Annotated in this window: 55 protein-coding genes and 1 riboswitch (1 of these 56 running past the window's edge); of the genes, 29 read left to right on the plus strand and 26 right to left on the minus strand. The window is 73.3% G+C overall.

What is annotated here, in order from left to right; genetic code table 11:
• Window positions 1-251: 251 nt before the first annotated feature.
• The 6 genes from Plo01_RS34215 (at window position 252) to Plo01_RS34240 (ending at window position 6,789) form a co-directional block, all read left to right on the plus strand.
• Entirely contained in the window at window positions 252-764 is a 513-nt protein-coding gene (locus Plo01_RS34215) for a double zinc ribbon and FHA domain-containing protein (RefSeq protein WP_203894909.1), read from the plus strand.
• 26 nt (window positions 765-790) lie between these two features.
• The gene (gene ftsR, locus Plo01_RS34220) at window positions 791-1,441 is read left to right on the plus strand and encodes a transcriptional regulator FtsR (protein WP_239317626.1); all 651 of its coding nucleotides are present in this window, start codon (window positions 791-793) and stop codon (window positions 1,439-1,441) included.
• An 83-nt stretch (window positions 1,442-1,524) separates the two neighbouring features.
• Window positions 1,525-2,004 carry a bifunctional nuclease family protein gene (locus tag Plo01_RS34225; RefSeq protein WP_141703955.1) on the plus strand — a complete coding sequence of 160 codons (480 nt, stop codon included), beginning with the start codon at window positions 1,525-1,527 and terminating at the stop codon, window positions 2,002-2,004.
• A gap of 144 nt (window positions 2,005-2,148) precedes the next feature.
• Complete coding sequence (locus tag Plo01_RS34230) at window positions 2,149-2,769, plus strand: MerR family transcriptional regulator (protein WP_203894911.1); 621 nt, start codon at window positions 2,149-2,151, stop codon at window positions 2,767-2,769.
• 15 nt (window positions 2,770-2,784) lie between these two features.
• Window positions 2,785-2,876, plus strand: a riboswitch (glycine riboswitch).
• Window positions 2,877-3,033: 157 nt separating this feature from the next.
• Window positions 3,034-5,889, plus strand: a complete 2,856-nt coding sequence (gcvP, locus tag Plo01_RS34235) for an aminomethyl-transferring glycine dehydrogenase (protein ID WP_203894912.1) — start codon at window positions 3,034-3,036, stop codon at window positions 5,887-5,889.
• A 117-nt stretch (window positions 5,890-6,006) separates the two neighbouring features.
• Window positions 6,007-6,789, plus strand: coding sequence for a YfgM family protein (locus tag Plo01_RS34240; protein ID WP_203894913.1), 783 nt, complete (start codon window positions 6,007-6,009; stop codon window positions 6,787-6,789).
• A 130-nt stretch (window positions 6,790-6,919) separates the two neighbouring features.
• Here the strand turns inward: Plo01_RS34240 and Plo01_RS34245 are convergent, their stop codons facing one another.
• Complete coding sequence (locus Plo01_RS34245) at window positions 6,920-7,315, minus strand: hypothetical protein (protein ID WP_203894914.1); 396 nt, start codon at window positions 7,313-7,315, stop codon at window positions 6,920-6,922.
• 89 nt (window positions 7,316-7,404) lie between these two features.
• Between Plo01_RS34245 and Plo01_RS34250 the strand changes: the two genes are divergently transcribed.
• Entirely contained in the window at window positions 7,405-8,010 is a 606-nt protein-coding gene (locus Plo01_RS34250; protein WP_203894915.1) for an alpha/beta hydrolase family protein, read from the plus strand.
• A gap of 41 nt (window positions 8,011-8,051) precedes the next feature.
• Here Plo01_RS34250 and Plo01_RS34255 read toward each other — a convergent pair whose 3' ends face one another.
• Entirely contained in the window at window positions 8,052-8,243 is a 192-nt protein-coding gene (locus Plo01_RS34255) for a DUF5999 family protein (RefSeq protein WP_203894979.1), read from the minus strand.
• A gap of 671 nt (window positions 8,244-8,914) precedes the next feature.
• Between Plo01_RS34255 and Plo01_RS34260 the strand changes: the two genes are divergently transcribed.
• Window positions 8,915-9,244, plus strand: coding sequence for a hypothetical protein (locus Plo01_RS34260; RefSeq protein WP_203894916.1), 330 nt, complete (start codon window positions 8,915-8,917; stop codon window positions 9,242-9,244).
• The gene (locus Plo01_RS34265; protein WP_203894917.1) at window positions 9,244-9,783 is read left to right on the plus strand and encodes a collagen-like domain-containing protein; all 540 of its coding nucleotides are present in this window, start codon (window positions 9,244-9,246) and stop codon (window positions 9,781-9,783) included. The genes Plo01_RS34260 and Plo01_RS34265 overlap by 1 nt, the downstream gene beginning before the upstream one ends.
• A 137-nt stretch (window positions 9,784-9,920) precedes the next feature.
• On the opposite strand, the gene Plo01_RS34270 is transcribed toward Plo01_RS34265, so the two are convergent.
• Window positions 9,921-10,505: a TetR/AcrR family transcriptional regulator C-terminal domain-containing protein gene (locus Plo01_RS34270; RefSeq protein ID WP_203894918.1), complete on the minus strand. Its 585-nt coding sequence runs from the start codon at window positions 10,503-10,505 to the stop codon at window positions 9,921-9,923.
• Window positions 10,506-10,677: 172 nt separating this feature from the next.
• Here Plo01_RS34270 and Plo01_RS34275 point away from each other — a divergent pair, with 172 nt between their 5' ends.
• The 3 genes from Plo01_RS34275 to Plo01_RS34285 all read left to right on the plus strand — a co-directional run bounded on the left by Plo01_RS34275 (window position 10,678) and on the right by Plo01_RS34285 (window position 12,665).
• Complete coding sequence (locus Plo01_RS34275; RefSeq protein ID WP_203894919.1) at window positions 10,678-11,076, plus strand: hypothetical protein; 399 nt, start codon at window positions 10,678-10,680, stop codon at window positions 11,074-11,076.
• Between the two features lie 216 nt (window positions 11,077-11,292).
• Window positions 11,293-11,661 (plus strand): hypothetical protein, encoded by a 369-nt coding sequence (locus Plo01_RS34280; RefSeq protein ID WP_203894920.1) that lies wholly within the window; start codon window positions 11,293-11,295, stop codon window positions 11,659-11,661.
• 164 nt (window positions 11,662-11,825) lie between these two features.
• On the plus strand, window positions 11,826-12,665 hold the full coding sequence (locus Plo01_RS34285; protein ID WP_203894921.1) for a nuclease-related domain-containing protein: 840 nt from the start codon (window positions 11,826-11,828) through the stop codon (window positions 12,663-12,665).
• A 209-nt stretch (window positions 12,666-12,874) separates the two neighbouring features.
• Here Plo01_RS34285 and Plo01_RS40675 read toward each other — a convergent pair whose 3' ends face one another.
• From Plo01_RS40675 to Plo01_RS34300, 3 genes are all read right to left on the minus strand, one after another.
• On the minus strand, window positions 12,875-14,284 hold the full coding sequence (locus Plo01_RS40675) for an RNA polymerase sigma factor (protein ID WP_239317628.1): 1,410 nt from the start codon (window positions 14,282-14,284) through the stop codon (window positions 12,875-12,877).
• Window positions 14,285-14,521: 237 nt separating this feature from the next.
• Complete coding sequence (locus Plo01_RS34295; protein ID WP_203894922.1) at window positions 14,522-14,857, minus strand: hypothetical protein; 336 nt, start codon at window positions 14,855-14,857, stop codon at window positions 14,522-14,524.
• 49 nt (window positions 14,858-14,906) lie between these two features.
• A complete protein-coding gene (locus Plo01_RS34300; RefSeq protein WP_203894981.1) occupies window positions 14,907-16,112 on the minus strand; it encodes an AMP-binding protein in 1,206 nt (401 codons plus the stop codon).
• Window positions 16,113-16,157: 45 nt separating this feature from the next.
• Here Plo01_RS34300 and Plo01_RS34305 point away from each other — a divergent pair, with 45 nt between their 5' ends.
• The 4 genes from Plo01_RS34305 to Plo01_RS34320 all read left to right on the plus strand — a co-directional run bounded on the left by Plo01_RS34305 (window position 16,158) and on the right by Plo01_RS34320 (window position 21,031).
• Window positions 16,158-17,120, plus strand: a complete 963-nt coding sequence (locus Plo01_RS34305; RefSeq protein WP_203894923.1) for an o-succinylbenzoate synthase — start codon at window positions 16,158-16,160, stop codon at window positions 17,118-17,120.
• On the plus strand, window positions 17,117-18,769 hold the full coding sequence (gene menD / locus Plo01_RS34310; RefSeq protein WP_203894924.1) for a 2-succinyl-5-enolpyruvyl-6-hydroxy-3-cyclohexene-1-carboxylic-acid synthase: 1,653 nt from the start codon (window positions 17,117-17,119) through the stop codon (window positions 18,767-18,769). Before Plo01_RS34305 ends, menD begins: the two co-directional genes overlap by 4 nt.
• Window positions 18,770-18,845: 76 nt before the next feature.
• Entirely contained in the window at window positions 18,846-20,360 is a 1,515-nt protein-coding gene (locus tag Plo01_RS34315; protein ID WP_203894925.1) for a HAMP domain-containing sensor histidine kinase, read from the plus strand.
• Window positions 20,357-21,031, plus strand: coding sequence for a response regulator (locus Plo01_RS34320; protein ID WP_307837423.1), 675 nt, complete (start codon window positions 20,357-20,359; stop codon window positions 21,029-21,031). The genes Plo01_RS34315 and Plo01_RS34320 overlap by 4 nt, the downstream gene beginning before the upstream one ends.
• Before the next feature lie 8 nt (window positions 21,032-21,039).
• Here the strand turns inward: Plo01_RS34320 and Plo01_RS34325 are convergent, their stop codons facing one another.
• From Plo01_RS34325 to Plo01_RS34355, 7 genes are all read right to left on the minus strand, one after another.
• The gene (locus tag Plo01_RS34325; protein ID WP_203894926.1) at window positions 21,040-22,311 is read right to left on the minus strand and encodes an ABC transporter permease; all 1,272 of its coding nucleotides are present in this window, start codon (window positions 22,309-22,311) and stop codon (window positions 21,040-21,042) included.
• Window positions 22,308-23,000 carry an ABC transporter ATP-binding protein gene (locus Plo01_RS34330; protein WP_203894927.1) on the minus strand — a complete coding sequence of 231 codons (693 nt, stop codon included), beginning with the start codon at window positions 22,998-23,000 and terminating at the stop codon, window positions 22,308-22,310. The genes Plo01_RS34325 and Plo01_RS34330 overlap by 4 nt, the downstream gene beginning before the upstream one ends.
• Window positions 22,987-24,021: a peptidoglycan-binding protein gene (locus Plo01_RS34335; RefSeq protein ID WP_203894928.1), complete on the minus strand. Its 1,035-nt coding sequence runs from the start codon at window positions 24,019-24,021 to the stop codon at window positions 22,987-22,989. The genes Plo01_RS34330 and Plo01_RS34335 overlap by 14 nt, the downstream gene beginning before the upstream one ends.
• On the minus strand, window positions 24,018-24,614 hold the full coding sequence (locus Plo01_RS34340) for a hypothetical protein (protein WP_203894929.1): 597 nt from the start codon (window positions 24,612-24,614) through the stop codon (window positions 24,018-24,020). Before Plo01_RS34340 ends, Plo01_RS34335 begins: the two co-directional genes overlap by 4 nt.
• Window positions 24,614-25,261, minus strand: coding sequence for a hypothetical protein (locus Plo01_RS34345; protein ID WP_203894930.1), 648 nt, complete (start codon window positions 25,259-25,261; stop codon window positions 24,614-24,616). The genes Plo01_RS34340 and Plo01_RS34345 overlap by 1 nt, the downstream gene beginning before the upstream one ends.
• 88 nt (window positions 25,262-25,349) lie before the next feature.
• Complete coding sequence (locus Plo01_RS34350) at window positions 25,350-26,087, minus strand: hypothetical protein (RefSeq protein WP_203894931.1); 738 nt, start codon at window positions 26,085-26,087, stop codon at window positions 25,350-25,352.
• Entirely contained in the window at window positions 26,084-26,770 is a 687-nt protein-coding gene (locus Plo01_RS34355) for an ABC transporter ATP-binding protein (RefSeq protein ID WP_203894932.1), read from the minus strand. Before Plo01_RS34355 ends, Plo01_RS34350 begins: the two co-directional genes overlap by 4 nt.
• A gap of 187 nt (window positions 26,771-26,957) precedes the next feature.
• Between Plo01_RS34355 and Plo01_RS34360 the strand changes: the two genes are divergently transcribed.
• The 3 genes from Plo01_RS34360 (at window position 26,958) to Plo01_RS34370 (ending at window position 29,384) form a co-directional block, all read left to right on the plus strand.
• Window positions 26,958-28,163, plus strand: coding sequence for a sensor histidine kinase (locus Plo01_RS34360; protein ID WP_203894933.1), 1,206 nt, complete (start codon window positions 26,958-26,960; stop codon window positions 28,161-28,163).
• 52 nt (window positions 28,164-28,215) lie between these two features.
• Window positions 28,216-28,920: a response regulator gene (locus Plo01_RS34365; RefSeq protein ID WP_417629229.1), complete on the plus strand. Its 705-nt coding sequence runs from the start codon at window positions 28,216-28,218 to the stop codon at window positions 28,918-28,920.
• Between the two features lie 230 nt (window positions 28,921-29,150).
• On the plus strand, window positions 29,151-29,384 hold the full coding sequence (locus Plo01_RS34370) for a hypothetical protein (RefSeq protein ID WP_203894934.1): 234 nt from the start codon (window positions 29,151-29,153) through the stop codon (window positions 29,382-29,384).
• A 204-nt stretch (window positions 29,385-29,588) separates the two neighbouring features.
• On the opposite strand, the gene Plo01_RS34375 is transcribed toward Plo01_RS34370, so the two are convergent.
• The 4 genes from Plo01_RS34375 to Plo01_RS34390 form a co-directional block, all read right to left on the minus strand.
• Window positions 29,589-29,978 carry an Hpt domain-containing protein gene (locus Plo01_RS34375; RefSeq protein ID WP_203894935.1) on the minus strand — a complete coding sequence of 130 codons (390 nt, stop codon included), beginning with the start codon at window positions 29,976-29,978 and terminating at the stop codon, window positions 29,589-29,591.
• Window positions 29,979-30,039: 61 nt separating this feature from the next.
• The gene (locus tag Plo01_RS34380) at window positions 30,040-31,254 is read right to left on the minus strand and encodes a response regulator (RefSeq protein WP_203894936.1); all 1,215 of its coding nucleotides are present in this window, start codon (window positions 31,252-31,254) and stop codon (window positions 30,040-30,042) included.
• Window positions 31,255-31,350: 96 nt separating this feature from the next.
• On the minus strand, window positions 31,351-32,091 hold the full coding sequence (locus Plo01_RS34385) for a GntR family transcriptional regulator (protein ID WP_203894937.1): 741 nt from the start codon (window positions 32,089-32,091) through the stop codon (window positions 31,351-31,353).
• Window positions 32,092-32,268: 177 nt separating this feature from the next.
• A complete protein-coding gene (locus Plo01_RS34390; protein WP_203894938.1) occupies window positions 32,269-33,576 on the minus strand; it encodes a phytase in 1,308 nt (435 codons plus the stop codon).
• Window positions 33,577-33,825: 249 nt separating this feature from the next.
• Here Plo01_RS34390 and Plo01_RS34395 point away from each other — a divergent pair, with 249 nt between their 5' ends.
• The 3 genes from Plo01_RS34395 to Plo01_RS34405 all read left to right on the plus strand — a co-directional run bounded on the left by Plo01_RS34395 (window position 33,826) and on the right by Plo01_RS34405 (window position 36,906).
• Window positions 33,826-34,821, plus strand: a complete 996-nt coding sequence (locus tag Plo01_RS34395) for a sugar ABC transporter substrate-binding protein (protein WP_203894939.1) — start codon at window positions 33,826-33,828, stop codon at window positions 34,819-34,821.
• A 64-nt stretch (window positions 34,822-34,885) separates the two neighbouring features.
• A complete protein-coding gene (locus Plo01_RS34400) occupies window positions 34,886-35,923 on the plus strand; it encodes an ABC transporter permease (protein ID WP_203894940.1) in 1,038 nt (345 codons plus the stop codon).
• 137 nt (window positions 35,924-36,060) lie between these two features.
• Entirely contained in the window at window positions 36,061-36,906 is an 846-nt protein-coding gene (locus Plo01_RS34405) for an ATP-binding cassette domain-containing protein (RefSeq protein ID WP_203894984.1), read from the plus strand.
• 27 nt (window positions 36,907-36,933) lie between these two features.
• Here the strand turns inward: Plo01_RS34405 and Plo01_RS34410 are convergent, their stop codons facing one another.
• Window positions 36,934-37,665 (minus strand): PIG-L deacetylase family protein, encoded by a 732-nt coding sequence (locus Plo01_RS34410; protein WP_203894941.1) that lies wholly within the window; start codon window positions 37,663-37,665, stop codon window positions 36,934-36,936.
• 187 nt (window positions 37,666-37,852) lie between these two features.
• On the opposite strand from Plo01_RS34410, the gene Plo01_RS34415 reads away from it, so the two are divergent.
• Entirely contained in the window at window positions 37,853-38,605 is a 753-nt protein-coding gene (locus Plo01_RS34415) for an anti-sigma factor (RefSeq protein ID WP_203894942.1), read from the plus strand.
• Window positions 38,606-38,662: 57 nt separating this feature from the next.
• Window positions 38,663-39,295, plus strand: coding sequence for a YigZ family protein (locus Plo01_RS34420; protein ID WP_203894943.1), 633 nt, complete (start codon window positions 38,663-38,665; stop codon window positions 39,293-39,295).
• A 9-nt stretch (window positions 39,296-39,304) separates the two neighbouring features.
• On the opposite strand, the gene Plo01_RS34425 is transcribed toward Plo01_RS34420, so the two are convergent.
• The gene (locus Plo01_RS34425) at window positions 39,305-40,405 is read right to left on the minus strand and encodes a winged helix DNA-binding domain-containing protein (RefSeq protein WP_203894944.1); all 1,101 of its coding nucleotides are present in this window, start codon (window positions 40,403-40,405) and stop codon (window positions 39,305-39,307) included.
• A gap of 465 nt (window positions 40,406-40,870) precedes the next feature.
• Between Plo01_RS34425 and Plo01_RS34430 the strand changes: the two genes are divergently transcribed.
• Both Plo01_RS34430 and Plo01_RS34435 read left to right on the plus strand, forming a co-directional pair.
• The gene (locus tag Plo01_RS34430; RefSeq protein ID WP_203894945.1) at window positions 40,871-41,515 is read left to right on the plus strand and encodes a DedA family protein; all 645 of its coding nucleotides are present in this window, start codon (window positions 40,871-40,873) and stop codon (window positions 41,513-41,515) included.
• Between the two features lie 187 nt (window positions 41,516-41,702).
• Window positions 41,703-42,857 (plus strand): serine hydrolase domain-containing protein, encoded by a 1,155-nt coding sequence (locus Plo01_RS34435; protein ID WP_203894946.1) that lies wholly within the window; start codon window positions 41,703-41,705, stop codon window positions 42,855-42,857.
• A gap of 62 nt (window positions 42,858-42,919) precedes the next feature.
• Here the strand turns inward: Plo01_RS34435 and Plo01_RS34440 are convergent, their stop codons facing one another.
• Window positions 42,920-44,149 (minus strand): isochorismate synthase, encoded by a 1,230-nt coding sequence (locus Plo01_RS34440; RefSeq protein WP_239317630.1) that lies wholly within the window; start codon window positions 44,147-44,149, stop codon window positions 42,920-42,922.
• A gap of 197 nt (window positions 44,150-44,346) precedes the next feature.
• Here Plo01_RS34440 and Plo01_RS34445 point away from each other — a divergent pair, with 197 nt between their 5' ends.
• A complete protein-coding gene (locus Plo01_RS34445) occupies window positions 44,347-45,189 on the plus strand; it encodes a GDSL-type esterase/lipase family protein (protein WP_239317633.1) in 843 nt (280 codons plus the stop codon).
• A gap of 7 nt (window positions 45,190-45,196) precedes the next feature.
• On the opposite strand, the gene Plo01_RS34450 is transcribed toward Plo01_RS34445, so the two are convergent.
• The 3 genes from Plo01_RS34450 to Plo01_RS34460 all read right to left on the minus strand — a co-directional run bounded on the left by Plo01_RS34450 (window position 45,197) and on the right by Plo01_RS34460 (window position 47,961).
• Entirely contained in the window at window positions 45,197-46,147 is a 951-nt protein-coding gene (locus tag Plo01_RS34450; protein ID WP_203894949.1) for an anti-sigma factor RsbA family regulatory protein, read from the minus strand.
• Window positions 46,144-47,028 carry an MEDS domain-containing protein gene (locus Plo01_RS34455; RefSeq protein WP_203894950.1) on the minus strand — a complete coding sequence of 295 codons (885 nt, stop codon included), beginning with the start codon at window positions 47,026-47,028 and terminating at the stop codon, window positions 46,144-46,146. The genes Plo01_RS34450 and Plo01_RS34455 overlap by 4 nt, the downstream gene beginning before the upstream one ends.
• Before the next feature lie 147 nt (window positions 47,029-47,175).
• The gene (locus tag Plo01_RS34460) at window positions 47,176-47,961 is read right to left on the minus strand and encodes an alpha/beta fold hydrolase (RefSeq protein ID WP_203894951.1); all 786 of its coding nucleotides are present in this window, start codon (window positions 47,959-47,961) and stop codon (window positions 47,176-47,178) included.
• 98 nt (window positions 47,962-48,059) lie between these two features.
• Between Plo01_RS34460 and Plo01_RS34465 the strand changes: the two genes are divergently transcribed.
• Entirely contained in the window at window positions 48,060-49,019 is a 960-nt protein-coding gene (locus Plo01_RS34465) for a helix-turn-helix transcriptional regulator (RefSeq protein ID WP_203894952.1), read from the plus strand.
• Here the strand turns inward: Plo01_RS34465 and Plo01_RS34470 are convergent.
• The 3 genes from Plo01_RS34470 to Plo01_RS34480 form a co-directional block, all read right to left on the minus strand.
• A complete protein-coding gene (locus Plo01_RS34470; RefSeq protein WP_203894953.1) occupies window positions 48,964-50,724 on the minus strand; it encodes a PH domain-containing protein in 1,761 nt (586 codons plus the stop codon). The two genes, Plo01_RS34465 and Plo01_RS34470, sit on opposite strands and share 56 nt — an antisense overlap.
• Window positions 50,721-51,200, minus strand: coding sequence for a PH domain-containing protein (locus Plo01_RS34475; protein ID WP_203894985.1), 480 nt, complete (start codon window positions 51,198-51,200; stop codon window positions 50,721-50,723). Before Plo01_RS34475 ends, Plo01_RS34470 begins: the two co-directional genes overlap by 4 nt.
• A gap of 152 nt (window positions 51,201-51,352) precedes the next feature.
• Window positions 51,353-54,502: a S41 family peptidase gene (locus Plo01_RS34480; protein ID WP_239317636.1), complete on the minus strand. Its 3,150-nt coding sequence runs from the start codon at window positions 54,500-54,502 to the stop codon at window positions 51,353-51,355.
• A 522-nt stretch (window positions 54,503-55,024) separates the two neighbouring features.
• Between Plo01_RS34480 and Plo01_RS34485 the strand changes: the two genes are divergently transcribed.
• A protein-coding gene (locus Plo01_RS34485) for a DUF3040 domain-containing protein (RefSeq protein WP_203894955.1) crosses the window boundary here: on the plus strand, window positions 55,025-55,307 show its 5' portion. It continues 2 nt past the right edge of the window; only the first 283 of its 285 coding nucleotides appear in the window; its start codon is at window positions 55,025-55,027; only part of the stop codon is in view: it crosses the right edge, with 1 base visible at window position 55,307.

Genomic DNA, 55,307 nt, shown 5'->3' on the forward strand with positions numbered 1-55,307 from the left:
AGGAGCCGGTTAGCAGCCCCCGAGCCGCGACGCGCAGCGTCGCCGTGAACACAGATATAGACCGTGGACCGTGCCCGGCTGTAGTTTTGACACGACCGAACCCCCGGTCGACCGCTCGCCTTGACCTTTGCGCCTCAGCAGCGTAAGTTGCGGCATTCGCAGTTTGAACACACACTTGAGAAGCGAAGAAGCGAGGCGCGCATCCCCGAGCACCGTTGCCGCGTCTTCGCGGTAGGAGGCCGAGCCGATCGATGCCGAGCGTCTACTGCACGCAGTGCGGTCATGCGAACCCCGAGGACGCCCGTTTCTGTTCTCGATGCGGCTCGCCGCTGACGAGAGCTGAGGTCCCTGGAGACAGCACGTCGACGATCTCCCTCTCCGGGATCGAGGCCTACGAGGCGGAGACCGGGGAGGCGCTTCTCGCCGAGCGGCAGGCCGTCGAGCAGTTGCCCCCGGGCACGGCGCTGCTGGTGGCCATGCGCGGCCCCAACGCCGGCAGCCGGTTCCTCCTGGACAGCGATCTCACCACGGTGGGCCGCCATCCGGAGAGCGACATCTTCCTCGACGACATCACCGTCTCGCGTCGCCACGTGGAGTTCTACCGCCGTGGCGGAGGGGTCTTCACCGTCCGCGACGTCGGCAGCCTCAACGGCACCTACGTCAACCGCGAGCGGATCGAGGAGGCTCCGCTCTACGGCGGGGACGAGGTGCAGATCGGCAAGTTCCGCCTGGTGTTCCTCACCCGCGGCACCGCTGGAGGATGATGAGCCCCCAGGCCGCTCGTGCGCACATGAGCATCGGGGAGGTCCTCACCCTCCTGCAGGGCGAGTTCCCCGATGTCAGCATCTCCAAGATCCGTTTCCTGGAGGGCGAGGGGCTGATCGAGCCGGAGCGCAGTCCTTCCGGCTACCGGAAGTTCACCTACGCCGACGTCGAGCGGCTGCGTTACATCCTCAGCGAGCAGCGTGACCGTTACCTGCCGCTGCGGGTGATCAAAGACCGGCTGGAGGCGGCCGACCGCGAGGAGCGGCCGGTCGCCCGGCCGCGTGCCGTCCCCGGGGATCCGTCCCCGGAGGTGCGGCTCAGCCGGGAGGAGCTCCTGGCGGCCGCCGAGATCGACGAGGAGACCCTGGCCGAGCTCGAGGACTACGGCCTGCTGTCCGCGGTGGCCCGCCACTACGACGCCGAGGCGCTGGCCGTGGCCCGCAGCGTCGGCGCTCTGGCGGCCTTCGGGCTGCGCGCCCGCCATCTGCGGGCGGTCAAGGCCGCGGCCGAGCGGGAGGCCGGACTGGTCGAGCACGCCGTGGCCCCCCTGCTGCGCCGTCGCGCCCCGGGGGCCATCGACCGGGCCGATGAGACGGCCAGGGAGATAGCGGGTCTCCTGCTGGACCTGCACGCGTCCCTGCTCCGCTCCGGAGTGCGCGGGATTCTGGGCAGGTGAGCGGACCTGGCCGGGCACCGGCCGCCTCCCGGGTGTTACGTTGAAGGAACCGGTCGGAACCCAGCGAAAAGACGGAGCAGCCCGTGTTGCAGATGGAGGTCGTGGGCGTTCGGGTCGAGATGCCCTCCAACCAGCCGATCGTCCTGCTCAAAGAGACGCAAGGGGAGCGCTATCTGCCCATCTGGATCGGCATGACCGAGGCGACCGCGATTGCCATGGCCCAGGCTGAGGAACCGCCTCCCCGGCCGCTCACCCACGACCTGTTCCGGGACGTGCTCGACGCCCTCGGCGTGGGATTGCGGACAGTGAACATCGTCGCCCTCCGGGAGGGCATCTTCTTCGCGGACCTGGTCTTCTCCAACGGAGTCGAGGTGAGCGCGCGCCCCTCCGACTCGATCGCCTTGGCACTGCGCACCGGCGCGCGTATCTTCGCGAGTGAGGACGTGGTCCGCGAGGCCGGAGTGATCATCCCGGACGACCAGGAGGGCCAGGAAGACGAGGTGGAGAAGTTCAGGGAGTTCCTTGACCAGATCTCACCGGAGGACTTCGGCCGCGCGGGGTAGGAATTTCGGTGCATTTACGCTTCACGACGCGCCGAGTGGGGTCGTTGACTGAGGTGGGTCCCAGTCTTACGGTGCGAGTGAACCTATGGCCGTGTGCAAACCCCCAGATCAGGCCGTGGGATGAGAGAAAGCCGGAGGTCCGCAGTGGCGGTCAGCAGCGGCGAAGGAAAGGCGGCCGGCCAGGATGATCCGGTGCGGCGCCAGTCGGCGCGCCAGCGTGCCGGAGAAGAGGGTCTGCTGTTCGAGGGACAGGCGGTGAACCTGCCCGCCGACGTCGGCTATCGGGGCCCCACGGCCTGTGCCGCTGCCGGGATCACCTACCGGCAACTGGACTACTGGGCGCGCACGGGCCTGGTGGAGCCCACTGTCAGGGCCGCGCACGGCTCGGGCTCCCAGAGACTGTACGGCTTCCGCGACATCCTGGTGCTGAAAGTCGTCAAACGCCTGCTCGACACCGGCGTCTCGCTGCAGCAGATCCGCATCGCCGTCCATCACCTGCGCTCCCGCGGGGTCGCCGACCTCGCCCAGATCACCCTGATGAGCGATGGCGTGAGCGTCTACGAGTGCACTTCGCCCGACGAGGTCATCGATCTCCTCCAGGGCGGCCAGGGTGTGTTCGGCATCGCGCTGGGCCGAGTGTGGCAGGAGGTGGAGGGCTCCCTGGCGGAGCTCCCCAGTGAGCGTGCGGAGACCGGCGACGACCCTTTAGCCGGGCACCACGCCGATGAGCTGGCCCGCCGCCGCAGGGCGCGCCGCACGGGGTAAAGTAAATCTCGCTGACGACCCTGTGCGGGAGAGACCCCGGCCCGACCGGGGCGCCGAAGGAGCAACCTCCCCGGAATCTCTCAGGCACCCTGTACCGCACGGACGAGGCGACTCTGGAAAGCAGGTGCGCCCGCCAGGCGTGTCTCACCGACGGTGAAAGCCTCCCCGTGAGGGGCAGGTGAAGCTCTCAGGTCGTGATGACAGAGGGGGAGACGGCATACGCCCGCGCCCAGCGCCGGTCTCCACCGCCTCGGGAGGCTCTCCATGACTGATCTGTCACCCCTCAGCGAACTCGCCTCTCCGCCGTTCGCGACCCGCCATATCGGCCCCGACGCCGACGCCCGGTCCCGCATGCTGGAGGCGGTCGGCTTCGGCTCCATCGCCGACCTCGTCGCGGTCGCGGTGCCCGAGTCCATCCGGGCCGAGGACCCGCTCGCCCTGCCGGCCGCGGCCAGCGAGAGCGAGGCGATCGGGGAGCTGCGCGCCCTGGCCGCCCGCAACTCCGTGCTCACCTCGATGATCGGTCTCGGTTACCACGACACGATCACCCCCGCGGTCATCCGCCGCAATCTGCTGGAGAACCCGGGCTGGTACACCGCGTACACCCCCTACCAGCCGGAGATCTCGCAGGGCCGGCTGGAGGCTCTGCTCAACTTCCAGACGGTCGTCTCCGACCTGACCGGCCTCGACGTCGCCGGCGCGTCCCTGCTGGACGAGGCCACCGCCGTCGCCGAGGCGATGACCCTGGCCCGCCGCGCGGGCAAGGCCGCCTCCGACGTGTTCGTCGTGGACGCCGACGCCCTGCCGCAGACCAAGGCCGTGCTGCGCACCCGGGCCGAGCCGCTCGGCATCGAGCTGGTCGAGAGCGATCTGTCCGGCGAGCTGCCCGAGTGCTTCGGCGTCCTGGTGCAGTACCCCGGCGCGAGCGGCCGCCTGCGCGACGTCCGCGGCGTCGTCGCCGCCGCCCGCGAGCGCGGCGCCCTCGTGGTCGCCGCGGCCGACCTGCTCGCCCTCACCCTGCTGGCCTCCCCCGGAGAGCTGGGGGCCGACATCGCGGTCGGCTCCACGCAGCGCTTCGGCGTCCCGCTCGGCTTCGGCGGCCCGCACGCGGCCTACATGGCGGTCCGCGAGGGCCTGCAGCGGCAGATGCCCGGCCGCCTCGTCGGCGTCTCCCAGGACGCCGACGGGCGCCCCGCCTACCGGCTGGCGCTGCAGACCCGCGAGCAGCACATCCGCCGGGAGAAGGCGACCAGCAACATCTGCACCGCCCAGGTGCTGCTCGCCGTCATCGCGGGCATGTACGCCGTCTACCACGGACCCGAGGGTCTGCGCCGGATCGCCCAGCGGGTGCACCGGCACGCCGTCGTGCTCGCCGAGGCCCTGCGCCACGGCGGTGTCAAGGTCGTGCACGACGCCTTCTTCGACACCGTGCTCGCCCGGGTGCCCGGCCGCGCCGCCCAGGTCGTCGCGGCCGCCCGCGACAACGGGGTGAACCTCCGCCTGGTCGACGCCGACCACGTGGGCGTCTCCTGCGACGAGAAGACCGAACTGCTCCATCTCGAGCAGGTCCTGGCCGCCTTCGAGGTCAACGGCGCCGTCCTGGCCGACCTGGACGCCGCCACCCACGACGCGCTCCCCGCCGAGCTGCTGCGCGCCGGCGACTATCTGACCCACCCGGTCTTCCACAGCCACCGCTCCGAGACCGCGATGTTGCGCTACCTGCGCCGGTTGCAGGACAGGGACATCGCGCTCGACAAGTCGATGATCCCGCTGGGCTCCTGCACCATGAAGCTCAACGCGACCACCGAGATGGAGCCGATCACCTGGCCGGAGTTCGCCGGGCTGCACCCTTACGCGCCCGAGGACCAGGCGGCGGGCTTCATCGAGCTGATCGAGGGCCTGGAGGGCTGGCTGGCCGAAGTCACCGGCTACGACGCGGTCTCGATCCAGCCCAACGCGGGCTCCCAGGGTGAGTTCGCCGGTCTGCTGGCCATCCGGGCCTACCACCGGGACCGCGGCGAGGGCGAGCGCGACGTCTGCCTCATCCCGTCCTCCGCGCACGGCACCAACGCCGCCAGCGCCGTCATGGCGGGCATGAAGGTCGTCGTGGTCGCCTGCGACGACAACGGCAACGTCGACCTCGGCGACCTCTCCGCCAAGATCGAAAAGCACCGTGGCCGGCTCTCCGCGATCATGGTGACCTACCCGTCCACGCACGGCGTGTACGAGGAGACCATCACCCAGATCTGCGAGATGGTCCACGGGGCCGGCGGTCAGGTCTACGTCGACGGCGCCAACCTCAACGCGCTGGTCGGCCTGGCCAAGCTGGGCGAGTTCGGGGCCGACGTCTCCCACCTGAACCTGCACAAGACCTTCTGCATCCCGCACGGCGGCGGCGGCCCCGGCGTCGGCCCCGTCGCGGTCCGCGCCCACCTGGCCGCTTACCTGCCCGGTCACCCGCTCCGCGAGGGCACCGCGGTCGGCCCGGTCTCGGCCGCGCCGTACGGCTCGGCGGGCATCCTGCCCATCTCCTGGGCCTACGTCCGGATGATGGGCGGCGAGGGCCTCAAGGCGGCCACCGAGCAGGCCATCCTGTCGGCCAACTACCTGGCCCGCAGGCTCGCCCCGCACTACCCGGTCCTCTACACCGGCCGCGGCGGCCTGGTGGCCCACGAGTGCATCATCGACCTGCGCCAGATCACCAAGGAGACCGGCGTCACCGTGGACGACGTGGCCAAGCGCCTCATCGACTACGGCTTCCACGCGCCGACCATGTCCTTCCCGGTGGCCGGCACGCTGATGATCGAGCCGACCGAGAGCGAGGACCTGGCCGAGCTCGACCGGTTCTGCGACGCGATGATCGCGATCCGGGAGGAGATCGCGAAGGTCGCCTCGGGCGACTACGACAAGGCGGACAACCCGCTGCGCAACGCGCCGCACACCGCCGACTCCGTCGTGGCCGACGAGTGGGCCCACCCCTACAGCCGCACCGAGGCCGCCTACCCGGTGCCCTCGCTTCGCGAGGCCAAGTACTGGTCGCCGGTGCGCCGGATCGACCAGGCCTACGGCGACCGCAACCTCGTGTGCTCCTGCCCGCCCCTGGCGGCCTACGAGGACTGATCCCCCTCCGGGGCGCGGGCCGGGAACGGCCCGCGCATCCGAAGGCGAATGTGGGGGGACGAACACCGCCCCGAGTCGTTAGGCTCGGGGCGATTCCTTACCCGGGGAGGACCCTGCATGCCTGAGGTGGACACGCGTCCCCTGGAGACCGCGCGCCGGCTCGCCGAGGGCGGCGACCTGGACGGCGCCGCGAAGATCCTGGCGGAACTGGCGGCCGACACCGAGGGGCCCGATCGCGCGCAGGCCGCGGTGGGCCTGGCGGCCGTGCTCCAGGAGCGAGGAGACGTGCCCGGAGCGCGGGCGGCGGCCCGGACCGCGCTGGCCACCGGGCATCCCGAGTTCGCCGCCCAGGCGGCGTGCCTGCTGGCCCGCAGCTTCGAGGCGGAGGACCGGCCCGACCAGGCCCGGGCGGCCTGGCAGGCCGCGCTCGGCCTGGGGAACCCCGGCTACGTGCCGGTGGCGCATCTGGCGCTCGCCCGCCTGGCGGCGGGGGAGGAGGAGGCGCGTGAGGCCCTGCGGGCCGCCCTGGCCACCGGAGACCCGGAGATCGCCCCCCAGGCGGCCCTGTGGCTGGCCGAGCTCCTGCTGGCGGACGGGGAGGCCGGGCAGGCGGCGCAGACGGTCCTGGAGGCCCTGGAGATCCCGGAGGCGGCCGACGGGCCCCGCCTGCGGGTCCTGCTGGGCATCGCGCACCTGGAGCTGGCGTGCGCGGAGTTCACCGCGGCGGTGGAGGAGGGCGGCGACGCCGAGACCAGTGCGCTGGCCATCGAGCTCCTGGCCCGCACGCTCCCGCTGCGCGGCCGCGACGAGGACGCCGAGCGGGTGTGGCGCTACGGGCTCGACCACGCCGACGAGCAGCTCGCCGCGGAGGTGCGCCTGCGCCTGGACCGCGACATCTGAGACCGCGACATCCGAGACGGAAGCACCGAGACCGAAACGCCGGAGATCGAGGGGTCTGACCGGACCCGTGACCGGAGCAGGTCTCACCGGGGCGATCGGACCCCGACGGTGACCGGTGCCGGGCGGGCCGTCAGTCGCGGTAGTCGCGGTGGCGCAGGTTGCCGAGCGCGTGGGCGATGTTGACCACCACGATGCCGCCCCAGGCGATCAGGAGCCCCGCGAGGCCGCCCTCGCTCGCGGCGATGCCGGTCAGCGGCACGCCGATGCCCAGCGAGCCCAGCGCGATCGGGATCGAGGGGTTGCCGCGCTGCTTCTGCTTCTTGTGCGGCTGAGGGGGATAGGAGTAGTCGGGGTAGTGCGGGGCCGCCCCGGCGGCCTGGACCTCGGCCCGCACGCGGGCGGCGATGGTCGCGTCGAGGCGCTCGGCGAACGATTCCACGAGCGCGGATTCATACTCCGGGCCCAGGTCGCGGCGGGCCTCGATGGTGGCGCGCATGTCCTGGCGGATGTCGTTGTAGTCCTGCACATCCCCAGTCTGCACCCGGCCGCGCGATCCGGTATCGGCCAACAGGAGGATATCGGCCTCCACCCGGCTCCACCCGGTACGGTCGCCCCATGGAGTTCATGACGCCGCACGGCCCGGCTCTGGTGGAGGTCGACCGGGTGCCGGACCCCCGGTTCCTGCTGGTCCTCACGCACGGTTCGGCCGGGGGAGTGGACGCGCCGGACCTGCTGGCCGTACGGGACGCCGTGCTGAGGACGGGCGGCGTGGTCGCCAGGGTGACGCAGCCGTTCCGCCTGCGGGGGGCCCGGGCGCCCGGCTCGGCGGTCAAGCAGGACGAGGCGTGGGTGGCGGTGGTGGAGGAGCTCCGCCGCGATCATCCCGGACTGCCGCTCGCGCAGGGCGGGCGGAGCAACGGGGCCAGGGTCGCCTGCCGTACGGCTCGCGCGGTGGGGGCCGAGGCGGTCGTCGCGCTGGCCTTCCCGCTGCACCCGCCGAGGAAGCCGGAGCAGTCGCGGGCGCCGGAGCTACGCGCGGCGGGGACGGAGGTCCTGGTGGTCAACGGGGATCGCGACCCCTTCGGCGTGCCGGAGGCGGCCGACGCCGCGCGCCTGGTGGTGCTGGCGGGCGAGGGGCACGATCTGAACAAAGACCCCGCCCGGGTGGGCGAGGTCGTCGCGGACTGGCTGGGGGAGAGGATGCGACCGGGTCCGGCGTGACGCCGCGGCGCTGCCGGCCGCGGCACCGCCGACCCCGATGCTCAGACTGCCCCGACCAGGGGCCGGTGCGGTTCGATGACGCCGCCGTCGGGCAGGAGCTCGCCGGTGTCCTCGAACAACACCACACCGTTGCAGAGCAGGCTCCAACCCTGCTCGGGGTGAGAAGCCAAGGTTCTGGCGGCCTCACGGTCCCGTGCCTCGGCGGGCGGACAGGACGGCTCGTGCGGGCACATCGGCGTGCCTCCGGATCTCTCGTATCGGCTCGCCGGGGCCGACATCGGGCATCCGGTGGGCACCGTCACCGATGGGACCCCGTTCCCACGCATGACGGGGGACGAGCATCTGAATTGACATATGGTCGCGCGTGTCTCGAACGGGGTGAGGCACACACGATGGACAGATCAAGTGTGCGACGGGTCACGCCCGGACGACATAGTCAGTTAGGACCGTTTCAGAACCACTGGAGGGGTGGTCCCTCGAGACTCGTTCGGGGGAGTGACCTATGACACAGACTGTCTCTACCCCCAGGGTGCCTTATTGCGACATAACAGGCCAAGTGCGACACGCCGCAACTCGGTAAATGATCGGTTACGAGTTTCTTATGGCCTGCCGCCGGGTCTGGGGCGGGGTGGGCGTCCGCCCCGTGCGGAGAGGCCCGGGCCGCGGCGGGGCGGCGTCGGCGGAGCACGGGGAATGGCAAAGGCGATGTCACAATGCATTACCAAGCGATTACCCTTGGTAGTACGTTAGTCCGATCCGTCGCCGCGCCGGGTGGATCCCATTCGCCTCCCATACCCCTGAGGAGCAAGATGACGCTGCAGCAGCCACGTACGGCGCGAGCAGGCCGCGCGGACCACTTCTCCAGTACGGGCACACCACCACCCGGCACGCCCGGGAGGTGACCATGCAGTATGAGCCCGCCCCCTCCGCCGGTGAGCTCGCCAGGCGTCTCAACGACCTGCAGCACACCGCTCAGCGGCTCATGTCCCAGGAGCTGTTCCTGGCCGAGCAGCGCGCGAGCGAACGCCGCTTCACCAGCATCGAGCGCGATCTGGAAGAGCTGCAGCGCCGGTTGGAGGAAGAATTCAGAACACTCACCAGCCGGATCGAGGCACGGGAACGCGACAGGGGTGCCAACTGGCGGCAGAGCGTCTACGCCGGGGTCATCCCCGCCGGTCTGTTACTGGTGTCGCTGCTGGTGCAGATCTGGCTCTCACTGGACGGAACCTCCTGATGCGCCTGACCGGATTGAGCGTCACCAGACGCGACGCGCTGCTCGTCCTGACCATCGGGGTGCTCGCCGCGCTCGCCGTGTGGGTGTCGGTGGCCATCCGCGACCTCGGAGATCGGCTGCAGAGCGCGCAGAACGACCGTGACGTGCTCGTCCAGCAGGTCCGCAAGCTGGGCGGGATACCCCAGGTCGGGCCCCAGGGTGAGCAGGGGCGCGCCGGTCCGTCCGGGCCGCAGGGCCCCGCGGGTCTCCAGGGACCGGCCGGCCCACCCGGCGAGGCGGGCCGGCCCGGCCCGCGCGGAAAGTCCGGGTCCCCAGGTCCCGCCGGGCCGCCGGGATCGCCGGGTCCGCAGGGGTCTCCCGGGCCGCAGGGTCCCGAAGGACCGCAGGGGCCGAGGGGTGAGGAGGGCCCGCGCGGGGAGCAGGGCCCACAGGGCGAGCCCGGCCCCGCGCCGAGCCGGGTGTTCTGCCAGCCGATGCCCGACGGGGCTCCCTGGCCGTGCAGCACCTCCGCCCCGGAGGCCGCCGAGCCCCCGCAGTGACCGCCCGCCGCCCCGCGCAGCCGGGAGCCGGGCCGGTCGTCCCGCGGGTCCGAACGGACCGGGGTCGTCGGCGGTCGCCTTCCCGCCGCGGGAAGCAGGGGCCGGTCAATCCCGGAGACGGTCAACCCCGGAGACGGTCAGCTCTCGAGACCGGTCAGCAGGGCGTTCAGGCCGCGCTCGAAATCGGCGTCCGCCGCGGCGCTGCCGCCGCCCTGTGACGGGGGCCGCCACGGCTCGTCGCCGTCGCCGGACGGTTCGGCCCAGCCCGACTGCTGCACTTCCACCGCGACGGCGCCCAGCACGTAGGCCCGCAGCGCCCGCACGGCCTCCGGCGCGTTCTCCAGCCCGGCCTCGGCGAGCTGTTCGGCCTGCTCCCTGATGGCCATCGCGGCCCGCCCCTTGGGCTGCTTGGTGAGCGCCAGCGCCAGCACCCCGGGATGCTCCCGCAGCGCCTCCCGGCTCGCCCGGCACCATGCCCGCGCGGTCTCCTGCCAGGTGTCGGCGGGCTCGGCGTGGACGGTGGTGACGTGCTCGGCCAGGGCGTCCATGAGGGCGTCCTTGCCGCGGGGCAGATGGTGGTAGATGGCCATGGCCTCCACCTGGAGCGCGTCGCCCAGCCGCCGCATCGTCAGCCGCCGCAACCCCTGGCTGTCGGCGATGTGCAGGGCGGACTCGATGATGCGTTCCCGGGAGAGCGGGATCGGAGGTCGCTTGGCGGGCATGAGATCATCCTGCCAGGTGCCGCCTTACTGCGTAAAGGCAGCCGCGCCGGACACCGTACGGTTCGCCGGGCGGGCGCGGGACGTCCTGAGTGTGTGAGGCGGGGACCGACGGCGTAGGCTGCGCAATGACGCGCGCCGGGATGTCCGGCGCCGGGGTGAGAAAGGGCAGACGATGGCGTTTTTCCGACCGCGGGTGAGCCGTGAGGCGGAGGTCCGTTACCACGCTGACCAGGAGGTCGGGAAGAGCTTCCCCGAACTCCTGCAGAAGGCGCGGGCGGCGGAGGCCGCGCTGCGTCAGCTGCAGTCCACCTCGACCTCCGCCGAGGAACTGCGGGCCGCCGGCCTGGTCCTGGACCGGGCGATCACCGAGGCGCTGCGCGCCGCCGAGGCCTGCCAGCGCGCCGCCTTCGGCGTGAAGTCGTACGACGACCGGATCCGCCGCCGCAAGGCCAGGGCGACCCCGGACGGCGCCATGTGGACCACCGAGGTCGAGCGCCTGCGCACCCTCCGCGAGCAGAACCGCCTCACCGGCATCGCCAGGGACGTCCTCCCCGTCGGCACCGCCCACTGACACCCGCTCTCCAGGTCCCGGTACGGCGCGCCGTACCGGGACCGAGCGCTGCCTCCCGGACAGCGCGCGACGGATGGGCGAGGCGGATGGGCGAGGCGGATGGGCGAGGCGTTCCCGGAGCGGAAGGCCCGGCCCGCGGCCGTCACGAAGAGTGGCAGAAACTTTACCCGGGGTGAAATCATGGCCTCTCCTGTGGTCGCGGAGAGGAGTTCATCAGTGGAGGACAGGGTCCTGGCGGCCGCCGTGCTGACGGGCACGTTGCTGGCCGGCGCGTCGGCTCACGCGGAGGTGGACCGGGCTCCGTGGACCGGCGGGCTCGACGGCGTCGGGGACGTGGAGATCGGCGGCGAGCGCGAGAACGTGACGCTGTGCGACCGGGCGGCGGACGACCGCAAGGTCGCGGTGCAGTACCGCACGACGATGGGCAGGGTGATCGTCGTGCAGGCGGGGCCGGATGAGGGATGCGCGGACGACTCGGTCGTCGTCGGCTCGATCGAGCGGGCGAAGTTCTGCTACGGCCCCGGCGACGCCGACCTCGGCGACCCGGCCGCGTCGCGCTGGTGCGACACGGCGGAGAACATCTGACCCCGGAAGTCACTCACCGTACTCCCCATGTCACGATATGGAGTGAATGAGAGGTGATCGCCGGAGGGGGCGGGACACGCACGGCATGTGCGGAGGACCCGGACCGGCGATCCCCGATCAAATCGCTCACACGGCCGTGCGGCCGCTCCGGGGGGAGTCCGGCGATGATCAACTCATCGATGCTGACGTCTGGGATCAGATTCAAGAACCGCTACAAGGAGTCACAGGACCTGGGGTGGCGCGGGCGGCTGGCCCTGCGGGCGGCGGGCGGCGCGCTCGCCTTCACGGTGCTGGCGCTGCTCTGGGACTGGCACGCCGGTCTCGTGGCCGCGGGGCTCGCCGCCCCGGCCGACATGGTGTACCGCCGGTGCACGGAGCTGCCGGCCGTGGTCCGGCGCGGGGGCCTGGCCGGGGAGCGGGCCACCGCCCGCATGCTGCGCCCCCTGCTCGGCCGCGGCTACGTGATTCTGCACAACCGCGCCCTGCCGTGCTCGGGGAAGCGCGTCGATCATGTGGTGATCGGTCCGAGAGGGATCTACGTGGCGGAGTCCAGACGCTGGCGCCGGTGCGTGAGGGTCGCCGTGGGCCGGGGCCGCCTGTGGATCGGGCGCACCCCCGCCGACCGCGAGGTCCGGGCGGTGGCCGCCGCGGCGCGGGAGATCGCCGAGGCGCTGCGGAGCGAGTGCGGCCGCCGGGTGGAGGTGGTCCCGCTGCTGGCGGTCCACGGGGCGCGGCTGCCCCGCTGGGGCGCGATCAGGGCCTCGGGCGTCCTGCTGATGCGCGCGCCGAGGGTGCGTCCCTGGATCACCGGCCAGGCCGTACGGCTCGACACCGAGCAGATCGTCGCCCTGGGCGCGGCGGCCGAGCGGCTGCTGCCGCCGTACGCCGAGGGCGGGGCCGCACCGGCGACGGAGGCCGGGCCGGAAGGCGACACGGGCCCGGTCGAACTGGAGAGCGGGGGAGGTCTGGCCGGGACCGGAAGCGGGAAGCGGGCAGGCGACTAGACGGGGCGGCGGGCGGGGCACGCGAAGGAGCGGGCTGCGCGGGAGGGCGGGCGGCATGCGAAGGAGCAAGCTGCGTAAGGAGCGGGCTGCGCGTGGAGGAGCGGGCGGCGGAATGCGGGAGAGGCGCCGCCGCGACACCCGTCGCGGCGGCGCCTCTCCCGGCGTGCCGGGGCTCGGAGCGGCCCGGTCGGCCGCTCAGCCGGGCGGTCTCAGCTGGCCCAGTCGAGCAGCGGGCGGGTGTTGCTCGGATGGCGCAGCTTGGACAGGGACTCCTTCTCCAGCTGCCGGATGCGCTCGCGGGTCAGGCCGAGGTGCTTGCCGATCTCGTCGAGCGTGTGGGGCTTGCCGTCCACGAGGCCGAAGCGCAGCGCCATGATCCGGGCCTCCCGCGGGGAGAGGTTGCCGAGCACGCCGCGCAGCTGCTCGCCCAGCAGCTGACGGTCCACGACCTCCGACGCCTCCAGCGAGTCGACGTCCTCGATGAGGTCGCCGATGGTGGTCTCGCCGTCCTCGCCGATGGTGGCGTTCAGGCTGATCGGCTGGCGGCTGGTGCGCAGCAGCTCCTCGATCTGGTCGGGGGTCCTGTCCAGCTCGACCGCCAGCTCCTCCGGCGTGGGCTCACGGCCGAGACGCTGGTGCATGTCGCGCTCGACGCGCGACAGCTTGGACAGCATCTCCAGCACGTGGACGGGGAGCCGGATGGTGCGGGCGGAGTCGGCGAAGCCGCGCTGGATGGCCTGCCGGATCCACCACATGGCGTAGGTGGAGAACTTGTAGCCCTTGGTGTAGTCGAACTTCTCCACGGCGCGGATCAGCCCGAGGTTGCCCTCCTGGACCACGTCGAGCAGGGCCATGCCGCGGTCGGTGTACTTCTTGGCGACGGAGACGACGAGCCGGAGGTTGGCCTCCAGCATGTGGTCCTTGGCGCGGCGGCCGTCCTCGGCGATCCACTCGAGCTCGTCGCGGACGTCGGCCGGGAGGCCGGGCTCGGACTCCAGCTTGTACTCGGCGTACAGGCCGGCCTCGATCCGCTTGGCCAGCTCGACCTCCTGGGCGGCGGTGAGCAGCGTCCGGCGGCCGATGGACTTGAGGTAGGTGTGCACCGAGTCGCCCATGGCCGAGGACTGGTCGTCCAGGTCGGTGGAGGCGGCCTCGGCCTCCAGCTCCGCCTGGTCGGGCGCGGTCCACTCCTCGCCGTCCAGCTCCACCTCGGCGTCGAGGAGGTCGGCGGGCGGTTCGGTCGGCTCGCCGTCCTGAGCCGGCGCGGCCTTCTTCCCGGCGGCCCTGCCCTTGGCGGGCGTCTCGGTCGCGGAGGCGGCCTTGCGGGCCGTGCTCTTGGCGCCGGTCTTGCGGGCGGTGGTCTTCGCGGTCTTCTTGGCGCCGGCCTGCTTGGTGGCGGCGGCGAGGGTGGGCTCGTTCTCGGCGGCCAGGCTCACGCCCGCCTCGGTGAGCTCGCGCAGGATCGACCTGCCCTCGACGGGGCTGATGCCGGCCTCGGCGAAGGCGTGACGCAACTCCGCGAGAGAAAGGTGACCCTGAACTCGCCCTCGCTCAAGAAGCTGGTCGAGGGTCGTCGGGGCCTCAGGGTGGGACGAGGTCGCGGCGGCGGTTTGGGGCATGAGGACACCTCCTCCATTACGGAGTCGTCGGCTTGCAGATTGTCGGGTCGGGGTGGGGCGGCAGGGGAGCCGCTCGGCGCACCAGTACCAATAACCCCGTCAGAGGTCTTTCTGTTCCCGACTTGACTCGGAAAATATGATGGGTGGATCGGCCGTAGACCGATCCACCCATCCGGGCTGCCTGTGACCTCCCGGAACCGGCTCCCTGGAGCTCCCGGTCGCCGGGGACCGGCCGGGCTAGTCCTCCGTCACGTTCGTCGGGCCCTCGGGCAGCGGCATCGGCTCGGCCCTGCCCATCCGGTTGTCGGTCCAGTAACGCGTGACGTCCTCGGGGTCGGGGTTGACGTCCTTGGAGACCACGAAGTCTTCGGTCGTGGGGGTCTCCTCCGGAGAAGGGGGCGCGGCCGGAGGGGTCTGGTCCCGGGCGGCCGGCTCGTTCGGTTCGACTGCTGGCACCGGCTCACCGTCCTTCTCGAGCCTGCCCGCCGAGGCGGCCGCCGAGACGGACACGCCGCCCACGATGATCGCGGCGACGATTCCGGCGGAGGCCCACATCTTGCGGGTTTGATTCATCAGGCCCGTCCTTCCTCGCTCGGTTACCTCTATGACGTGCGCACTGCCGTCATGGTTCCCGTATATGACCATAACGGAGGGCCGCCAGATCTGGCTTGCCGTTGGCCAAAAGTGGTATTTCGGTCACAACGACCAGCTCGGCCGGGGCGGCGTAAGCGGGCAGCCGCTCCTTGACGAAGGCCCGCAGCTCGGCCAGGGACGGCGGCGCCGAGGACACGACGACGGCGACGACCCGCTCGCCCCACTCGGGATCAGGGCGGCCCACCACGGCGGCGTCGGCCACCGCGGGATGGCCGGCCACCACCTCGGCCACCGCCGCCGCGACGACCTTCTGCCCGCCGGTGTTGATGACGTCGTCGGCCCGGCCCAGCACGCGGAGCCGCCCGCCGTCGAACGTGCCGAGGTCGGAGGTGACGAACCAGCCGTCCTCGCGGGCCGCGGCGGTGAGGTCGGGACGGAGCCGGTAGCCGGAGAACACCACGGGACCGGAGATGCGGATCCGGCCGTCGTCCCCGATTTTCAGATCTACTCCGTCAAGGGGCCGGCCGTCGTAGACACAGCCGCCGCAGGTCTCGCTCATGCCGTACGTGGTGACGATCCGGGCGTCGGCGGCCCGGGCCGCCGCGAGCAGGTCCGGGGGAGCGGCGGCCCCGCCGAGCAGGATCGTGCGGAACGCCGACAGGTCGGCCGAGACGGCCAGGAGCCGGCGGAGCTGGGTCGGCACCAGCGAGACGTGGTCGGCCCCGGCGGCGAGCACCGCCTCCGGCGAGAAACCGTCGTGGATGATCGGCTCGGTCCCGCCCAGCAGGGACCTGACCAGCACCTGCAGGCCCGAGACGTGCGAGGGGGGCAGGCAGCAGAGCCAGCGCTCGCCGGGCCGGGCCGCCAGGCGCTCCAGGGACGCCGCGGCCGAGGCGCGCAGGGCGGCGGCCGGCAGCTGCACGCCCTTGGGGGTCCCGGTCGTGCCGCTGGTGGCGATGACCACGGCCACCTCGGCGGGGACGCCGGCGCCGCCGGCCTGCCGTACCCCGTCCAGGAGGGTGGGGCGCAGGGCCGCCAGGGTCGCCCGGAGCGCGGGGGCGGGCAGGCCCGGGGAGAGGGGCAGGACGGCGGGGCCGTCGCCGTCGAGCGCGGCGGCGACCGCGCGGAACAGCTCCGGGCCCGGCGGCAGCGTGAGGGCCGCGAGCTCCCGTTCCCCGGAGGACGATCCGGCCGGCGGGGCGGAAGGCGACTCCGCGTGCACGGGAGCAATCATCACAGTCGTAAGGTTAGTCCGGGCAATGCGGACAGCGGCCGGGGGATGCCTCGGTGTGACGGAAGGGCGATAACGATCGTGACGGTCGGCGCGCTCCGGGTCTTCCGGATCCCGATGCGGACGCGTTTCCGCGGGCAGAGCGTGCGCGAGGGCGTGCTGCTGCGCGGCCCCGCGGGCTGGGGGGAGTTCTCCCCCTTCCCCGAGTACGGCCCCGCCGAGTGCGCGCGCTGGCGGGCCTGCGCCGAGGAGGCCGCCTTCACCGGCTGGCCCGCGCCGCTGCGCGACCGGATCCCGGTCAACGCCATCGTGCCGGCCGTCGGCCCCGAGCAGGCCCACGCGATGGCGCGGCGGGCCGGTTGCGAGACGGTCAAGGTCAAGGTCGCCGAGCGGGGCCAGGCGTTCGCCGAGGACCTGGCCCGGGTGGAGGCCGTGCGCGACGCGCTCGGGCCGGACGGCCGGATCCGGGTCGACGCCAACGGAGCCTGGGACGTCGAGACCGCGGTGGCCCGGATCGCCGAGCTCGACCGCTTCGGCCTGGAGTACGTCGAGCAGCCCTGCGCGACCCTGGACGAGCTGGCCCGCGTCCGCAAGAGGGTCGAGGTGCCGATCGCGGCCGACGAGTCGATCCGCCGCGCCGAGGACCCGCTGAAGGTCATGGCCGCGGAGGCCGCCGACATCGCGGTGGTCAAGGTGCAGCCGCTCGGCGGGGTCGCCGCCGCGCTGCGCGTGGTGGAGGCCTGCGGGCTGCCCGCGGTGGTCTCCAGCGCCGTGGAGACCTCCGTCGGCCTGGCCGCCGGGGTGGCGCTGGCCGCGGCCCTGCCCGAGCTGCCCTACGCCTGCGGCCTGGGCACCTTGTCGTTGCTGGAGGGGGACGTGGTGGCCGACCCGCTCGTCCCCGTCGGCGGAACGCTCACGGTGCGGCGTCCCACCGTGGACGAGGCCGCTTTGGCACGCTATGAGGTGGCGTCGCCCGCCTGGGTGCGACGCCTGGAGGAGGCAGCCCCGTGAATCCCGCGACCGCGCTCGCGACGGTTCTGATCGACGAGCTGGTGCGCTGCGGCCTCACGGACGTGGTGCTCGCGCCCGGCTCGCGCTCGGCCCCGCTGGCCCTGGCGGCGCACGGCGACAGCCGGGTCCGGCTGCACGTGCGCATCGACGAACGTTCGGCGTCCTTCCTCGCGCTGGGCCTGGCCCGGCGCGGTGAGCGCCCGGTCGCCCTGATCTGCACCTCGGGCACCGCGGCGGCCAACTTCCACCCGGCCGTCCTGGAGGCGAGCCAGTCGGGGGTGCCCCTGCTGGTGCTCACCGCCGACCGCCCGCCCGAGCTGCGCGACACCGGCGCCAACCAGACGATGGACCAGATCAAGCTGTACGGCGCCGCGGTGCGCTGGTTCAGCGAGGTCGGCGTCCCCGAGGAGCGGTCCGGCCAGGTGGCCTACTGGCGTTCCCTGGCCTGCCGCGCCTACCAGCGCTCGCTGGGCCCGGCCGACCCCGGCCCGGTCCACCTGAACCTCTCCTTCCGCGAGCCGCTGATCCCCGACGGCGACACCTCCTGGTGCGAGCCGCTGGACGGCGCGGGCGGGCCGTGGGTCCGGGCCCGGGTGGCGCCCCCGGCCGTCGCGCTGCACCTGCCGCCCACCCGGCGGGGCGTGCTGGTGGTCGGCGACGGCGCGCCCAACGTGCGCAGGTACGTGGCGGCGGCGGGCATGGCCGGGTGGCCGGTCCTGTCGGAGCCGCACGGCGGCGCCCGCTACGGCGACCACGCGATGTCGGCCTACCACTTCCTGCTGGGCACCCCGGAGTTCGCCGACGCGCACCGCCCCGAGGTGGTCGTCACCCTGGGACGCCCCGGCCTGTCCCGGCCCCTGATGAGCTGGCTCCCGCACGCGGCCGAGCACATCGTGGTCGCCCCCGACCTGACCCGCTGGCCCGACCCCACCCGCTCGGCGACGCAGGTGGCCCAGGCGGTGGAGATCCCGATCGCCGCGGGGGACGACGACTGGCTGAACTCCTGGCGCCGCGCCGAGACCGCGGTCCGGGAGGCGATCGACGAGGTGATGGACGGCTCCGGGCTCAGCGAGCCCAGGCTCGCCCGCGACCTGGTGGAGGCGCTGCCCAACGGGTCGCTGCTGATCTCCGGTTCGTCGATGCCGATCCGCGACCTGGACCAGGTGATGCGCCCCCGGCGGGGCCTGCGGGTCATGGCCAACCGGGGCGTCGCCGGGATCGACGGGACGGTCTCGACCGCGATGGGCGCGGCGCTGGCCCACCACGGCCCGTCGTTCGCGCTGATGGGCGATCTGACGTTCCTGCACGACCAGAACGGGCTGATCCTCGGCCCCCGCGAGCCCCGTCCGGACCTGTGCCTGGTCGTGGTGAACAACGACGGCGGCGGGATCTTCTCGCTGTTGCCGCAGGCCGCGCTCCGGGACCCGTTCGAGCGGGTCTTCGGCACCTCCCACGGGGTGGAACTGGCCTACACGGCCGCGGCCACCGGCACGCCGTACACGTCCGTGAACGAGCCGGACCAGCTGGCCAAGGCCCTGCGCGGGGAGGGGGTGCGGATCGTGGAGGTCCGCACCGACCGAGAGGCCAACGCCGCCCTGCACGCGGCCATGCGCGAGGCGGCGCAGGCCGCGGTCCGCAGCGCCATGTGAGCCCGCGGTCTTCCCGAGGCCCCGCCTCCCTCCGATGGGGGAGGAATGATCCGCGCCGGAAAAGTACGCTGCGGGAATGGGGCTCAGAGGCCGGATGGCGGCGTCGTACGTCCTCGTCACCGCCGCGGTCGTCATCGTCGTCGAGGCGGTCCTCCTCGGCGTCTACCTCCCGTCGGTGATCGGCGGCACGGAGCTCGAACGGCGGCTGCAGAACCAGGCCGGGCGGGATGCGAAGATCCTCAGCCTGGTCGTGAGCAAGGTCACCGGCGAGTTCCCGGGGGCCGACGCCATGACGCTGCTCACGGTCGCCTCCAAGAAGGCCGGGGCCGACCTGTCCCTGGAGGGCGCCCCGACGGACCACACCGAGGGGGTGCGCGTCAGGTCGACGGAGGAGGCGGTCTTCGACGAGCCGGTCGAGGTGCTGATCGACGCCGAAGGCGTGGTCGTGACCAGCTCGGCCCGGGGCACGTACGCGTCCGGGCAGAGGATGAAGATCCCCGCGGGGGCCACGGGACGGGGCGCGACCCCGGCGGGGGAGGCGCTGTGGGCGGTGAGCCCGGTGCTGCTCCGCCCGCCCGAGGGGAAGGGAGCCGGGGAGGGGGCCGCCGAGGGGCCCACGACCGGGGGGAAGAAGCCCGCGGGCGGTGCCGCCGAGAAACTCAAGACCGTGGGCTACGTCATGGTCCAGGCGCCACCGGACTCCGGCGGGCCCGGCCCGGCCAGGGCCGACGTCCTGCCCGGGCTGGTCCTGCCGGGAGTGGCGGTCCTCGTGCTCGGCGTGCCGGTCGGGCTGCTGTTCGGGCTGCTCAGCACCCGCCGCCTGATCGGCAGGGTGCGGCGGCTGGCGGTCGTCGCCGGGACGGTGGCCCGGGGCGACTTCCGGCACCGCGTCCCGGTGACGCGCCGCGACGAGGTCGGCCAGCTGGAGGAGTCGTTCAACGCGATGACCGGGCGCCTGGAGGAGGCGCTCTCCGCCCAGCGCGCGGCGGCGGAGGGGGAGGCCCGGCAGGCGGAGCGCGCCCGGATCGCCCGCGAGCTGCACGACTCCATCTCGCAGGACCTGTTCTCGCTCAGCCTGCTCGCCGCGGGGATGCGCCGGGCCGCGCCCGAGCACCTCAGGCGGGAGGCCGAGGCGATGGAGCGCGCCTCGGCCCGGGCGATGCGCGAGATGCAGGCGCTGCTGCTGGAGTTGCGCCCGGTGGCGCTGGAGGACGCCGGGCTCGTCCCCGCCGTCGAGGAGCTGTGCCGCGCCTACGAGACCCGGCTCGGCATCCGGGTGGAGACCGTGCTCGAGGAGGTGACGCTTTCCCCGGCCGCCGAGCACGCCGTGCTCCGCCTGGTCCAGGAGGCGCTCGGGAACGCGGTCAAGCACGGCGACCCGGGCCTCGTGCGGGTACGGCTGGCCCGCTCCGGCCCGGCCGTCCGCGTGGAGATCAGCGACGACGGCTCCGGCTTCGACCCGGAGACCGTGAACGGCCGCCACGGCATGGGCCTGGGCCTGATGCGCGAGCGCGTGCGCGAGCTCGGCGGCGCGTTCGGGCTGAGCAGCGCCCCCGGCCGGGGCACGACGGTCACGGCGGTGGTGCCGTGATCCGGGTGCTCATCGTGGACGACCACGAGGTCGTCCGGCAGGGCCTGCGGTTCGTGCTCGACCAGGAGGACGGGATCGAGGTGGCCGGGGAGTTCGCGGACGGCGCGCGGGCGCTGGCCGCGATCCCCGCGCTCCGCCCCGATGTGATGCTGCTGGACATGGTCATGCCGGGCATGGACGGCCTGGAGGTGCTGCGCCGTCTCCCGGGGCCCGGTGACCAGGCGGCGCCGGTGGCGGTGATCGTGCTGACGTCGTTCCTGGAGGACGAGCGGGTGGTGGAGGCCGTACGGCTCGGCGCGCTGTCGTACCTGCCGAAGACCACGGCCGTGGACCGCGTGGTGGAGGCGGTCCGGCGGGCCGCCGCGGGGCAGGGCCTGCTGGAGCCCGGCGTCGCCGCGCTGCTCGCCGAGCGGGTCAGGGCCGGCGGGCGGCGCGACCCGCTGGCGCCCCTGACCCCGCGTGAGCGCGAGGTCCTGGCGGAGCTGGCCCGCGGCAGGTCCAACGGCGAGATCGCCCGGACCCTGTCGCTCAGCCGGGAGACGGTCAAGACGCACGTGTCGAGCATCCTCGCCAAGCTCGGCCTCGCCGACCGGGTCCAGGCGGCCATCTTCGGGCTGCAGCAGGGCCTCGTCCCGCTGGAGGAGGCCCTGGGCGACACAGATGGACCGTAGCTCCCCGGTCAGACGGTCCGCAGCGCGTCGGCGGGGGCCAGCCGGGCGGCCCGCAGCGCGGGGTAGAGGCCCGCGAGCGCGCCCACGACGACCGCCACCGCCAGGCCGCCCCAGAGCGCCTCGGCGGGCAGCAGCACGCTCCAGCCTCGGTCGCGGGCCAGCGCCACGGTGACGGCGGCGCCGATCAGCACCCCCGCCGCGCCCCCGGCCGTGCCGAGGGCGAGCGACTCGGCCAGGAACTGCCCGGCGACGTGCCCGCGCGTGGCCCCGAGCGCGCGCCGCAGGCCGATCTCGCCGCGCCGTTCGAGCACCGAGATCACCATGATGTTCCCGACCCCGATCCCGCCGACGAGCAGCGCGATCGCGCCGAGCCCGACGAAGAGCACGGCCCCCGACTCGGCCACCGCGATCCGGGCGGTGAGCGCGTCGGAGGGGCGGGTCACCTCCACGCTGTCGGGGTTGGCCGGGCCGGCCGTGGCGTTGAGCAGCGCGCCCGCCGCCTCCACCCGGTTCTGCCGGACCCGTACGTACAGCCGGCTCGGATGCCCGTCGTAGCCGAGGATCGCCTCCGCCACGCCGAACCCGACCAGCGCCGACCGGTCCACCTCGGGGGCGAACGGGAACGGGCCGAGGATCCCGGCCACGGTGAACCAGTGGCCGCCGAGCCAGACGCGGGTGCCGGGGTCCAGCCGGGTGATCCCCAGCGTCCGCGCGGCCTCGTGGCCGAGCACGGTGACGGGGTGGGCGGTGGACAGCGTGTCCAGGAACGCGCCCTGCGCGACCCGGCCGTCGAGCGTGGCCAGCAGCGTCGCGTCGCAGGCCCGTACGGCCAGCCCGCCGCTCTGCCCGACCGGCACCAGGTCGTTGCGGTAGACGTACGTGGCGTTCAGCTGGGTGGTCGGCGCGACGGCGATCACGCCGTCCACGCGCCGCAACATCGGGGTCGCGCTCACCGGGAGCGGCCGTTCCCCGCCGCCGAAGCCGGAGCCGCTGGCGACGGTGAACAGGTTGGTGCCCAGGCGGTCGATCTCGGCGAGCAACGCGGCCTGGCTGGACCGGGTGACGCCGAGCACCGCGACGATCGCGGCGATGCCGATGGCGATGCCCAGGGCCGACAGGACCGCGCGCAGCCGCCGCGTCCGCAGCCCCAGCGTGCCGGTGACCAGCAGGTCGCCCGGGCGCACGCGCGAGACGGGCGCCGCCGCCGAACCGCCCGCCGCCGAACCGCCCGTCGTCGTTCCGTCCGTCGCGGGGGTGCCCGTGAACGCGTCGCCGGTCATCGGGCCGCCTCCCGCGCCCTGGCCGTCCGGACGACCCGCCCGTCGCGCAGCTCGATCCTGCGCGGGCAGGCGGCGGCCACGGAGGGGTCGTGCGTGACGACGACCAGCGTGGCGCCCTGCCCGTTGAGCTCCCGCAGCAGTGCGACGATCTCCGCGCCGGTGGCCGAGTCCAGGTTCCCGGTCGGCTCGTCGGCGAAGACGATCGCGGGGCCGCCGACGAGCGCGCGGGCGATGGCCACCCGCTGCCGCTCGCCGCCGGAGAGCTTCGCCGCCCGGTGCCGCATCCGGTGGCCGAGGCCGACCCGTTCGAGGGCCTCGGCGGCCTGCGCCCGCCGCGCCCCGGCCCGCACGCCCCGGTAGAGCAGGCCGGTCGCGACGTTCTCCACCGCGGTGAGGCCCTCCAGCAGGAAGAACTGCTGGAACACCACCCCCACGAAGCAGGCGCGCAGCCCGGCGAGCCTGCGGTCGCCCAGCTCCTGCACGGTGTGCCCGGCCAGGCTCATCGAGCCGGAGGTGGGCCGGTCGAGCGCGGCCATCAGGTGCAGCAGGGTGGACTTGCCCGACCCCGAGGGGCCGAGGACGGCGGTCATCTCACCCGCCTCGATCCGCAGGCTGATCCCCCTGACCGACTCGACGGGCGGCTCACCGGGGTAGACCTTCCAGACGTCGCGCAGCTCAAGCAGCGTCACCGGGCACCTCCACGGATTGACCCTCGGTGAGGCCGGTGACCTCCACCAGGCCCGTGGTCTCGTCGAACAGCCCGGCCTCCACCGGGACACGCCGCCCGCCGGAGACGACCTCGTAGGTCCCGCCGGGGCGGGCCAGCAGCGCGACGATCGGCACGGCCAGCACGTCCCGGTGCTCCCGCGTGGTCAGAGCGACCTGGACCAGGGACTGGTCGAGGGCCCGCACCGGGCGGCCCGACATCCGGATCGTGACCGGCACGGTCGCCTGCGGCTGTCCCTCCTCCGTGCTCTGGGGCGTGGACGCCACCGGGCTGACGGCGGTGACCCTGCCCCTGCGCTCCGAACCGTCGGGCAGCGTCACCAGGACCCGGTTGCCGACCCTGGCGGTGGCGACCCGGGCCGGGTCGAGCTGGACCGACACGACCGGGACCGTGCCGGTGCCGCGCAGCACCGGTCCCCGCGCCGGGCTTCCCAGGGTGGCGTCGTGCGCGGCCACCCGGAGCGCGCGCGGCAGGAACACGACCTGCCCCAGCGGGACCGTGCCGGTCACCGGCAGGCGCGCGTCGTCCTGCCAGCGGCGCACCGCGTAGTAGGTGGCGGGGGAGTAGGTCCGGTCCACGGTGAAGCCGGTGTAGCCCAGGGCCTTGAGGTTGCGCTCCAGCTGGAGGACGTCCGCGCCCGTCGTCCCGACGGTGAGCGTGCGCCAGGCCGGGCGCGCGCCGTACAGCAGCGGGACCTTCCTGCCGTCGGCCTCGTAGACGGCGCGGCCGCGGGTGATGACGGCGCCGACGGCCGGCAGGCGGGTGAGGGTGCCGCCCGCGCCGTGCACCTGGTGGGAACCGGCGTGGGACAGGGTGCCGTTGACGTGGGTGCGCTGGGCGACGTCGGTCCGGATCACCTGGGCGGTCGCGGTGGAGAGGGCCGCGGCGGGGACGGGCGGCGCGGGACGGCGGAGCACGGCCCAGGCCCCGCCCGCCCCGGCCAGCACGACCACGCCCGCGAGCGCGGTGACGCCCCGTCTCACTTGTCGCCCCCGCCCTGGCCGCTGGGTCTGACGACCTGGATGCCCCCGCCGACGAAGTACTTCTCGCAGCCGTCCAGGGCCGGCCGCATGGCCTTCTTGTCGAGGCCGGCCAGGCGCTGGTTGAGGGGGAACCGTCCCTGCGCGTCGGGGTCGGGCCAGTCGGGAACGCCGTGCTCGCGAATGCAGCGGGCGAGCTTCCTGAGCTGGGCGATCTGGGCCGCGGTGTAGCGCGGCTCCCCGGCGTCTCGCAGGGAGTCGGCTCGCCGTATCTGTGAGACGCACGCGTTCCGCGCGGTCTCCGGGACCGGGCGCGGCACTCCGGGCAGGTGGACGGCGCCGTCCGCCTCCGTCACCGGGTCACCGGCCCCGGGGACGCCGTTCTGCCGGAAGCAGGCGGCGAGGTCTTTCAGGGCGGTGATCAGCTGCTGCCGGTCCTGCCCGGTCGGTGCGGGGGTGGGAGCCGTCGCCGATCCGGTGCCTGCAGCCCCGGTGCAGGCGGTCAGGGTGGGAACGAGTAGGGCGCAGGCGAGCAGGGTCAGGGCCGGTTTCCTGAACGGCCCGCCCTGGGGCCCGCTGTGAGGTCCCGGTGTCATCAGTCCCCCTTGTTCCGGTCGCCGGGCTCGACGACTCTCATGCCCCTGCCGACGAAGTACTGCTTGCAGGCCTCCCGGGCCGGCAGCCAGGCCCGCTTGCCGAGGTCGGCCAGGCGCTGGTTGACGGGGAACCGCCCTTCGTCGTCGGGATCGGGCCAGTCGTGTACGCCGTGCTCGCGGAAGCACCGGGCGAGTTTCCTGAGCTGTTCGATCTGGGCCGCGGTGTAGCGCTCCTCCCCGCCGCCCTTGCCGATGGCGGCGGCCCGCCGCTCCAGCGGGGCGCACGCGGTCTGCGCCGCCGCGGGGATCCGCTCCGGAATGCCGGGGACGCCGACGGAGCCGTCCGCCTCCACCTCCGGGTCGCCGGCCCCCGGCACGCCGTTCTGCCGGTAGCACGCCACGAGATCCCTCAGTGCTTTGAGCAGTTGCCGCCGGTCCTGGCCGGTCGGCGTGGGAGTGGAGGCCGCCGCCGACCCGGTGCCCGCCGACCCGGTGCCCGCCGTGCAGGCGGCCAGGGCGGGAGCGAGCAGGGCGCAGGCGAGCAGGACGCGTGCGGGTCTCCTGAACGGGCCGCCGCGAGGCCCCGGCGTCCGCCGGGACCGGTGCCGCGGGTGTCGCAGACCTTCGTCTGCCGGGACAGGTGTCATGTCCCTCAGGCTCGTCCCGCCGCGGGCCCGGCACATCGCTCCGCGGAGGGGACCGGGCTCCCCCGGCCGGGGGAGGGACGGCGCGAGGTCAGGTGACGTCGCGGCGGAGGGTGGTCAGGCGGGCGGCGAGGACGGCGGCCAGCACGTAGGCGGCGAACAGCGGCCCGCCCGCCCAGGCGGGCAGCAGTTCGGCGTTCTCCATGCTCATCCCGGCCAGGGCGCGGGCCGCGCCGGTCGGCAGCCAGCGGCCCAGGCCGGGCAGGAGCATGGTGAGCAGGTAGTCGGCGTACATGAACCAGATCAGGGCCACGGCGACCGCCGCCGTCTGGTTGCGGATGAGCGCGCCGAGGCCGACGCCGAGCAGGCCGTACCCGGTGACGGCGAGAACCGCGCCGAGCAGGGCTGCCGGCACGCCCGGCGCCGTGACGGGATGCCCGCCCAGGTGCAGCAGCAGCGCTCCGGCCGCGACGGTGGCCGCCGCGGAGACGGCGGCGACGGCCAGCCCGACGATCCCGTACGCGGCCAGCTTGGCGCTGACCACCCGGCCGCGGTCCGGGGTGACGAGGAACCGCCAGGTGATCGTCTGATGGCGGAACTCCCCGGCCGTGCCGAGGATCCCCAGGAGAAGGGTGAAGAGGTAGGCCTGCTGGGCCATGGCGTAGACGTTGCGGATCCGGTCCTCGGCGGGCATCCTGCCCTCCAGCCCCAGCAGGGCGACGCCGAGCCCGGCCCAGAGCATGCAGGTCAGCGGGGCCAGGACGGCGAGGACCCGGACGGTACGGCTCGCGCGGGCCTTGACCAGCTCGGCGTGGATCAGGCGGTTCACCGGGTCGCCTCCAGGTAGAGCTCCTCCAGGTCGGAGCCGGGGGCCAGCGGGCCGGTGAAGACCGCCCGCCCGTCCGAGATGATGATCACGTGGTCGGCGATCTGCTGGATCTCCGCGAGCACGTGGGTGGAGACCAGCACCGTACGGCCCTGCAGGGCGTAGGCCCGCAGGAAGCCGCGCAGCCAGTGGGCGCCCGCCGGATCGAGGCCGTTGGCGGGCTCGTCGAGGATGAGCACGGCCGGGTCGCCGAGGAGCGCGGTGGCCAGGGCCAGGCGCTGGCGCATGCCCAGGGAGAACCCGCCCGCTCTGCGGTCGGCCGCGCCGGTGAGGTCCACCTGGTCCAGGACGTGATCGACGCGTTCCGGGGCGAGCCCGGCGGCCGTGCGCAGGATCTCCAGGTGGGCGCGGGCGGTCAGGCCGGGATGGAAGGCCGCGGCCTCCAGCACCGCGCCGACCGCGGCGACCGGGTCGACGAGGTCCCGGTACGGCCCGCCGCCGATGGCGGCCGACCCCGAGTCCGGGGTGACCAGGCCGAGGATCATGCGCAGCGTGGTGGTCTTCCCCGCGCCGTTGGGGCCGAGGAAGGCCGTGATCGTGCCGGGCCCGACGGTGAACGACAGGTCGTCCACGGCCCGCACGGCCCCGAAGGACTTGCTGAGACGGGTGACGGTGATGGCTGACATGCCCTCGACGGTGCCGGAGCGGGCCGGGGCGGTTCATGGTTCCGGGGGCGGAGACGCCCGTCTCCGGCCCGGGCGGGATCCCCGCCGGCGAGGGCGGACGGGGGCTCCACCCGCGACCCGCTCCGGGGCCGCCGGGGCGGAGTCCGCGGCCACCGGGGGGTGGAGGAAGGTCTCCACCCCCGGGTCCATGGCGGAGCCGCGCGGGCGGCGCTACCGTGCGGCCGTGGCCTTCTTCTGCCATCCCCTCGTGCGCCGGGCCTTCGCGGTGCTGCTGGCGGGACAGATGCTCTACGGGACGGGGTTCGCGGCCGTGACGGCGGCGCGGCGGTGGGGGTGGCCCGGCGCCGCGGCGGTCGCGGCCGCCGGCGTGGCGGCGGCCGCCTGCTGCCTGCTGGCGCTGGCGCGGGAGGGGGAACGGCGCAACGCGGTGCTGCTCGGCCTCACCCTGCTGGGCGGACTGGCCCTGAACGCGGCCGCGGTCTACGGCGGCATGGCCTTCCTCTACATCGCCGTCTACGCGCTGCCGTTCCGTACGGCGCCGCGGCCGGCGACGGCGCTGATCGCCTCCGGGATCACCGCCTTCGCGGCCGTGTCCCCGCTGTCGGGGCCGGCGGGCTGGGAACTGGGCGGCAACCTCCTGGGGCTCGGGTACGCGGCGGTCCTGGCCTTCCTGATCCGGCAGCTCGTGGTGACCCGCGAGCGGAGCGCGGAGGCCGCCGAGGCCCGGGCCCGGGAGGCCGTGCTCGCCGAGCGGACCCGGCTGGCCCGCGAGGTGCACGACATCCTGGCGCACTCCCAGTCCGCGCAGATCGTGCACCTGGAGGGCGCGCGGCTGATGCTGGAGCGGGGGCGGGACCCGGCGGCGGCGCTGGAGCGGGTCAACCGCGCGGCGGGGCTGGCGAGGACGAGCCTGGAGGAGACCCGCCGGGCGCTCGACGCGCTGCGCGGGCAGGAGCTTCCGCTGGCCGAGCGGCTGGAGCGGCTCGCGGTCGAGTACCGGTCGGTGACCGGGGCCGCGTGCACGGTCTCGGTCACCGGGGACCCGGGACCGCTGGAGGCCGAGGCCCGGCTGGCGGTGGCGCGGACCGCGCAGGAGGCGCTGACGAACGCGCGCAAGCACGCTCCCGGCGCGCCGGTCACGGTGGACCTGCGCCTCCGCGAGGACTGGTGCGAGCTGGAGGTGCGCGACGAGGGAGGAGCGGCGGGGCGGCCGCCCGCGGCGGGGTCCGGCTACGGGCTGGTGGGGATGCGGGAGCGGGCCGAGCTGATCGGCGGCTCGCTGACGGCGGGACCGTCCGGCGAGGGGTTCGGGGTGCTGCTGCGGGTGCCCGTCCGGCGGGGCGGGGAGCCCCGGGCGGCACGGAACGGGGCGGCGGAGAGCCGGACGACGTGAACGGCCAGGGCGAGGACGGGGGACGGCGGGTGGCGGTGCGGCGGATGACGCGGTGAGCAACGGTGCGGCGGGCGGTGACGCGGTGGGCGACATGGCAGGCAAGCGGGAGCGTCGCGTGCGGGTGGTGGTCGCCGACGACCAGACCGTGGTGCGCGAGGGGCTCGTGCTCCTGCTCGGCCTGCTGCCCGGCGTCGAGGTGGCGGGGGTGGCGGCCGACGGGGCGGAGGCGGTCGGGCTCGCCGAGGAGATCCGGCCCGACCTGGTGCTGATGGACCTGCGCATGCCCCGGATGGACGGGGTGGAGGCGACCGCGCGGATCCGCTCCTCCTGCCCGGAGGTCCAGGTCCTCGTGCTGACGACCTACTCCGACGACGAGTCGGTGTTCGCCGCGATCCGGGCCGGGGCGCGCGGTTACCTGACCAAGGACACCGATGCAGAGGGGCTCGCCTTCGCGCTGTCGGCCGTGGCGGAGGGCAGGGCCCAGTTCGACCCCGAGGTGCAGCGCAGGCTCGCGGAGGCCGCGGCGGGGACGCGGCGGGTCTCGCGGTTGCCGGACGGGCTGACCCCGAGGGAGGCCGAGGTGCTGCGGCTGATCGCGGCCGGGCGGTCCAACGGCGAGATCGCCGGGGAGCTGTTCATCTCGGAGGCGACGGTCAAGACGCACATCAACAACCTGTTCGCCAAGGCGGGCCTGCGCGACCGTGCCCAGGCCGTCACCTATGCCTTCCGGAACGGGCTCGCGCCGGACGAGAACTGACCGCCGGCGGGAACGGGCCTGTGCCGGACGAGAGCCGGCCGCCGGCCCGCGAACTCGCCCGTTCGATCGGCGCGGTGGAGATGAAGGGCGCTCATCGGCCCACTTTGCTGGGATATGAGGGTTTTTGAGAGTCGGCAACCTACCTGCACCTTTCGTGCACTTTTGCTGCTACGCCCGAGCGGCTCACTGGAGGAAGAACGAAATGTTCCGCCGCACAAAGGATCTCCGCCATGACTCTCACCGCCACTCTCAGCCTCATCCTCCGGGTTCTGGTCAACGTCCTGGGTCTGCCCGTGGTCGCCGGAGCGATCCTGGCCATCGGCGGTGCGACCGGCACCGCGGCCCACCTCGGAGTCCAGATGGAGACGGCGCCCACGGTGACGGTGGAGGACCTGCTGCGGCTCACCGAGAAGGAAGTCGTCGAGAAGGTGAAGTCCAAGAGCGGCTCCAAGTCCCGCGCGTGACCCCCTCCCCGCATGACGGGAACGGCGGAGCGGCCGGAACCGCGGAACGGCGGACATGGTGAAGCGGACATGGTGAACAGGGGCGGACCGACCGGCCTGACCGGCGTGTGGCGGACACGCGGGAGCAGGCGTCGAGGGACGCAGACGAGAACCCCGGCCGGGGTAGCCCGGCCGGGGTTCTCTGTGTATCGGGGTCCGCCGCGGTCAGGCGGGGCGGGGAACGAGCGGCAGCCCGGAGCGGAGGTCGTCGAGGACCTCGGCGAAGTGGTCGCCGGCCTCGGCGAGGGCCGACCTCAGCAGGTCGGGGTGGTCGCCCGCCTCGTCGAGCCGTCCCGCGTCGGCCAGGCGCTCGGCCTCGGCGCACAGGCCGGAGACACCGCTCGCCCCGAGATTGGCGGCCGCCCCCTTCAACGCGTGCGCCTTGTGGGCCGCCGCCGAGGCGTCCGCGGCGGCGATGGCCGTCTCGAGGTCGGTCAGCATGACCGGCGCGCGCTCCAGGAACGAGGCGACGAGCCTCTCGATGAACGCGATCTCATGCGCGCTGCCGTCCACCAGGAGGTCCGCGATGCGCGCGCGGATGTCCGGCGCGGTCATCGGGATTTCCCCGGCGGGAGGGCTCGGCCACAGGTCACGGCCGTCGGCGGGCGGGACGGGTTCACGCCGCCGCCCTGGTCGCGGTCGGGGCCGGCACGACGGCCCAGACCGGCTCGATCAGCTCCACGATGTGCTTGTAGTTGGTCAGCCGCTCCAGGAGCATCTCGGTGACCGAGATCCCGCGGCCGATGAGCACCAGGCCGTTGACGGCGACGATGTCCTCGGCGATGCGCATGCCGACCTCCAGCTCGCCGATGCGGAAGGCGCGCGCCTCCTCCTGCTCCGTCGTGATCCCCCGGATCCGGCGGAGCGCGGCCAGCGCCGCGACATCGTGGTCGCCCTGACCTCCCATGGCGACGATGGCGTTCTCCGCGGTCACGCCGCGGCTGGTGAAGCCCTCGAACTCGATCGCCGCGCGCAGCACGCCGACGGCCACCGTCACCATCGGCTTGTCCACCGCCACCAGGGCGGGCTGCCCGGCGCCGCCGGCGGGCCGGAGCCCGCTGACGATCTCGACGACGTCCTCGAGCATCGGCACCTCGCCGAGCAGGCGGGCCGCGATGCCGGGCATGGCGTCGATCATCTTCTGCTCGTCCTCCGGCAGCGGGAGCCCCCGGTCCAGCTTCTCCAGCACGCTGGGGGGCAGGGTCACGGCGCCGAGCTGGGAGGCCATGGCCGCGACCTCGATCTCCCAGACGTTGTTCAGGCCGAGCTCCCGGCAGAGCGCGCCGACCAGGTCGCGGATGCGTCCCGCGCGGGCGAACGCCTGCGGGCTGGCCAGTTCCAGACAGCCGAAGAGCGCCTGCAGGCTCGCGCGGAGGGTCTTGTCCAGGATCTCGCGCTCGGCCGACACCAGCCGGTGCTGCTCCACCGCGTCACGGACGGTGTCGCGCAGCTCCCGGGTGGGGCACGGCTTGCACAGGAAGCGGAAGACCTGCCCGTTGTTGATCGCGGCGATGGCGGAGGCGAGGTCGCCCTGGGCGGTGTGCAGGACACGGGTGAGACCGGGGTGCCTGAGCCGGACGTGTCCGAGCAGCTCGATGCCGTCCATGTCGGGCATGCGCATGTCGCTGATGACGACGGCGAAGGGGCCCTGCCGGTCGAGCGCGTCCAGGGCGCTCATGCCGTCGAGGGCGGTGACGACGCGGTACTCCGTGCCCAGCTGGTGGCTGAGCGTCTCCAGCACCGTCGGCTCGTCGTCCACCAGCAGTACGGAGGGCGTCTCACCGGTCAATACCGAAGTGCGACGCCATAGTTCGGTCAACTCGTTCGACATGATGGTCCCGTCCTTTGCACCTGCCCTTCCGTCGGCTCCGGCGCGCGCCTCCTGAGGACAAACGCCGGGCTGTTTGACCGGCGGGACGGGAGCGGGTCAGCGCTCGATGAGGGTGACCTCGAGGGAGTAGTGCGAGGCCCGGTAGATGTGGGAGCCGTGCTCCACGGCCCGGCCCTGGTCGTCGTAGGCGGTGCGGACCATGGTGAGCAGCGGCGCGCCGCGCCGTTCGTCCAGGAGCCTGGCCTCGACCGCGGTGGCCGCCCGGGCGCCTATCCGCTGGTTGGCCACGCGCATCCGGACCCCGGCGGAGCGGAGCAGCTCGTACAGCCCGCGCTCGGACAGGGTCTCGGCGGTCAGCGGCGCCAGGCCCGAGGGCAGCCAGTTGTGCAGCAGCGCCAGCGGTTCGCCCGCCGCGTAGCGGATGCGCTCCATGCGCAGCACCTCGGCGCCGGGTTCGAGGCCGAGGACGGCGGCGATCTCCTCCTGCGCGGGCGCGGTCTCCAGCGAGAGCACGCGCGTGACGGGCTCCTGCCCGGCGCGGCGCAGGTCGTCGTAGAGGCTGGTGAGCTCCACCGAGCGCTTGACCTGGCCGTGGACGACCTGGGTGCCGACGCCGCGTTTGCGGACGAGCAGGCCCTTGTCCACGAGATACTGGATCGCCTGGCGGATGGTCGGCCGGGACAGGCCCAGCCGGTCGGCGAGCATGATCTCGTTGTCCAGCCGGGATCCGGGGGGCAGATCGCCGCGCCGGATGGCCTCGGAGATCTGCTCGGCCACCTGGAAGTACAGCGGCACGGGACTGGACCGATCCAGATCGATGGCGAGCTTGGCGGTCATCGGTCCCTCCCGAGTAGATACGCTCCGTAGTCAGGTTAGCGGACATCAGAATGTCCTGACAAACACTGCCACGCCGGTGGGCGAGCCGCGGACGCCCGGCCGGTTCGGTTCGGCGCCGGGGACCTACGGGGTCGGTCCCCGGCGCGGGTCGCGCCGGGGACCGCTGCGGGGCCGGGGTCAGCGGCGGGGGTTCCAGCCCCCGGTGTCGACGGCCAGGTCGTGCAGGTCGGCGACGTCGTCCCACTCGACGAATTTGAAGTTGGTGTTCTCCCGGTCGCCGTCCGCGGGGAGGTTGGCGCCGTCGTGGACGACCAGGAGCCCCTCGTCGAACTCGTCGCCGAGCGGCACGTTCAGCACCATCGCGCCGTCGCTGTGATCGGCGGCGTCGATGCCGTCGTCGGCGCCGACGCGGAAGCGTCCGAGATGGGCGTTGGAGCCCTCGCGCCGGTAGATCGAGAAGGTGCTGTCACCCTGGCTGGAGGCCAGCAGGTAGCCCTTGCCGCCCGCGCGGTAGTAGATGGTCAGGCCCTCGGCGTCGGCCGTCAGGTGCTCGCCGCCGAAGCCGGGGTCCTCGCCGAAGGTGCACTCCTCCGTCTCGGCGTCGTAGGCGCCGGGCACGCCGTACCCGCGGACCTTGTCCATCAGCACCGGCGCGCCGGTCAGGTCGGCGCGCATCTTCCAGATGCCCACCGTCTCCTGCGCGGCGTAGAGCACGTCCCGCTCGATGTCGACGACCATGCCCTCGACCTGCGGGAGCTCGTCGGGCTCCAGGCACGGGCTCCAGGTGCTCCCGTCGGGCAGGGTGAAGGAGGACGGCAGGCTGATCTGGCGGACCTTGTCGTAGCCGATCTTCCCGCCGGAGGTGGTCTTGAGCTTCAGCAGGGCGACGGTGGTCTTGTGCCGCTGGCTGACCAGGACGTAGGTCCCGGTGGAGTCCTTCCAGGCGGCCAGGCCGTAGGCGGTCTCGGCGTCGTTGACCTCGTCCTGGGTGGTGTTGAACACGAACGGCGCCGCCGGGTCGGTGACGTCGGTCAGCGGGGCGCGGCCGGCCGCGGCGCGCGCCGCGTCGACGGCGTAGAAGCGGATCTGGTCGCGGCCGCGATCGGAGACGACGGCCAGGTCCCTGCCGCCGAAGCCGTAGACGATGTCGGCGTTGTTGAAGCGGCCGGGCTCGTCGTCCTCGCCGGGGGCGGCCGGGGCCGGGATGTGCTGCACCTGGGCGCCCTTGAGGTCGTAGGCGTAGAGGCCGCCCTCCTTGGCGGTGGCGACCACCACGCTCCTGCCCGGTCTGCCGGGGTGGGCCCAGATCGCCGGGTCGTCGCCGTTGGCGTTGCCTCCCGCCGCGTCGTCGAAGAGGGCGGGGGTCTCGACCTCCGGGTGGACGGTGGGGACGTCCGCGGCGTGGGCGGCCTGGGCCGCCGGCAGGGCGGCGGCCGTCAGGCACGCCGCGAGCGAGGCCAGAGTGATGCGGGACAGGGGACGCATGGCGCCTCCAGGGTGGTGGTCGGGCTGATCGGCGCTCGATCATCGTGATGTCACGTTAACGAGCGGTTAATGACCGAGCAATAGAACATGCGTATGTCATGACATAGCCATGAATGCTGACGTGTGTCACCGGCACGCGCACTCTCGCATAAGTCCTAATGTCACGACAAAGTGTTGACACGGAGGTAATGCCGCGGTTACAAACCAGGGACGGGGGGTTCCAGCGGAACGACGCGCGGGAGGCTACCGATGAAGCGGACGACAGGGCTGGTCGTGGCGGCCATGCTGGGATTCGCGGCCCTGAGCGGCTGCTCGAACGCCGAAGGAGGTCAGGAACCCGCGGGCGCCACCACCGGTGCGGCCCCCGCGACGGCTCCGGCGGGCGGAGGGGCGAACTTCGCCGTCATCACCCACGCCGCCGCGGGCGACGCGTTCTGGGACGTGGTCAAGAACGGCGCCGAGGCCGCCGGCAAGCAGTACGGCGTCGCGGTGAGCTATCAGGGCGACGGGGACCCGGCCCGGCAGTCCCAGCTCATCGACCAGGCAGTCAGCCAGAAGGTCGACGGGATCGTGGTCTCCATGGCCAACCCGGACGCCCTGAAGGAGTCCATCGGCAAGGCCGTGGCCGCGAAGATCCCGGTGATCACCATCAACTCGGGCGGCGACAGGTCCAAGGAGTTCGGCGCCGTCACCCACGTCGGCCAGTCCGAGGACGTGGCCGGACGGGGCGCCGGCGAGCAGCTCAAGGCCGCGGGCGTCGGCAAGCTGCTGTGCGTCATCCACGAGGCCGGCAACGTGGGCCTCGACCAGCGCTGCAACGGCGCCACCGAAGGGCTCGGCGGCACCGTCGAGCGGCTCCAGGTGGACGTGGGCAACCTCGCCGACGCCACCTCCAAGATCGCTGCCAGGCTCCAGTCCGACACCTCGATCGACGGCGTGCTCGCGCTGAACCCGTCCATCGCCGTCGCCGCCCGCGACGCCATCGCCGACGCGGGCTCGGAGGCCAAGCTCGGCACGTTCGACCTCTCGGGCGACGTGGTCACCGCCATCAAGGACGGCGAGATCCTGTTCGCCGTGGACCAGCAGCAGTACCTCCAGGGCTGGCTGCCGATCACCTTCCTCACCCTCTACAAGCAGAACCTCAACACCGTCGGCGGCGGCCTGCCGGTGAACACCGGCCCCGGCTTCGTCACCAAGGACACCGCCGACCAGGTGGCCAAGCTCGCCGAGAGCGGCACTCGATGATCGGCGGGCCGTACGGCGCGGCGGGGGAGCGCCCGGCGGCCGGGGACGGCGCGGGGGGCGGGGCGTGACCGTCAAGGCCGGGACCGACGAGCGCCTCGCCTCCACCGGCCTGGCCCGCAGGCTGCTGATCCGGCCCGAGCTGGGCGCGGTGGTCGGCGCGATCGTGGTGTTCGTGTTCTTCGCGAGCCAGTCGGAGACGTTCCGTTCCGCCAACGGGGTCGCCAACTGGCTCGACCCCGCCTCCACGCTCGGCATCATGGCGGTCGCCATCGCGCTGCTGATGATCGGCGGCGAGTTCGACCTGTCGGCCGGGGTGCTCACCGGCACGACCGGCCTGATCACGGTCATCCTCTCCACCCGGTACGGCCTCCCGGTCTGGGCGGCGATGCTCGTCGCGCTCGTCGCGGCGCTGCTGGTGGGATTCCTCAACGGGATGATCGTGGTCCGCACCAACCTGCCGAGCTTCATCGTCACCCTCGGCACCTTCCTGATGCTCCAGGGGATCAACCTGGGCGTCACCAAGGCCCTCACCGGGACCGTCCAGGTGGGCGGACTGCGCAGGGCCGAGGGGTACGAGCAGGCGCGGGCCGCGCTGGCCGGGACGTTCACGATCGGCGAGACGGACTTCCGGGTGGCCATCCTATGGTGGCTGGGCGTCACCGCGCTGGCCACCTGGGTGCTCATGCGGACCAGGGCGGGAAATTGGATCTTCGCGGTGGGCGGGGACGACCGGGCCGCGCGGGCGGTCGGGGTGCCCGCCGAGCGAACGAAGATCGCGCTGTTCATGACGACGGCCACAGCCGCCTGGCTGGTCGGCTCGATCCTGGCGCTGCGCTTCACCTCGGTGCAGGCGAACGCGGGACTGGGGCAGGAGTTCGTCTACATCATCGCGGCGGTCATCGGGGGCTGCCTGCTCACCGGCGGGTACGGCTCCGCCGTCGGCGCGGCCGTCGGAGCCCTGATCTTCGGCATGGCGGACAAGGGGATCGTCTTCCTCGGCTGGGACGCCGACTGGTTCAAGTTCTTCCTGGGCGCGATGCTGCTGCTGGCCACCCTCGCCAACCGGCTGGTCCGCCGCTACGCGGAGGAGGTGCGGCATTGACCGGGACGGAGAAGACGCCGGCCGCGGCGGAGAAGACGCCGGCCGCGGCGGAGAAGACGCCGGCCGGGACGGGGGAGACGCCGGCCGGAAAGGGGAAGGCGTTCTCCGGGCCGGGCAGGCCGGGTTCCGGCGCGCCGCTGCTGGAGACCCGCGGGTGCGGCAAGACGTTCGGCGGGGTGATCGCGCTGCGCGACGTCTCGACGCGGGTGGACGCGGGAGAGGTCACCTGCGTGCTCGGCGACAACGGCGCGGGCAAGTCCACGCTCATCAAGATCCTGGCGGGCGTGCACCCGCCCGACTCCGGCGAGTACCTGGTCGACGGCGCCCCCGCGCGCTTCACCAGTCCCCGCGACGCCCTGGACCGGGGCATCGCCACCGTCTACCAGGACCTGGCGATGATCCCGCTGATGTCGGTCTGGCGGAACTTCTTCCTCGGCTCAGAGCCGTCGCGCGGCCGGGGCCCGTTCCGCCGCTTCGACGTGGCCCGGGCCAAGCGGACGGTCCGCGAGGAGCTGCGCTCCATGGGCATCGACATCCGCGACGTCGACCAGCCCGTGGGCACCCTGTCCGGCGGCGAGCGCCAGTCCGTGGCCATCGCCCGCGCGGTGTACTTCGGCGCCCGCGTGCTCATCCTCGACGAGCCGACCTCCGCCCTGGGCGTCAAGCAGGCGGGGGTGGTGCTGCGCTACATCGCCCAGGCCCGCGACCGCGGCCTGGGCGTGGTGTTCATCACGCACAACCCGCACCACGCCTACCCGATCGGCGACCGCTTCCTGCTGCTCAACCGGGGCACCAGCATGGGGGAGTACGGCAAGGCGGACGTCACCCGTCAGGAGATCGTCTCGCTGATGGCCGGGGGCGCGGAGCTGGAGCAGCTCGCCCACGAGCTGGGCCGGGACGAGCCGGGGCGGGATGTGACGAGCCGAGACGAGCCGGGGTGGGATGTGACGAGTCAGGGCGGGCCGGGGCGGGCCGGGACGTGAGGGGCCGCCCGCCGGTCCGCTCCCCGGTCACCGGGGGAACAGCTCGAAGCTGACGGCCGGGCGGCCGCCGAAACGGGCGGCGGCGGTGGAGGTGACCTGTTCGACGAAGGCGCGGCAGTAGCTCTCCGGCTCCTCGTCGGTGAGCGCCTCGATGTAGGTGCGGTGTTCCAGCAGGGACAGCACGGCGCGCTCCAGGCCGCCGCTCACCTCCACCGCGTGCGTCGGGCTGGGGGACCCGCTCACGGCCACCCAGCGCACGCCGTCCCAGGGGGAGAGCCCGCGGTCGGCCAGCTCGGGGAAGATCCACCGGTTGCCCGCGTCGGCGGCGGCGTCCAGGGCCGCCCGGCCCACCGCCCGGTGGTCGGGGGTGTTCCAGAAGGTCCCGCCCCAGGTGTCGTGGTGGTTGATGGTCAGCACCAGCTCCGGCCGGTGGCGCCTGATCGCCGCGGCGAGGTCCCGGCGCAGCGCCGGGCCGTACTGGATCACTCCGTCCTGATGGTCGAGGAACTCCACCGACGTCACCCCGACCACCGCGGCGCTCGCCCGCTGCTCCCGCTCGCGCACCTTGGCCGCCCTGGCCGGGTCGAGGGAGTCGATCCCGGCCTCGCCGCGGGTGGCCAGCAGGTAGGAGACCTCGCGGCGCTCGTCGGTCCAGCTGGCGATCGCCGCGGCGGTGCCGTACTCCAGGTCGTCGGGGTGGGCCACGATCGCCAGGGCCCGCTGCCAGTCGGTGGGCATCGCTTCGAGCTGCTCGGTCATATCGGGACTCCTTACGAAATCTACGCTGTAAAGGCGCTCGCTTGGTTCATCTCACCTGATCAAAGACGAAAACCAATCGTGCGACACGGAAAGGCGGAAATCGTGATGCCCCCACGGGGGTGATCCACCCGCTGATCGGTTCCGAAGTAGGGGTGGCGGCATTCGTGCCGGCGGTGAGGAGGCCCCCATGAGATCACGACAGGAGCCGTGGCACGCCCTGGCGGGGGCATACGCGCTCGACGCCGTCGACGGGGCCGAGCGGCTGGGCTTCGAGGACCACCTGGGCCGCTGCGCCGAGTGCGTCTGGGAGGTGCGGGAGCTCGCCGAGGCGGCGGCCCGGCTGGGCGAGGCGCTGGCCCAGGAGCCTCCGTACCGGACGCGGGAGCGGGTGATGGCGGGGATCTGCCGGGTCTCCGGCCCGCCCCGGCCCGCCGTGACGCTCGTCTCCCGCGGACGGCCGGCGCGGAGCGCGCGGGGATGGACGCGGGTGTCGTCGGGGCTCGCGGCGGCGGGCCTGGCCGCCGCGGTGGCGCTCGGGGTCGTCGCGGTCCGCTCCCAGGATCTGCTGGAGCGGTCGCGGGAGGACACCCGGCGGATCGCCTCCGTGCTGGCGGCGCCGGACGCCCGGTCGGTCACGGGCACGGCGGAGGGGGGAGGCGGCGGCGGGGCGGTGGTCTCCCGCGGCCAGGGCAGGCTGGTGTTCGTCCCCTCCGGGCTGGAGGAACTGCCGGACGACAGGACGTACCAGCTGTGGCGGATCGGCTCCTCGGGGATCACCTCGGCCGGGCTGCTGCGGTCCGGCGCTCCGGGGGAGCTGTCACCCGTGGTCGTCGACGGGATCGGCGGGATCGAGGCGATGGGGGTCACGGTCGAACCCGCCGGGGGGTCACGGCAGCCGACCACCGCGCCGCTGCTCCTGCTGGACCTGCCGGGCCCGTGAGCGCGCCCGGCCGGTCCGGCCCGCCCGGCCGTACGGGGCCGCCGGTACCCTTCGGGGGTGGCAGAGCCGTACCTGACGCTGGAAGAGCCGATCGAGCACGAGATCGAGATCAAGGGATCGCGGTTCATCTGCGTCCTGGAGCCGGTCCCCTCGGAGGCGGCCGCGCGGGAGGTCGTGGCCGGGCGCAAGGAGCTGCACGCCGACGCCACGCACAACTGCTCCGCCTACGTGATCGGCGGGGACCGGAGGGTCCAGCGCTCCGACGACGACGGCGAGCCCGGCGGCACGGCCGGGGCGCCGATGCTGGAGACGCTGCTGCGGCGGGGGATGGGCGACGTGGTCGCGGTGGTCACCCGCTACTTCGGCGGGGTGAAGCTGGGCGCGGGCGGGCTGGTGCGCGCGTACGGCGGCGCGGTCGCCAAGACGCTGGATCTGGCGGCCACGGTGACGATGGTTCCCGCGCGGGCCGTGACGGTGACCGTGGACCACGTGCTGGCCGGGCGCCTGGAGAACAGCCTGCGGGCCTCGCCGTACGAGGTCGGGCGGGTCGTCTACGGCGCCCGGGTCGAGGTCGAGGCACTGGTGCGCGAGCCGGAGCTGGACGGGTTCTCCGCCTGGGTCGCCACGCTGACGGCGGGCCGGGCGTCCGTCGAGCCGGGGGCGGCGGTCCACCTCAGGGAGACCCGCTGAGACCGGGGCTCACGGCAGGGCGACGTACAGGCCCGCAATCGCCTCGGTGACCTCGTCGGGGAAGGACTCGAACGGCGTCGCCTCGATCGTCCGCTTCGCGCCGCGGCCGGTGTGCTTCCAGGTGCCCAGGACGCGCCCGTCGGCGACGACCGTCGGCCGGAAGACGCCGTTGCCGCCGGGGACGATGCGGTCGGCGAACTCGGCGGCCAGGACGGCGCCGCGGTCCTGGTAGCCCAGGATGAACTCGTCGAACCCGGGCAGCAGGAAGACGCCCCGTGCCCGGTCGCGGCAGGCGTCGAGCAGGGCGGGCGTCTCGGGGGCCATGAGGTGCTCGACCCCGCCGACGTCGAGGCGGGCGAGGCGCGGCCGGGCGAGGGCGAGCCCGGCCCGGACGTCGGCCGCCAGGAGGCTCGTCCACCGGGTGAAGTCCTTGACGGTGGCCGGGCCGTGGCCGGTGAAGTAGCGCAGGGCCAGCTCGCCGAGGGCCTCCTCGCGTTCGAGGCGCCGGGGCCGCGGGATCCACTCCTCGACGAGCACGAGCAGCTGCTCGCCGTCGCGGACCGGCCCGAAGCAGAGCGTCCCGGTCTGGGCCAGGTTCCCCACCATGTGGTAGCCGCGCTGCCCCGTCGTGTCCAGGCCGCCCTCCCGCCACGCGGCCAGCAGCTCGTCGCGGCGCAGCCGGTTCCCGCCCGCCAGCGCGTCCACGGCCAGCCGCCGGGCCCGCTCCAGCGTCGGGGCGTCCAGGCCGAGCTCGGCGCGGCGGGCGGCGGCCGAGGCCAGTATGCGCGGTGCGGTGAGACCGAGGATCCAGGGCAGGTCCTCGGCCACGACGAGGTGGAGGGTGCCCCGCATCGGCCACGACTTGACGATCTCGCCGGCGTCGAACGCGGACTCCACGGCCTGGCGGGTGCCCGCGGCGGCGCGCAGCGCGACCGAGGTGACCACTCCGGCGGGATCCTGCGCCTGCACGGCGGTCAGCCGCCGGACGACCTCGGCCGGGCCCGGCAGGCCGGGACCGGCGATGTGCTGGGCGGCGAGCCTGAGCAGGGCCACCTCGTGCGGGGTCGCCGTGGCCGCGCCCTCGGCGGGCGGGGTGGTTCTCCGGGCCATGGCTCCTCCTCGTGTGCGCCGGGTGTGCGGGGCGGATCGCCCGGCGGATGAGAGCGATCTTGCCGTATTCGTCCCACATCCGCGCGCCGAGTCTGCCGTGGGCGACCGACAATCGGCGCGCCTCTCCGGGCGGCGGCTGGGCCGAATCTTGGCGCGGCGCATTGAAACTATGAGATAAGTCACACTCGGCGGGGAGGGAAGGGTTGAGTCGATCATCGGTAGCGCCCTCTCGTCCCCTCTGGCCGGTTCGCCGGATTTCTCGGGATTCTCCTCCACGTGCCGCTCATGCCTTCCTGACGTGCGGAAACGTCGCAGGATTCGGGGGTGGTCGGTCGGGTTCTCCGTGTGGCGGGGCCGTACGGCGCGCGGCTGGGGTTTTCCGCACCCCCGTGCTGGGGCTCCGGCCAGGAGAGATCGGCGGCACGCCTCATGCACGGCATATCCCGGTGTCCCTAGCCTTGGGGCATGAGTTCATCGACTGTCGACGGGGTCGCCGGGTGGGCGATCAGCATCATGGAGGCCCTGGGAGCGCCCGGGGCCGGGATCGCGATCGCCCTGGAGAACCTGTTCCCCCCGCTGCCCAGCGAGGTGATCCTGCCGCTGGCCGGGTTCACCGCCAGCCAGAGTGAGGGGAAGATGAGCCTGTTCGACGCGGTGCTCTGGACCACCCTCGGCTCGGTGGTCGGCGCGCTGGTGCTCTACGGGGTCGGCGCGCTGCTCGGCCGGGAGCGGGTGATCTTCATCGCCTCCAAGCTGCCGCTGATCAACGTCTCCGACATCGAGAAGACCGAGGCGTGGTTCGCCAGGCACGGGAAGAAGACGGTCTTCTTCGGGCGGATGATTCCCATCTTCCGCAGCCTGATCTCGATCCCGGCCGGCGTCGAGCGCATGCCGCTCTCGATCTTCACCATCCTCACCCTGGCCGGCAGCCTCATCTGGAACACGGCCTTCATCATGGCCGGATACGCCCTCGGTGAGCAGTACCACCTGATCGAGCAGTACATGGGGATCGTCTCCAAGGCCGTGCTGGGAGTCGTCCTGCTCGCCGTCGTGATCTTCATCTGGGTCCGGCTGGTGGACCGGCGCAAGGGCAAGCACCACGCCGGCTGACGGCACGGGCCGCGAGACGGCACGGCCTGCGAAGGCGCCGAGACCCGCCCGGGGTCTCGGCGCCTTCCGGTTCTCCCGGGCCGCCGGCGTCGGCCGTCCCACCGAGGAAGCCTCCGGAGTCGCGCTGCCCCCTTCTCTGCAAACCGACTAGTCGGTACGGTAAGGCGAACGGTGAGGAGGGCCCGCCATGGTGGCGATTCACGGAGACTGCGACGACCGTTTCGAAGGGGTCCGCAAGGCCTTCGAGGAGAACTTCTCCGCCCGCGGCGAGATCGGCGCGGCGGTCGCGGTGACGGTGGACGGCACGACCGTCGCCGACCTGTGGGGCGGGCACGCCGACCGGGCGCGCACCCGGCCGTGGGAGCGCGACACCCTGGTCAACGCCTGGTCCACCACCAAGGGGATCGTCGCGCTCTGCGTCCACATGCTGGCCGATCGCGGCCTGCTCGACCTCGACGCGCCGGTCGCCTCCTACTGGCCGGAGTTCGCCGCCGCGGGCAAGCGGGACCTGCCGGTGCGCTGGCTGCTCTCGCACCGGGCCGGCCTCTCCGGGACCCGCGAGCCGACCACCGGAGACGACCTGCTCGACTGGGAGCTGATGACCTCGCGGCTGGCCGCCATGGAGCCCTGGTGGGAGCCGGGCAGCCGGTCCGGCTACCACGCGCTGACCTACGGGTACCTGGTCGGCGAGGTCGTCCGGCGGATCGACGGCCGGACCGTCGGGCGTTTCCTGCGCGAGGAGGTCACCGGGCCGCTGGGCCTCGACTTCGCCGTCGGGCTGCCGGAGTCGGAGGACGGCCGGGTCGCCGAGCTGGTCCAGGAGCCCCCGCCCGCGGGGAGCGAGCAGGCGGAGATCTACGCCCAGATGCACCCGGCCGCGCTCGCGGCCCTGGCCAATCCGCTCTTCGGCGCGGAGGGGGCCAACACCCCGGCCTGGCGCCGCGCGGAGGTCCCTGCCGCCAACGGCCACGGCACGGCGCGGGCCGTGGCCGCGCTGTACGGCGTCATGGCGTGCGGCGGCAGCTGGGACGGCCGCCGGCTGCTCTCGGCGGAGGCGGTCGAGCGCGCCTGGCAGGGCCAGGGCTCCTGCGTCGACCTCGTGCTCGGCGCCGGCTTCGGCGGGGAGACCGAGATCGCGCTGGGCTACTGGCTGAGTGGCGCGCGCGGCTCCTACGGGCCCAACCCCCGGGCGTTCGGGCACGACGGCTACGGCGGCTCGTTCGGGCTGGCCGACCCCGAGGCGCGGCTGTCCATCGGCTACGTGATGAACCACATGGGGGTGCAGATCTCCGACGACCCCCGGAAGATGGCGCTGGTCGAGGCGGCCTACGCCGCCCTCTGACCGGCCGCCCGGTCCGCCCGGCGGGTGGCGCCGGGCGCCGGGAGGAGGAGCGCGCGGGCGGTTCAGCCCTCCAGGGCGTACTGCATGACGCGGAGTTTGGCCTGGGCCTCGGCCAGCTCCGAGGCAGGGTTGGAGCCGCCCATGATGCCGCAGCCGGCGAACAGCCGGGCGCGGGAGCCGGTGATCTGGGCGCAGCGCAGGGCGATGCCCCACTCGCCGTCGCCCCGGGCGTCGATCCAGCCGACCGGTCCGGCGTATCCGGCCCGGTCCATGCCCTCGAGCTCGCGGATGACCTCCAGGGCGGTGGCCGTGGGGGTGCCGCCCACGGCGGCGGTGGGGTGCATGGCCGCCACCACGTCCAGCACCGAGGCGCCGGCGGCCAGGCGGCCGGTGACCGGGCTGGCCAGGTGCTGGACGTTGGGGAGCACGAGCAGCTCGGGCTCCTCGGGCACCTTCAGCTCGGAGCAGAGGGGGGAGAGGGCCTCGCGGACCGACTCCACCGCGCAGATGTGCTCCTGCCGGTCCTTCTCCGAGGCGAACAGGGCGGCCCCGCGGGCGAGGTCGTCGGCCGCGTCGGTGCCCCTGGGGGCCGTGCCGGCCAGGACCAGGGACTCGATCATCTCGCCGGTGTGGCGGACCAGCAGCTCCGGGGTGGCGCCGACCAGGCCCGCGCAGGAGAAGGTGTAGCACTCGGGGAAGCGCTCGGCCAGCCGGGACAGCAGCAGCCGGACATCGATGGGCCGTTCGGCGACGGCGGTCAGGTCGCGGGCGAGGACGGCCTTCTGCAGGCGTCCGGAACGGATCAGCCCCACGGCCCGCGCCACCGCGTGCTCCCACTCGGGGGCGGTCAGGCTGCCGTCGCCGTAGCGGATCCTGCCGGGGTCGTCGAGCGGGAGGACCGGGTCGAGCAGTTCCTCGCCGATGGTGGTCAGCCAGGCGAGGCCGTCGCGGCGGGCGAGGACGGCGCGGGGGACGACGAGCACCGAGCCGGGGGAGGCCGGGTCGAAGGTGAAGGAGCCGAAGGCGACCGGGCCGGAGCCCGGGACGCGCACCTCGTCCTCGACGTCGGCCTCGCCGAAGGTGGCCGACAGCCAGTCACGGGCCCACTCGAAGCGGTCGGGGCCCGGAGGCACCGTCACCCGCGCGGCCTCACCCCATGCGACCAGCCCTTCGCCATGCCTGATCCAGGCGTAGGGGGCCGTGCCAGGAAGACGTGAGACCAGGTCGCCGGGGTCGCCGACGAGGGTGGTCTTCGCCACGAGAGGACGGATCAATCCGAGCGCGACTCTCACCCACAACACTCTATGCGGAAACTGAACGTGTTCGATAAGCACCCCTGGGCAAGCATGCGCACTGACGGCTGTCAAGGAAACCAAAGCAGTTGGTCAATCCACGGCGCGTCTCTGTCCTGCGGTGATACATCCGGATCAGAAGTGATCTCATGACCGGAGGCCCGATGACCCGCAGGACTGTGACCACATTCACAACGGTGACAGCCCTGCTGTCCGTCACCGCCGTCTCGGCGGATCCGGCGGCGGCGGTCCCCGCGCAACCGTGGCGGCCCGCGGTCATGGCGGCGCTGGGAGACTCGATCAGCGCGGGGTTCAACGCCTGCGGCTGGTACGTCTCGTGCACCTCCCGTTCCTGGTCGGCCGGGGACCATGCCGACGTGCGCAGTCATTACCTGCGGCTGCGCGCCGCGGGCGGGGACATCGGGGGGCACAACGTCAACCTCGCCGTCCCCGGGGCGACGAGCGCCAACCTGGCCGGGCAGATGCGGCAGGCGATCGCGCGGCGGGCCGACTACGTGACGATCCTGATCGGCGCCCAGGACGCCTGCGTGCCGGAGGAGCGCAGGATGACGCCGGTCGGCGTCTACCAGCGGCGGGTGGCCGAGGCGCTGCGGCTGTTCCGGCAGGGACGGCCCGACGGGCGGGTGCTCGTGGCCAGCATCCCCGACATCAAGCGGCTGTGGCAGGTGGGCAAGGACGATCCGATCGCGCGCGGCTTCTGGGCGGTCGCCAGGATCTGCCCGACCATGCTGGCCAGACCGACCTCCACGGCCGGGGCCGACCGGGCGCGCCGCGACCGGGTGCGTGCCCGGGTGGTCGCCTACAACGCGGCCCTGGCCCGGGTCTGCGCCGACTACGGACCGGCGTGCCGCTTCGACGGCAACGCCCTGTTCGACTACCGGTTCACGCTGGACCACGTGAGCCGGTGGGACTACTTCCATCCCAACGCCGACGGTCAGCGGCTGATCGCCGCGCAGACCTTCGACGCGGTCGACGACTGGGTCGGCCCGTCCGTCCGGGAGCCGGCGGCTGCGCCCTGACCGTCCGTCAGGCGCGGCTCAGGTGCAGGCGGACCTGGGTGCCGTGCTCGCCGCCGCGGATCTCCAGCAGGTCGCACAGCTGGCGCACCACCCACAGCCCGTGGCCGCGGTCGGCGGCGGGGTCGGGCGGAAGGTAACCGGGGAACGGCGCCCGCAGTCGCCCGGAGTCGGTGACGTCGCAGCGGATGACCGAGTGATCGGCCCACAACCGGATCCGCCCGTGCCCGCCGCCGTGCCGCACGGCGTTGACGACGACCTCGTTGACGGCCAGCACCAGCCGGCCGGCCGTCCCGTCCGCCAGGCCGAGCGCTGTCGCCCAGGCGGACACCAGCCGTCGCGTCCGGCCGAGGTCGGCGTCGAACGTGCTCTCCACGTGGGTCCCGGCGGGCGGGAGGGGGAGCGGGAGATGGTCGCTGGCGTGGGTGAACGCGGCCGGGTCGGTGTAGACCCGGCTGTCCCGCGCGGTGTCGCCGGTGAGCAGTTGCGGGTGGGTGCGGCGGGCGTCTGACACGACGCGCTCGGGCAGCACCCGTTCGTCGTAGGGGCACACGATCCAGGCGGGACTGCCCTCGAACGCGGCGTTGATCACGGACTCGTACCGCGTCCACTCGGCTTCCTCCGCGGGGCTGCGGCCGTGCCAGACCGGCTCGCCGATGATGCGGACGCGCCGGTGGTGCGTCTTGTGGGCGTTGACGTAGCGGTTGTAGGCGGCCAGGGTGCGCCCCGGGGTGTCGTACCAGTCCTGGGCGGTGACGAACTGCACGCCGTCGGAGATCTGGCCCAGGCCGTCCTTCAGCAGGCCGATGTTGGCGGCGGTGGTCACCGCCAGCACTTTGTCGCCCGCCGCCAGACCGTCCAGGCAGAAACCGGCGGTGGCCGCGAGGAACGCCTCGTCGCTGTCGTAGATCAGCGCGTGGTGAACCAGTTCCGGAACTCTCTGAGTGGGGGAGGCAGTCATGAGGGAAAGCTCTCTGCGTCGATGATCAGGCCGGTCGTCTGATCCCAGCCCACCAGGCGGACGATCTCGTTCAGCCGCGGCGCCAGACGCGTCACCCTCAGGCGCCGTCCGTCCTCCAGCTCGCCGGCCGTGCGCACCAGGGCGCGCAGCCCCGCCACGTCGATGAACTCCAGCTCCGACATGTCGATCTGGAGGTCGCCGCCGAGCCCGTTCCCGCCGATCGCGCCGCGCAGGGCGGCGCTCCAGGCGGTGGCGCTGTCGTGGTCGATCGCGCCGGCGACGCGCAGCACCCGGCTCCCGGCGGGATCGAAGGAGGGAATGACCCGCAACGGACCTTCGTGCACCAGTGCGTTCATCTGAACTCGTCCCGGATGACTGCCGATCAGCGCGCTGAGCCGGTCGGCGGGGAAAACCCGCGTGTCGTAGAGGCAGATCGCCGCCGACACGCCCTCGTCGAACAGCGCGGTGACGCGCCGCTCGTACTCCTCCAGCCGCTCGGCGCCGGCCATTCCCCGCAGGGCCCAGCCCATCTCCCCGCTGACCCGGAACCCGGCGAACCCGGCCGCCAGGCTCCGGTCGACCTCCTCCCGCAAGGCGTCGATCATCGCGTCGGGGTCGAACCGGCCCGCGGCCAGGTAAGTGTCCTCAGCCGACCGGATGCCCAGCCGTCCGGTCGCCATCGCCTCCGCGACGTCGACGCCGGACTCCTCCAGCCATCGCCGCACCCGGTCGCCCGTGGGGCCGTCGGTGAAGTAGAGCACCCGCTCGCCGCGCTCCAGCCCGGCGGTGACGAAGGCGGAGGCCACCTCACGCTGCTCGGCCTCGTGTGCGAACGCCAGGCACAGGTGATCCCCCAGCCGTACGTCCTTGACTTGGCGCACTACCCCACCCATCGCCGTTCGTCGTGAAAATGTCCGGAATTTCTGGATTCATTACTGAACTTACGTCTTCCGGACTTCAGACTACCGCTGCCTCCTTCGTGGACCTATGCGGCTAAAACACTGTCCTAATCGCTATGTCAGGGCTGCTCACTCCGCCAGGGCGGCGAGGGCGGCGGCGGTCCGCTCCGGCTCGGAGAACATCGGCCAGTGGCCCGTGGGCACCGCGGCGAAGCTCCACTCCGGGCCGGCCAGCGCGGCGAAGAACGGGTGCCCCGTCTCGATCATCGCGTGGACCTGTTCCAGAGGGAAGGAGCAGGAGATGAGCGTCTTGGGGAGCTTGTCCGCGCCGCCGGTGAGCCGCAACGGCTGGGTCATGGTCCGGTACGGCTGCGCCGCCGCGCGGGAGGCGAACCACTCCCGCTCGGCCTCGCCCAGGCCCTCCAGGCTGGCCCCGGCCCGCTCGTGCTCGTCCCAGGAGGGGAGCGGGTAGCCGGTGCCGCCGCCCTGCCCGGCGACGCGCTCCTCGACGAAGGCGTTCCACTCGGGCTCGTTCATGTCCATCTGGGACATGCCGTCGGCGAGCGGGCCGCTGTCGAGGTAGACCACGCGGGCGACGCGCTCGGGGACGCGGTCGGCCGCGCCGGTGACGGGCGTGCCGCCGCCGCTGTGACCGACGAGGATGACGTCGTGCAGGTCGGCGTAGACGATGGTGTTGACGACGTCCTGGATGTGCGTCTCCAGGTCGGTCTCCGGGGTGGCGAGATGCGCCCGGTCGCCGAGCCCGGTGAGGGTGACGGGGTGGACGTCGTGGCCGGCCGCGCGCAGACGCGCGGTGACCTTCTCCCAGGCCCAGGCGCCGAGCCAGAACCCGGGGACCAGGACGTAGGTGCCCTTCGCCCGCGGCTGGACGGTCCCGTCGACGTGCTCGTTCATGGTCTCTCCTTAGAGGCGTTTCCGCCCGTCGTTCTCGCTGTGGTTCCACCGTAGAATCGAATCCGGGCAGATTCGGTCCGGATTTCCCAGGGATTCTCATGACTGTTCTCCGCGTGCTCGCGCTGCTGGAGTTGCTGCAGGCCGCCCCCGGTCTGACCGGGCCGGAACTGGCCGAGCGGCTGGAGGTGGACGAACGCACCGTGCGCCGCTACGCCGTGAAGCTGACCGAGCTCGGCGTGCCGGTGGAGGCCGAGCGGGGCCGGTACGGCGGCTACCGGCTGTTGCCGGGCTACAAGCTGCCGCCGCTGATGTTCACCGACGACGAGGCGACGGCCGTGGTGCTGGGACTGCTGGCCGGGCGGCGGACCGGACTGGCGGTGGGGGAGACGGCCACCGAGAGCGCGCTGGCGAAGATCCGGCGGGTGCTGCCGCAGGCGCTGCGCGAGCGGGTCGAGGCGGTCACCCGGACGCTGGAGCACACCCGGGCCCCGGCGGCGGCCAGCACGCCCCGGGCGGGGCCGCTGCTGGCGCTGGCCGACGCCGTCCGCAGGCGGCGCACGGTACGGCTGGCCTACCGGTCCTGGAAGGGGGAGTCGTCGGAGCGGGACCTGGACCCGTACGGCATCGTCTTCCACTCCGGCCGGTGGTACCTCACCGGGCTCGACCACCGCAGCGGGGAGATCCGCACCTTCCGGGTGGACCGGGTCTCGGAGGCCGCCCGGACCGAGCGGGCCTTCGCGCCGCCGGAGGGCTTCGACGCGACCGCGCACGTGGCGCGGTCGCTGTCGGCGGTGCCGTACCGCCACGAGGTGCGGGTGCTGCTGGAGACCACGCTGGAGCAGGCGCGCCGCCGGATCCCGGCCGAGGCCGCCGCGCTGTCCGAGGAGCCCGGCGGGGTGCTGCTGACGGCGCGGGCCGAGCGGCTGGACGGGATGGCGCAGATGCTGGCCGGGCTGGGCTGGCCGTTCACGATCCTGGAGCCGGACGGCCTGCGCGCGGAGGTCAGGGACCTGGCCGCCCGGCTGGCGGGGTACGCGGACGATCCGGGAGGCCGGTGAGCCGGGCTCCGGACCCGGGCGCCCCGGTCTCCGGCGTTCCGGATCGCACGGCCCCGGCCCGTGGCGCCTCGGACGGGGACGCTCCCTCTCCGGGCTCTCCGGCTCGGGGCTCTCCCGCTCCTGGATCTCCGGGTCCGGGGATGCCGAGGAAGGGGCCGAGCAGGCCCGGTACGGCTCGCGCCGCCAGGCCGAGCCCCTCCTGCGCGCCCACGTCCAGCACGTCGTAGTGACCGTCGCCCGCCGCCGTGGTCGCCGAGACCGTGATGAGGCCGAGCCTGCGCTGGAAGTACGACTCGCTGACGGTCCAGCCGACGATGCCGCCGCGGTCGAGGGCGACGGTGCGCCGCACGACCGAGCCCGCGCGCGTCACCAGGTGCCGCTCGCCCAGCGCGTGACCGAGCCCCCGGGCGGCGTCCACCGCCAGCCACGTCGTGACCGGGAGGGCGAGCAGCGGCACCGTCCACGCCCAGTTCCAGGGCGACGGCGGGGACCACGACCACGTCGCCGCCGCGGCCGCCGCCGAGAGGAACGCGGTGGACATGACCGTCGCGCGCAGCCTCCTGGTCCTGGCGGCCCTGGGATGGGGGCGCAGATCCGGACGCGCGTGAGAGCGCACGTGGGGATCCGGGATCGGGGGCGTACGGGAGCCGGGGGCCGGGGGCGTGCGGTGGTGCGGACCCGGCAGCGGCGCTCCGGCGATCCGCTCCGCCACCCGTCCGGCCGCCGCCCGCGGCATCGGGGGAGTGAGCATGGCGACGTCGTCGGCCTCGTTCTCCTCCTTCTTCCGCAGTCCGGCGGCCACCGCCTTGACCCGCGCGCCGCCGCCGAGCCGCAGCAGGAGGGGCTCGACGAGCTCCACCCCGCGGAGCCGGCGCTCCTCCAGCGTCAGCGAGCGGGTGGTGAGCAGGCCCCTGCTCAGCCGCAACCCGCCGGGCTCGCGTTCCAGCCGGTAGCGCCCCCACGCGGTGGCGAACACCGCCACCGCTCCGACCAGTCCCACCAGGACGTTGACCGCCAGGAGCAGCGGGATCGCGGGCCACGGGCGGGTGGTGACCCAGCGCCACAGCTCCGCGGCGGCGCCCGACTCGAACAGGTCGACGCCGAGCGCGTCCAGCGGCTTGTAGGCGAGGCCCGCGATCAGCGCGCCGCCCGCGACGGTCCACACGGTCAGCGGCGCGAGCCTGAGCCACGACCAGTCCAGTTCGGCGAGGGGGACGTCGCGGGGCGGGACGTCACGGCCCTCCTGCCCGGCCTCGCCCAGCAGGACGCCGCGCAGTTCCTCGGCGTCCCGCCGGGACAGGGGATCGAGGGTCAGCATCGCGCGCTCGCCGGAGGCGTGCTCGCCCGTGCCGATCTTGACGACGGTCAGGCCCAGGACGCGCCGTACGGGATCGGCCGTGAGATCGACGCTGCGGATCCTGTCGCGGGGGACGGAGCGGTGCTCGCGGAAGGCGATGCCCGAGCGCAGCTCCAGCCGCTCGCCGGTGAGCCGCCAGGCGGTGGTGCGCAGCCGTAGCAGGTCGAACACCAGGACCCCCGCGACGATGAGCGCCGCCGCGCCCGCGATCATGCCGGCGCGGGCCGGGACCGTCCAGTCGTGGGGCAGGGTCCTGATCAGGACGGCCACGACGGGGACCACGATCGCCGTCGACATCGCCGCCGAGGCGGCCAGGCTCCGCCGGTGCAGGGGCCGCCAGGCCGTCACGTGGCATCACCCGGCGTGGCCTGCGTCATCGCGGTCAGCCGCTCCGCCAGCTCGGCGGCCAGCTCGTGATCCAGCGCCTCGATCTTGATCGCCCCCGCCGACGAGGCGGTGGTCACCGTCACGTCGGCCAGCCCGAACAGCCGCTTCACCGGCCCCCGCTCGGTGTCGACCGTCTGGATGCGCGACATCGGGGCCACCCGCCAGACGTGGGTGAACCAGCCCGTGCGGGTGTAGACCGCCTCGTCGGTCACCTCCCACCGGTTCAGCCGCCGGTAGGCGTGCGGGGCGGCGAGGGCCAGACCCAGGATCAGGACGGCGAAGCCGCCGGTCAGGACGCCGAGCCAGACCGGATGGGAGGTGAAGATCCAGTAGGCGGCGACGGCCCCGGCCGCCACGGGCACGGTCAGGAACAGCAGCTCGATGGTCCACACCCGCACCGCCCGCCGGTCCACCCGGTTGCGCGGCGGACGCAGCATCGCCCCCGCCCCCGCTCGTGCCCGCGGCCCGTCCGGGCCGGCGTCGTGGGCGTCCGTAACCGTTCTCATGGGAGCAGCCTGGTGGCCGCGGGGGGCGCGCCGCTTCGTGCGGAGGTCGACGGCGGCACCTACTTTGGTCGCTCGTCCGGCGCTCAGTTCGGCGGCAGGACGGGCACCGAGACGCGGGGCCGGTCGGCGAGGTCGGGGGTGTGCGGCGGATGGGCGGCCAGGCGCTCCAGGGCGACGTCGATCGCCTTCTCCAGCTGCGCGTCGACGCCCATGGCGTAGTCCTGCGGGGTGATGTCCACCTCGATGTCGGGGTCGGTTCCGTAGTTCTCCACCTTCCAGCCCACGTCGTCGAAGGCGAAGGAGAACTCCGGCTGGGTGGTGACGGTCCCGTCGGCCAGCTGGTGCCGGGGCCAGATCCCGATCACGCCGCCCCAGGTGCGCTTGCCGATCAGCGGGCCCAGGCCCAGCAGCTTGAAGGTGTGGCTGAAGATGTCGCCGTCGGAACCGGCCCACTCGTTGGTGACGGCCACCATCGGACCGCGCGGCGATTCGTCGGGGTAGGGCTCGGGCGTGCCCCAGCGGGGGAAGTTGTAGCCCAGGCGGCGCCGGGAGAGCTTCTCCAGCAGCAGCGAGGAGACGTGGCCGCCGCCGTTGAACCGCACGTCGACGATCAGGCCCTCGCGGTCGTACTCGGTCAGGAAGCCGCGGTGGAACTCGGCGTAGCCGTCCGGCCCCATGTCGGGGATGTGCAGGTAGCCGATCCGGCCGTCGCTGCGCTCGTGGCAGCGGGCGCGGTTGCGGCGCACCCAGTCGCGGTAGCGGCCCGGCTGCTCGTCGGAGATCGCCTGGACGACGATGTTCCGCTTCTCCCCGTCGCGGCCGACGGTGAGCTGGACCTCCTGGTCGGCCTGGTTGACCAGGAGCTCGCCGGGGCTGAGGGACGGGCCGACGGGCTGGCCGTTGACGGCCAGGAGGGTGTCGCCGGGCCGTACGTCCACCCCGAGCCGGTTGAGCGGCGAGGTGCACTCGGGATCCCAGCGGTCGCCGTCGACGATGTGCCGGATCGTGTAGACGCCGTCCTCGAAGGACAGGTCGGCGCCCAGCTTGCCCTGGCGGTAGTGCGGGCGGGCCCGGTAGGCGCCGCCGCTCTCGTAGGCGTGGGAGGTGCCGAGCTCCCCGAGCAGCTCCCACAGCAGGTCGGAGAACTCGCCCCGGGTGGTGACCTTGTCCACCAGTGGCAGGTAGCGCTCGTAGACGCCGTCCCAGTCGATGCCGGCCATGTCCTCGGTCCAGAAGTTCTCCCGCTGCAGCCGCCAGGCCTCGCGGAACATCTGCCGCCACTCGGCCTCCGGGCAGATCGAGACCTTCACCCGGGACAGGTCGATCCAGCCGCTGGACCGGCTCGGCGTGTCACTGTCGTCGTCGGCCTCCTCGCCCGCCTTGATCACCCGTAGCCGGTTCCCGGCCCGGTAGAGCATGGTGGCGCCGTCGCGGCTGAGCCGGAATCCGGAGACGTCGGTGGCCAGGACCTCCTGCTTCTGCTTGGCGAAGTCGTAGACGTGCAGGGTGCCGTCGGAGAACTCGGCGTACTCGTCGCCGAGGGCGCCCTCGACCGGGAAGGTGAGGTAGATCGCCTTGCCCTTGACGGCGGCGACGGCCTCGTAACGGCACTCGGGGACGGGGAAGACGACCAGGCGGTCCTGGAGGCCGTCGGTGTCGATGACGAACTCGACCTCCTCGTCCTCGTCGTCGTCACCGTCGTCCTTGAGCGGCCGGGGTTCGGGGACGAACGGGGAGCCGACGTCGGCGCGGAGCGCGAGGGCGTAGGGCCGGGAGCCGAGCGGGAAGCCCAGGTCGAACTGGAGCTCGTCGTAGACGGGGTTGAAGACGCGCTGGCCGACGAAATAGAGGTACTTGCCGGCCGGGTCGAAGGCGGGGCAGGTGTCCGAGAGCACCGGGCGGGTGGCGGGGAACGTCTCGCCGGTCTCCACCCGGTACAGCTTGATCGCCACGGTCTGCGCGGTGTCGTGGCAGGCGTAGGCGAGCCAGCGGCCGTCGGGCGACCAGGTGACGTCCTCCACCGCGCCGAACCGGTTGGACTCGACCACCGTCAGGGCGGCCGGCTCGGCGCTCAGGTCGATGAGGAGCAGCTGGTTGCGGTGGTTGGTGGCGGCGATCAGCTCGGCCTTGGGGGAGACCTCCAGCGAGGTGATCCGCCCGGTGTCGAGGTGGTCGAGCCGGACGGGCCCGGCGCCGCCGTCGGCGGTGAGCACGGTCAGGACCTCGCGGTCGCCGTCGTCGCTGGCCGCGCTGATCAGCCGCTCCCCGTCGTTGAGCCAGGTCAGCAGCCGGTAGCGGACGCCGTAGGCGGCGCCGTGCTGGCGGACGGAACCCTCCCAGGCGGGGAAGGAGAACGCCTTGCCCCGCGTGGTGATCGCCAGGCCGCTGCCGTCGGGGCTGAGGGTGGCGCTGTCGAGGAAGCTGGCGGCGTGGGCGAAACGGCGGTTGCGCTGGGTGCGGGAACTGCGCAGGGTGACCCCGACGTGGTGGGACTCGCCGTCCTCGATGAGGTAGAGCTCCCCGGCGGCGTGGTAGACCAGCCTGCGGCCGTCGCCGGACAGGTTGCGGGCGTAGTAGCCGTCATGGTGGGAGTGGCGGCGCAGGTCGGCGCCCTCGGCGGTGCAGGAGTAGACGTTGCCGGTGCCCTCGTGGTCGGAGATGAAGTAGACGCGGTCCCCCGCCCAGCAGGGGGAGGCGAGGTTGCCGGGCAGCGCGATCAGCCGCCGGAAGTCCAGCTCGGAGCCGATCCACAGGTCGCCGACGGTGCCGCCGCGGTAGCGCTTCCAGCGGGCCGGGTCGGCGGTGTTGCGGCCGAGCACGATCTGCGGGCCGTAGGAGATCGAGTTGGCCGGGCCGTACGGCAGGCGCTCGGGGACGCCGACGCCGTGCGGCAGGACCCGGTGCAGCCACTTGTGGCCGTCGAAGGGCTGGCCCTCGTCGCTGGCGTAGACGATCCCCCCGTCGGGGTCCCAGCCGGTGACCGTGGAGCGCCCCCCGTGGTAGGTGACGCGGCGGGCCGAGCCGCCGTCGGCGGGCATGACGTAGACCTCTTCCGGGCCCTCCTCGCGGCCGGCGAAGGCGAGCTGGTCGCCGCGCGGGGAGAGCCGGGGGTAGCCCGCCTCGGCGACCCCGGCGGTCAGCCGGAAGGCCCGCCCGCCGGCGGCGGGCACCATCCACAGGTCGTCCTCGGCGACGAAGACGACCACGTCGCCGAAGATCGTTGGGAATCGCACGTAGGCGGACATCGTGTCACTCCGTGATGGGTGGTCCACTCCATGGACGGGTGGTCGTGATGGCGTTCGCGGCAGCGGTCGTGACGGCGGCGGGCCGATCGTGACGGCGCCCCGGGCCCGGCCAGGTGCCGGCCCGGGGCGCCGCGAAGTCACCCGGCGTCGTCACACGGGGCTGTCACTCCTCGGTGTCGGAACGCCTGGCCTGCTTGGCCTGCTTGGCCTGACGGGTGGCCTTGATCGCGGCCTTCTTCTGCTTGCCTGAGGCCTTGGCGGGCTTCTTCTTCTCTGCCACGGTTTTCCCCCGTTGAGCTTCGTACGGCGATGCGTCTGATCAGACACATCGAGGCCGTTAATACCCTTTGCGGGCATCAATCACCCGTCGTCCGGAGAAGGTCGAGCGGCGCTTCCAGGGGGCGCGGCGGACGGGCAAAGAAGAGGTAAATCGGAGCCCTCGGAAAGGATAATGATCTTCACGATTGGGCAGAACGTCGGCACACGCCTTGCGTTCCGGGGAGGTGCGGCATGGCCTGGTCGCAAGACGAGGAGCGAATGCTGCTGCAGATCGAGCGTCATCTCATCGACGAGGACCCGCGGCTGGCCGCGCGTCTCGACTCGTTCAACGAGCGCGTCCAGCGCCGCGAGGACGGCCGCCGCAGACGGGAGGCCAGGGAGCAGGGGCCCCGTCCGCGCAGACGCATGCGGCGCTCGACGGTCATCATCATGATCAGCTGGCTGGTCATCGCGACTCTGATCGCGACGCTGCTCGTCCTGGTCCTTCGGCACGACGCCGCGGCCTTCCCGCTGT

The organism is Planobispora longispora (assembly GCF_016863135.1).
Lineage (GTDB): Bacteria > Actinomycetota > Actinomycetes > Streptosporangiales > Streptosporangiaceae > Planobispora > Planobispora longispora.

Coding starts and splice junctions, on each gene's coding strand:
- Plo01_RS34215 (WP_203894909.1), top strand. CDS start 252: ATGCCGAGCGTCTACTGCACGCAGTGCGGTCATGCGAACCCCGAGGAC.
- ftsR (WP_239317626.1), top strand. CDS start 791: ATGAGCATCGGGGAGGTCCTCACCCTCCTGCAGGGCGAGTTCCCCGAT.
- gcvP (WP_203894912.1), top strand. CDS start 3,034: ATGACTGATCTGTCACCCCTCAGCGAACTCGCCTCTCCGCCGTTCGCG.
- Plo01_RS34240 (WP_203894913.1), top strand. CDS start 6,007: ATGCCTGAGGTGGACACGCGTCCCCTGGAGACCGCGCGCCGGCTCGCC.
- Plo01_RS34250 (WP_203894915.1), top strand. CDS start 7,405: ATGGAGTTCATGACGCCGCACGGCCCGGCTCTGGTGGAGGTCGACCGG.
- Plo01_RS34255 (WP_203894979.1), bottom strand. CDS start 8,243: ATGTGCCCGCACGAGCCGTCCTGTCCGCCCGCCGAGGCACGGGACCGT.
- Plo01_RS34260 (WP_203894916.1), top strand. CDS start 8,915: ATGCAGTATGAGCCCGCCCCCTCCGCCGGTGAGCTCGCCAGGCGTCTC.
- Plo01_RS34265 (WP_203894917.1), top strand. CDS start 9,244: ATGCGCCTGACCGGATTGAGCGTCACCAGACGCGACGCGCTGCTCGTC.
- Plo01_RS34270 (WP_203894918.1), bottom strand. CDS start 10,505: ATGCCCGCCAAGCGACCTCCGATCCCGCTCTCCCGGGAACGCATCATC.
- Plo01_RS34275 (WP_203894919.1), top strand. CDS start 10,678: ATGGCGTTTTTCCGACCGCGGGTGAGCCGTGAGGCGGAGGTCCGTTAC.
- Plo01_RS34285 (WP_203894921.1), top strand. CDS start 11,826: ATGATCAACTCATCGATGCTGACGTCTGGGATCAGATTCAAGAACCGC.
- Plo01_RS40675 (WP_239317628.1), bottom strand. CDS start 14,284: ATGCCCCAAACCGCCGCCGCGACCTCGTCCCACCCTGAGGCCCCGACG.
- Plo01_RS34295 (WP_203894922.1), bottom strand. CDS start 14,857: ATGAATCAAACCCGCAAGATGTGGGCCTCCGCCGGAATCGTCGCCGCG.
- Plo01_RS34300 (WP_203894981.1), bottom strand. CDS start 16,112: ATGATTGCTCCCGTGCACGCGGAGTCGCCTTCCGCCCCGCCGGCCGGA.
- Plo01_RS34305 (WP_203894923.1), top strand. CDS start 16,158: ATGCCTCGGTGTGACGGAAGGGCGATAACGATCGTGACGGTCGGCGCG.
- Plo01_RS34315 (WP_203894925.1), top strand. CDS start 18,846: ATGGGGCTCAGAGGCCGGATGGCGGCGTCGTACGTCCTCGTCACCGCC.
- Plo01_RS34325 (WP_203894926.1), bottom strand. CDS start 22,311: ATGACCGGCGACGCGTTCACGGGCACCCCCGCGACGGACGGAACGACG.
- Plo01_RS34340 (WP_203894929.1), bottom strand. CDS start 24,614: ATGACACCGGGACCTCACAGCGGGCCCCAGGGCGGGCCGTTCAGGAAA.
- Plo01_RS34345 (WP_203894930.1), bottom strand. CDS start 25,261: ATGACACCTGTCCCGGCAGACGAAGGTCTGCGACACCCGCGGCACCGG.
- Plo01_RS34355 (WP_203894932.1), bottom strand. CDS start 26,770: ATGTCAGCCATCACCGTCACCCGTCTCAGCAAGTCCTTCGGGGCCGTG.
- Plo01_RS34360 (WP_203894933.1), top strand. CDS start 26,958: ATGGCGGAGCCGCGCGGGCGGCGCTACCGTGCGGCCGTGGCCTTCTTC.
- Plo01_RS34370 (WP_203894934.1), top strand. CDS start 29,151: ATGACTCTCACCGCCACTCTCAGCCTCATCCTCCGGGTTCTGGTCAAC.
- Plo01_RS34375 (WP_203894935.1), bottom strand. CDS start 29,978: ATGACCGCGCCGGACATCCGCGCGCGCATCGCGGACCTCCTGGTGGAC.
- Plo01_RS34380 (WP_203894936.1), bottom strand. CDS start 31,254: ATGTCGAACGAGTTGACCGAACTATGGCGTCGCACTTCGGTATTGACC.
- Plo01_RS34385 (WP_203894937.1), bottom strand. CDS start 32,091: ATGACCGCCAAGCTCGCCATCGATCTGGATCGGTCCAGTCCCGTGCCG.
- Plo01_RS34390 (WP_203894938.1), bottom strand. CDS start 33,576: ATGCGTCCCCTGTCCCGCATCACTCTGGCCTCGCTCGCGGCGTGCCTG.
- Plo01_RS34395 (WP_203894939.1), top strand. CDS start 33,826: ATGAAGCGGACGACAGGGCTGGTCGTGGCGGCCATGCTGGGATTCGCG.
- Plo01_RS34410 (WP_203894941.1), bottom strand. CDS start 37,665: ATGACCGAGCAGCTCGAAGCGATGCCCACCGACTGGCAGCGGGCCCTG.
- Plo01_RS34415 (WP_203894942.1), top strand. CDS start 37,853: ATGAGATCACGACAGGAGCCGTGGCACGCCCTGGCGGGGGCATACGCG.
- Plo01_RS34425 (WP_203894944.1), bottom strand. CDS start 40,405: ATGGCCCGGAGAACCACCCCGCCCGCCGAGGGCGCGGCCACGGCGACC.
- Plo01_RS34430 (WP_203894945.1), top strand. CDS start 40,871: ATGAGTTCATCGACTGTCGACGGGGTCGCCGGGTGGGCGATCAGCATC.
- Plo01_RS34435 (WP_203894946.1), top strand. CDS start 41,703: ATGGTGGCGATTCACGGAGACTGCGACGACCGTTTCGAAGGGGTCCGC.
- Plo01_RS34450 (WP_203894949.1), bottom strand. CDS start 46,147: ATGACTGCCTCCCCCACTCAGAGAGTTCCGGAACTGGTTCACCACGCG.
- Plo01_RS34460 (WP_203894951.1), bottom strand. CDS start 47,961: ATGAACGAGCACGTCGACGGGACCGTCCAGCCGCGGGCGAAGGGCACC.
- Plo01_RS34465 (WP_203894952.1), top strand. CDS start 48,060: ATGACTGTTCTCCGCGTGCTCGCGCTGCTGGAGTTGCTGCAGGCCGCC.
- Plo01_RS34475 (WP_203894985.1), bottom strand. CDS start 51,200: ATGCTGCGTCCGCCGCGCAACCGGGTGGACCGGCGGGCGGTGCGGGTG.